General features: G+C 75.4%; 53 protein-coding genes, 1 tRNA gene and 1 pseudogene (1 of these 55 only partly in view). 22 read left to right on the top strand and 33 right to left on the bottom strand.

Translation table 11 applies throughout. The features are described from left to right. Window positions 1–753 carry the 3' portion of an IS256 family transposase gene (locus tag AB2L27_RS11880; protein ID WP_370441686.1) on the top strand. It extends 579 nt beyond the left edge of the window, so only the last 753 of its 1,332 coding nucleotides appear in the window; its start codon lies off the left edge, out of view; its stop codon occupies window positions 751–753. Between the two features lie 101 nt (window positions 754–854). Here the strand turns inward: AB2L27_RS11880 and AB2L27_RS11875 are convergent, their stop codons facing one another. From AB2L27_RS11875 to AB2L27_RS11865, 3 genes are all read right to left on the bottom strand, one after another. Beyond that, complete coding sequence (locus AB2L27_RS11875) at window positions 855–1,088, bottom strand: type II toxin-antitoxin system Phd/YefM family antitoxin (RefSeq protein WP_370441685.1); 234 nt, start codon at window positions 1,086–1,088, stop codon at window positions 855–857. A 95-nt stretch (window positions 1,089–1,183) separates the two neighbouring features. After that, window positions 1,184–1,260, bottom strand: a tRNA-Pro gene (locus AB2L27_RS11870). 75 nt (window positions 1,261–1,335) lie between these two features. After that, a complete protein-coding gene (locus tag AB2L27_RS11865; RefSeq protein WP_370441684.1) occupies window positions 1,336–2,262 on the bottom strand; it encodes a metallophosphoesterase in 927 nt (308 codons plus the stop codon). A gap of 58 nt (window positions 2,263–2,320) precedes the next feature. On the opposite strand from AB2L27_RS11865, the gene AB2L27_RS11860 reads away from it, so the two are divergent. Continuing rightward, the gene (locus AB2L27_RS11860; RefSeq protein ID WP_370441683.1) at window positions 2,321–2,788 is read left to right on the top strand and encodes a GatB/YqeY domain-containing protein; all 468 of its coding nucleotides are present in this window, start codon (window positions 2,321–2,323) and stop codon (window positions 2,786–2,788) included. Window positions 2,789–2,871: 83 nt separating this feature from the next. Here the strand turns inward: AB2L27_RS11860 and AB2L27_RS11855 are convergent, their stop codons facing one another. After that, window positions 2,872–5,340: a penicillin-binding protein gene (locus AB2L27_RS11855; RefSeq protein WP_370441682.1), complete on the bottom strand. Its 2,469-nt coding sequence runs from the start codon at window positions 5,338–5,340 to the stop codon at window positions 2,872–2,874. A 308-nt stretch (window positions 5,341–5,648) separates the two neighbouring features. On the opposite strand from AB2L27_RS11855, the gene AB2L27_RS11850 reads away from it, so the two are divergent. The 4 genes from AB2L27_RS11850 (at window position 5,649) to AB2L27_RS11835 (ending at window position 7,459) form a co-directional block, all read left to right on the top strand. Beyond that, entirely contained in the window at window positions 5,649–6,008 is a 360-nt protein-coding gene (locus AB2L27_RS11850; RefSeq protein WP_370441681.1) for a WhiB family transcriptional regulator, read from the top strand. Between the two features lie 74 nt (window positions 6,009–6,082). Next, window positions 6,083–6,238 carry a hypothetical protein gene (locus tag AB2L27_RS11845; RefSeq protein ID WP_370441680.1) on the top strand — a complete coding sequence of 52 codons (156 nt, stop codon included), beginning with the start codon at window positions 6,083–6,085 and terminating at the stop codon, window positions 6,236–6,238. Further along, on the top strand, window positions 6,235–6,696 hold the full coding sequence (locus tag AB2L27_RS11840) for a RidA family protein (protein ID WP_370441679.1): 462 nt from the start codon (window positions 6,235–6,237) through the stop codon (window positions 6,694–6,696). The genes AB2L27_RS11845 and AB2L27_RS11840 overlap by 4 nt, the downstream gene beginning before the upstream one ends. Beyond that, window positions 6,683–7,459, top strand: a complete 777-nt coding sequence (locus tag AB2L27_RS11835; RefSeq protein ID WP_370441678.1) for an MBL fold metallo-hydrolase — start codon at window positions 6,683–6,685, stop codon at window positions 7,457–7,459. Before AB2L27_RS11840 ends, AB2L27_RS11835 begins: the two co-directional genes overlap by 14 nt. Window positions 7,460–7,468: 9 nt before the next feature. On the opposite strand, the gene AB2L27_RS11830 is transcribed toward AB2L27_RS11835, so the two are convergent. Both AB2L27_RS11830 and AB2L27_RS11825 read right to left on the bottom strand, forming a co-directional pair. Then, window positions 7,469–8,131, bottom strand: coding sequence for a Crp/Fnr family transcriptional regulator (locus tag AB2L27_RS11830; RefSeq protein WP_370441761.1), 663 nt, complete (start codon window positions 8,129–8,131; stop codon window positions 7,469–7,471). 197 nt (window positions 8,132–8,328) lie between these two features. Continuing rightward, window positions 8,329–8,907, bottom strand: coding sequence for a hypothetical protein (locus AB2L27_RS11825; RefSeq protein ID WP_370441677.1), 579 nt, complete (start codon window positions 8,905–8,907; stop codon window positions 8,329–8,331). Window positions 8,908–9,030: 123 nt separating this feature from the next. Here AB2L27_RS11825 and nth point away from each other — a divergent pair, with 123 nt between their 5' ends. The 3 genes and pseudogenes from nth to AB2L27_RS11810 all read left to right on the top strand — a co-directional run. Further along, complete coding sequence (gene nth, locus AB2L27_RS11820; protein ID WP_370441676.1) at window positions 9,031–9,750, top strand: endonuclease III; 720 nt, start codon at window positions 9,031–9,033, stop codon at window positions 9,748–9,750. Then, window positions 9,747–10,403: an NUDIX hydrolase gene (locus tag AB2L27_RS11815; RefSeq protein WP_370441675.1), complete on the top strand. Its 657-nt coding sequence runs from the start codon at window positions 9,747–9,749 to the stop codon at window positions 10,401–10,403. The genes nth and AB2L27_RS11815 overlap by 4 nt, the downstream gene beginning before the upstream one ends. Next, window positions 10,382–11,572: pseudogene (locus AB2L27_RS11810) on the top strand (MarP family serine protease); the annotation flags it as partial. The gene AB2L27_RS11815 and the pseudogene AB2L27_RS11810, both read left to right, overlap by 22 nt. A gap of 24 nt (window positions 11,573–11,596) precedes the next feature. Here AB2L27_RS11810 and AB2L27_RS11805 read toward each other — a convergent pair. The 9 genes from AB2L27_RS11805 to AB2L27_RS11765 all read right to left on the bottom strand — a co-directional run bounded on the left by AB2L27_RS11805 (window position 11,597) and on the right by AB2L27_RS11765 (window position 21,530). Next, on the bottom strand, window positions 11,597–12,451 hold the full coding sequence (locus AB2L27_RS11805; protein WP_370441674.1) for an alpha/beta fold hydrolase: 855 nt from the start codon (window positions 12,449–12,451) through the stop codon (window positions 11,597–11,599). A 77-nt stretch (window positions 12,452–12,528) separates the two neighbouring features. After that, window positions 12,529–12,999, bottom strand: coding sequence for a phage holin family protein (locus AB2L27_RS11800; protein ID WP_370441673.1), 471 nt, complete (start codon window positions 12,997–12,999; stop codon window positions 12,529–12,531). A gap of 268 nt (window positions 13,000–13,267) precedes the next feature. Then, window positions 13,268–14,269, bottom strand: coding sequence for an endonuclease/exonuclease/phosphatase family protein (locus tag AB2L27_RS11795; RefSeq protein WP_370441672.1), 1,002 nt, complete (start codon window positions 14,267–14,269; stop codon window positions 13,268–13,270). Between the two features lie 69 nt (window positions 14,270–14,338). Next, the gene (gene acs, locus AB2L27_RS11790; RefSeq protein WP_370441671.1) at window positions 14,339–16,288 is read right to left on the bottom strand and encodes an acetate--CoA ligase; all 1,950 of its coding nucleotides are present in this window, start codon (window positions 16,286–16,288) and stop codon (window positions 14,339–14,341) included. Between the two features lie 327 nt (window positions 16,289–16,615). Further along, window positions 16,616–17,320, bottom strand: coding sequence for a TerD family protein (locus AB2L27_RS11785; protein ID WP_370441670.1), 705 nt, complete (start codon window positions 17,318–17,320; stop codon window positions 16,616–16,618). Between the two features lie 66 nt (window positions 17,321–17,386). Beyond that, complete coding sequence (gene tsaD / locus AB2L27_RS11780; protein ID WP_370441669.1) at window positions 17,387–18,430, bottom strand: tRNA (adenosine(37)-N6)-threonylcarbamoyltransferase complex transferase subunit TsaD; 1,044 nt, start codon at window positions 18,428–18,430, stop codon at window positions 17,387–17,389. Further along, window positions 18,427–18,948 carry a peptide deformylase gene (gene def, locus AB2L27_RS11775; RefSeq protein WP_370441760.1) on the bottom strand — a complete coding sequence of 174 codons (522 nt, stop codon included), beginning with the start codon at window positions 18,946–18,948 and terminating at the stop codon, window positions 18,427–18,429. Before def ends, tsaD begins: the two co-directional genes overlap by 4 nt. Before the next feature lie 100 nt (window positions 18,949–19,048). Further along, entirely contained in the window at window positions 19,049–20,707 is a 1,659-nt protein-coding gene (locus AB2L27_RS11770; RefSeq protein ID WP_370441668.1) for a SpoIIE family protein phosphatase, read from the bottom strand. 64 nt (window positions 20,708–20,771) lie between these two features. After that, window positions 20,772–21,530, bottom strand: a complete 759-nt coding sequence (locus AB2L27_RS11765; RefSeq protein ID WP_370441667.1) for a YceI family protein — start codon at window positions 21,528–21,530, stop codon at window positions 20,772–20,774. A 287-nt stretch (window positions 21,531–21,817) separates the two neighbouring features. Here AB2L27_RS11765 and AB2L27_RS11760 point away from each other — a divergent pair, with 287 nt between their 5' ends. Continuing rightward, a complete protein-coding gene (locus AB2L27_RS11760; RefSeq protein WP_370441666.1) occupies window positions 21,818–22,162 on the top strand; it encodes a hypothetical protein in 345 nt (114 codons plus the stop codon). A gap of 12 nt (window positions 22,163–22,174) precedes the next feature. Here AB2L27_RS11760 and AB2L27_RS11755 read toward each other — a convergent pair whose 3' ends face one another. After that, window positions 22,175–22,981, bottom strand: a complete 807-nt coding sequence (locus AB2L27_RS11755) for a MarR family transcriptional regulator (RefSeq protein WP_370441665.1) — start codon at window positions 22,979–22,981, stop codon at window positions 22,175–22,177. 109 nt (window positions 22,982–23,090) lie between these two features. On the opposite strand from AB2L27_RS11755, the gene AB2L27_RS11750 reads away from it, so the two are divergent. Together AB2L27_RS11750 and AB2L27_RS11745 are read left to right on the top strand one after the other, a co-directional pair. Next, window positions 23,091–23,852, top strand: coding sequence for a type 1 glutamine amidotransferase domain-containing protein (locus tag AB2L27_RS11750; protein WP_370441664.1), 762 nt, complete (start codon window positions 23,091–23,093; stop codon window positions 23,850–23,852). A gap of 13 nt (window positions 23,853–23,865) precedes the next feature. Beyond that, window positions 23,866–25,077 (top strand): MFS transporter, encoded by a 1,212-nt coding sequence (locus AB2L27_RS11745; RefSeq protein ID WP_370441663.1) that lies wholly within the window; start codon window positions 23,866–23,868, stop codon window positions 25,075–25,077. 21 nt (window positions 25,078–25,098) lie between these two features. Here the strand turns inward: AB2L27_RS11745 and AB2L27_RS11740 are convergent, their stop codons facing one another. Continuing rightward, a complete protein-coding gene (locus tag AB2L27_RS11740) occupies window positions 25,099–26,928 on the bottom strand; it encodes a VanW family protein (protein ID WP_370441662.1) in 1,830 nt (609 codons plus the stop codon). 194 nt (window positions 26,929–27,122) lie between these two features. On the opposite strand from AB2L27_RS11740, the gene AB2L27_RS11735 reads away from it, so the two are divergent. From AB2L27_RS11735 to AB2L27_RS11725, 3 genes are read left to right on the top strand one after another with little or no spacing between them, the layout of a single operon-like run. Then, window positions 27,123–27,734, top strand: a complete 612-nt coding sequence (locus AB2L27_RS11735) for a TetR/AcrR family transcriptional regulator (RefSeq protein ID WP_370441661.1) — start codon at window positions 27,123–27,125, stop codon at window positions 27,732–27,734. Beyond that, window positions 27,731–28,486: an ABC transporter ATP-binding protein gene (locus AB2L27_RS11730; RefSeq protein ID WP_370441660.1), complete on the top strand. Its 756-nt coding sequence runs from the start codon at window positions 27,731–27,733 to the stop codon at window positions 28,484–28,486. The genes AB2L27_RS11735 and AB2L27_RS11730 overlap by 4 nt, the downstream gene beginning before the upstream one ends. Beyond that, window positions 28,483–30,669, top strand: a complete 2,187-nt coding sequence (locus tag AB2L27_RS11725) for a YhgE/Pip domain-containing protein (RefSeq protein WP_370441659.1) — start codon at window positions 28,483–28,485, stop codon at window positions 30,667–30,669. The genes AB2L27_RS11730 and AB2L27_RS11725 overlap by 4 nt, the downstream gene beginning before the upstream one ends. An 80-nt stretch (window positions 30,670–30,749) precedes the next feature. On the opposite strand, the gene AB2L27_RS11720 is transcribed toward AB2L27_RS11725, so the two are convergent. Continuing rightward, window positions 30,750–30,959, bottom strand: coding sequence for a hypothetical protein (locus AB2L27_RS11720; protein ID WP_370441658.1), 210 nt, complete (start codon window positions 30,957–30,959; stop codon window positions 30,750–30,752). A gap of 85 nt (window positions 30,960–31,044) precedes the next feature. Between AB2L27_RS11720 and AB2L27_RS11715 the strand changes: the two genes are divergently transcribed. Continuing rightward, window positions 31,045–32,415, top strand: a complete 1,371-nt coding sequence (locus tag AB2L27_RS11715; protein ID WP_370441657.1) for a DUF2254 domain-containing protein — start codon at window positions 31,045–31,047, stop codon at window positions 32,413–32,415. A gap of 6 nt (window positions 32,416–32,421) precedes the next feature. On the opposite strand, the gene AB2L27_RS11710 is transcribed toward AB2L27_RS11715, so the two are convergent. After that, entirely contained in the window at window positions 32,422–33,627 is a 1,206-nt protein-coding gene (locus tag AB2L27_RS11710; RefSeq protein WP_370441656.1) for an FAD-binding domain-containing protein, read from the bottom strand. A 79-nt stretch (window positions 33,628–33,706) separates the two neighbouring features. Here AB2L27_RS11710 and AB2L27_RS11705 point away from each other — a divergent pair, with 79 nt between their 5' ends. After that, window positions 33,707–33,925: a hypothetical protein gene (locus tag AB2L27_RS11705; RefSeq protein ID WP_370441655.1), complete on the top strand. Its 219-nt coding sequence runs from the start codon at window positions 33,707–33,709 to the stop codon at window positions 33,923–33,925. 86 nt (window positions 33,926–34,011) lie between these two features. Next, window positions 34,012–35,961 (top strand): 1-deoxy-D-xylulose-5-phosphate synthase, encoded by a 1,950-nt coding sequence (gene dxs / locus AB2L27_RS11700; protein WP_370441654.1) that lies wholly within the window; start codon window positions 34,012–34,014, stop codon window positions 35,959–35,961. A gap of 5 nt (window positions 35,962–35,966) precedes the next feature. Here the strand turns inward: dxs and AB2L27_RS11695 are convergent, their stop codons facing one another. Continuing rightward, a complete protein-coding gene (locus AB2L27_RS11695; RefSeq protein WP_370441653.1) occupies window positions 35,967–36,404 on the bottom strand; it encodes a MerR family transcriptional regulator in 438 nt (145 codons plus the stop codon). A gap of 10 nt (window positions 36,405–36,414) precedes the next feature. Beyond that, window positions 36,415–37,578 (bottom strand): acyltransferase family protein, encoded by a 1,164-nt coding sequence (locus AB2L27_RS11690; RefSeq protein ID WP_370441652.1) that lies wholly within the window; start codon window positions 37,576–37,578, stop codon window positions 36,415–36,417. Between the two features lie 594 nt (window positions 37,579–38,172). On the opposite strand from AB2L27_RS11690, the gene AB2L27_RS11685 reads away from it, so the two are divergent. Then, window positions 38,173–39,675 (top strand): SulP family inorganic anion transporter, encoded by a 1,503-nt coding sequence (locus AB2L27_RS11685; protein WP_370441651.1) that lies wholly within the window; start codon window positions 38,173–38,175, stop codon window positions 39,673–39,675. 40 nt (window positions 39,676–39,715) lie between these two features. On the opposite strand, the gene AB2L27_RS11680 is transcribed toward AB2L27_RS11685, so the two are convergent. The 7 genes from AB2L27_RS11680 to AB2L27_RS11650 form a co-directional block, all read right to left on the bottom strand. Further along, on the bottom strand, window positions 39,716–40,531 hold the full coding sequence (locus AB2L27_RS11680) for a hypothetical protein (protein WP_370441650.1): 816 nt from the start codon (window positions 40,529–40,531) through the stop codon (window positions 39,716–39,718). Between the two features lie 143 nt (window positions 40,532–40,674). After that, complete coding sequence (locus AB2L27_RS11675) at window positions 40,675–41,205, bottom strand: CAP domain-containing protein (protein ID WP_370441649.1); 531 nt, start codon at window positions 41,203–41,205, stop codon at window positions 40,675–40,677. Window positions 41,206–41,294: 89 nt separating this feature from the next. After that, a complete protein-coding gene (locus tag AB2L27_RS11670) occupies window positions 41,295–43,943 on the bottom strand; it encodes a diguanylate cyclase domain-containing protein (protein WP_370441648.1) in 2,649 nt (882 codons plus the stop codon). Between the two features lie 87 nt (window positions 43,944–44,030). Next, window positions 44,031–45,056, bottom strand: a complete 1,026-nt coding sequence (locus AB2L27_RS11665; protein ID WP_370441647.1) for a sugar phosphate isomerase/epimerase family protein — start codon at window positions 45,054–45,056, stop codon at window positions 44,031–44,033. 12 nt (window positions 45,057–45,068) lie between these two features. Beyond that, entirely contained in the window at window positions 45,069–46,262 is a 1,194-nt protein-coding gene (locus AB2L27_RS11660) for a Gfo/Idh/MocA family protein (protein WP_370441646.1), read from the bottom strand. Between the two features lie 94 nt (window positions 46,263–46,356). Continuing rightward, complete coding sequence (locus AB2L27_RS11655) at window positions 46,357–47,358, bottom strand: LacI family DNA-binding transcriptional regulator (protein WP_370441645.1); 1,002 nt, start codon at window positions 47,356–47,358, stop codon at window positions 46,357–46,359. A gap of 133 nt (window positions 47,359–47,491) precedes the next feature. Further along, window positions 47,492–47,971: a PRC-barrel domain-containing protein gene (locus tag AB2L27_RS11650; protein ID WP_370441644.1), complete on the bottom strand. Its 480-nt coding sequence runs from the start codon at window positions 47,969–47,971 to the stop codon at window positions 47,492–47,494. A 286-nt stretch (window positions 47,972–48,257) separates the two neighbouring features. On the opposite strand from AB2L27_RS11650, the gene AB2L27_RS11645 reads away from it, so the two are divergent. Further along, window positions 48,258–49,571 (top strand): S8 family serine peptidase, encoded by a 1,314-nt coding sequence (locus AB2L27_RS11645; protein ID WP_370441643.1) that lies wholly within the window; start codon window positions 48,258–48,260, stop codon window positions 49,569–49,571. A gap of 20 nt (window positions 49,572–49,591) precedes the next feature. Here the strand turns inward: AB2L27_RS11645 and AB2L27_RS11640 are convergent, their stop codons facing one another. The 4 genes from AB2L27_RS11640 to AB2L27_RS11625 form a co-directional block, all read right to left on the bottom strand. Continuing rightward, window positions 49,592–50,251 (bottom strand): HAD family hydrolase, encoded by a 660-nt coding sequence (locus AB2L27_RS11640; RefSeq protein ID WP_370441642.1) that lies wholly within the window; start codon window positions 50,249–50,251, stop codon window positions 49,592–49,594. 18 nt (window positions 50,252–50,269) lie between these two features. Further along, on the bottom strand, window positions 50,270–51,169 hold the full coding sequence (locus tag AB2L27_RS11635; RefSeq protein WP_370441641.1) for an MSMEG_6728 family protein: 900 nt from the start codon (window positions 51,167–51,169) through the stop codon (window positions 50,270–50,272). Window positions 51,170–51,240: 71 nt separating this feature from the next. Beyond that, window positions 51,241–52,155 (bottom strand): D-isomer specific 2-hydroxyacid dehydrogenase family protein, encoded by a 915-nt coding sequence (locus AB2L27_RS11630; protein WP_370441640.1) that lies wholly within the window; start codon window positions 52,153–52,155, stop codon window positions 51,241–51,243. Between the two features lie 9 nt (window positions 52,156–52,164). Further along, window positions 52,165–53,283, bottom strand: a complete 1,119-nt coding sequence (locus AB2L27_RS11625; RefSeq protein ID WP_370441639.1) for a GGDEF domain-containing protein — start codon at window positions 53,281–53,283, stop codon at window positions 52,165–52,167. Between the two features lie 122 nt (window positions 53,284–53,405). On the opposite strand from AB2L27_RS11625, the gene AB2L27_RS11620 reads away from it, so the two are divergent. After that, complete coding sequence (locus tag AB2L27_RS11620) at window positions 53,406–55,472, top strand: putative bifunctional diguanylate cyclase/phosphodiesterase (RefSeq protein WP_370441638.1); 2,067 nt, start codon at window positions 53,406–53,408, stop codon at window positions 55,470–55,472. A 40-nt stretch (window positions 55,473–55,512) separates the two neighbouring features. Further along, window positions 55,513–56,235: an HAD family hydrolase gene (locus AB2L27_RS11615; protein WP_370441637.1), complete on the top strand. Its 723-nt coding sequence runs from the start codon at window positions 55,513–55,515 to the stop codon at window positions 56,233–56,235. Window positions 56,236–56,237: 2 nt separating this feature from the next. On the opposite strand, the gene AB2L27_RS11610 is transcribed toward AB2L27_RS11615, so the two are convergent. Beyond that, window positions 56,238–57,293: a cation diffusion facilitator family transporter gene (locus AB2L27_RS11610; RefSeq protein ID WP_370441636.1), complete on the bottom strand. Its 1,056-nt coding sequence runs from the start codon at window positions 57,291–57,293 to the stop codon at window positions 56,238–56,240. Between the last annotated feature and the right edge of the window lie 76 nt (window positions 57,294–57,369).

Raw genomic sequence — 57,369 nt, 5'->3', positions numbered from 1 at the left:
GGGCACCGGGAGGTGTTGGGCTGCGATGTCGGTGACGCTGAGACGCTGCCCTTCTGGAAGGAGTTCCTGGGCTCGTTGCGTGATCGGGGCCTGCACGGGGTGCAGCTGGTGATCTCCGACCAGCACCGCGGCCTGGTCTCAGCGATCGAGCAGTCGATGGCCGGCGCGGCGTGGCAGCGATGCAGGGTCCACTTCATGCGCAACGTGCTCTCGAAGGTCGCCAAGCCTCAGCAGGACGCGGTCTCGGCGATGATCCGAACCATCTTCGTCCCGCCCGCCGTTGTTCAATCCACCGTCGTCCAGCCCGGCGTCGATGATGAGGTCGTTGAGCAGGTCCGTCAGCAGGTCCGTGTCGTGGCTGACAGCCTGCGGGGGAAGTTCGCGGCCGTGGCCGACATGCTCGATGAGGCCGGCGCGGATGTGACCGCGTTCGCCTCGTTCCCGCAGGCGCACTGGAAGAAGATCTGGTCGACGAACCCGCTGGAGCGGTTGAACCGGGAGGTCAAACGCCGCACCGACGTGGTGGGGATCTTTCCCAACGCGAAGGCGCTGCTGCGGTTGTCGACGTGCGTGCTGATCGAGGCCCATGATGAGTGGCAGTCCGGGGACCGGCGCTACTTGTCGGAGTCCTCCATGGCCTTGGTGAGCTCGCCGCAGGAGACCTCCTCCTCATCCTCCTCCCCGGCGCCCGCGCTGCGCGCGGACGCCGGCATGAGCGTCGTGCTCGACACGAGCACCACCGTCACGGCATAGTCCGATCCGCAGCGCTTCACGCGTGAGGAGTTACACCACTCCCAGGGACGTCATCCCACGATGGCCGAATTTTTTCTGAGGAAGCCCACTGGCTGCTCTCATTACTGGGCCGTGTTGTCCCCACGACGAGCCTCTGCCACGCTCTCCCGAAGTCGCCGCGCGTTACGCGGAGACCGCAGCAGGTACTCCATCTCGCGCAGCGACTGGTACTCGTCGGCGGGGACGAGGTACGCCGTCGCACGTGTGGAGGTAATCTCCATAGCTTCCTGGTGGTCATTGACCTGCTCGATGAGCGCGCCCAGCCGAGCACCCGCGGCAGCAGCGGTGATGGCCACGACTCCTCCTACAGGTAGTCACGCAGTCAGTCACGCACAACGCCAGAGGCCCGGTCCCGCTTGCGCGGTTCCGGGCCTCTGACCTGCGGTCTTGCTGGTCGGGGTGACAGGATTTGAACCTGCGGCCTCTTCGTCCCGAACGAAGCGCGCTACCAAGCTGCGCCACACCCCGATGGCCGCCTCAACGACCTCGACAAGAGTAGCCCACGCGCGACGGTGCTCCGAACCAGTACCCGCGCGGCCCAGCTCAGCGCACCGGCACGAGCTCCAGCAGCGTCGCCTCGGGGCGGCAGGCGAAGCGGACGGGCGCGTACGGGGACGTCCCGAGGCCCGCGGAGACGTGCAGCCAGGCGTCGTGGCCGGCGGCGGACCAGCGGGACAGCCCGGAGACCTGCTTCCGGGGCAGGTCGCAGTTCGTCACGAGCGCCCCGAAGCCCGGCACGCAGAGCTGCCCGCCGTGGGTGTGGCCGGCGAGGATGAGCCCCGCCTCGTCGGCCGTCATGGCGTCGAGGGTGCGGCGGTAGGGGGCATGGGTGACGCCGATGGTGAGGTCGGCGTCGCGTGCGGCCTTCCCGGCGACGTCGTGGTACCGGTCGTAGCGCAGGTGGGGGTCGTCGACGCCGACGAACTCCAGGTCCAGCCCGGCCACCGTGAGCCGCGTCCGCACGTTGTCCAGGTCGACCCACCCGGCGTCGGTGAAGCCACGCACGAGGTCGTCGGTGGGCAGGCGCGGGATCTCCTCGGGCATCGGGATCTTCGAGGGCCCGGCGAGGTAGCGGGCCCAGTTGCGCGGCCGCGGCGCCCAGTAGTCGTTGGAGCCCAGCACGAACACCCCGGGCCGGGCCAGCAGCCCCGCGTACGTCTCCAGCACGGCGGGGACGGCGTCGAGGGAGGCGAGGTTGTCGCCGGTGCTGACGACGAGGTCCGGCTCCAGGTCGGCCAGGGCCGCGACCCACTCCCGCTTGCGGTGCTGGCGGGGCACGAGGTGCAGGTCGGACAGGTGCAGCACCCGCAGCGGACGGGCCCCCACGGGCAGCACGGGGACGAGCGCGTGCCGCAGTGCGAAGGCCCGCACCTCGTACCCGGCCGCGTAGCCCAGCCCCGCACCGGCGGCCAGGGCGGCCAGCCCGACGGTTCCGGCGGTGGCCTTGAGGACTCCGGCAGCGGTCGGCATCCGGCCATCCTGCCGCGCGGACGGGAAACGGCTCGACGGGGGTGGGAGGATCGCGGGCATGAGCGACACCCTCAAGGACACCCTGCAGACCGACCTGACCACCGCCATGAAGGCTCGCGACGAGCTGCGGTCGGCCACGCTGCGCATGGTGCTCACCGCGGTCCGCGGCGAGGAGGTCGCCGGGAAGTCCGCGCGCACGCTGTCCGACGAGGAGGTCGTCACCGTCCTGCAGCGCGAGGCGAAGAAGCGGCGCGAGGCCGCCGAGGCCTACGAGGGCGCCGGGCGCACCGAGCAGGCCGAGCGCGAGCGCGGCGAGCTGGGCGTCATCGAGACGTACCTGCCGACGCCGCTGACCGACGAGGAGCTGGACGAGCTCGTCGACGAGGCCGTCCTCGTCGCCACCGGTGAGGGCCTGACGGGCATGGGTGCGATGGGGGCGGTCATGTCCCAGCTCAAGGCGAAGGTCGCCGGCCGCGCCGACGGCAAGCGCCTGTCCGGCGCCGTCAAGGCCCGCCTGCAGGCCTGACGCCCCGCAGCACCCGCGAGACCCACGACGAAGGGCCCGGCTCCCCCACGGGGGCCGGGCCCTTCGTCACCGCCTGACCGGTCTCACTCGTCGTCGTCCGGCGTCTCCTGGGTGTCCTGCGCGTCCGGGGACTCCTGGGTCGGCTCCGGCGAGGGCGCCTGCGACGTCTGGGTGGGCGTCGGCGTCGCGGTCGGGCGCGGGGCCGGCGGGGCACCGGAGCTGCGGGTCAGGGTGATCGTCGCACCCGCCGCGGCGGTCCGGGCGCTCTGCGCGGCCACCAGCCCGGCGTCGACCCTCGTCGAGGACACCCGGCTGCGGGAGACCTGCACGTTGAACCCGGCGGCCTCCAGGGCCGCGGTGGCCGAGGAGACGCTGCGACCCACGACGCTCGGGACGCGCAGCTTGCCGTTGGGGGCCGTCGTCCGCAGACCGTCGTTGGTGCCGTCGGTGAAGGTCAGCTTCGGCGCGTTGAGGGCGGCGAGGGAACCCCCGGCGGCCTCCGCCCAGATCGGGCCGGGGATCGTCGCCCCGTACACCTTGCCGACGCGGCGGCCGTTGATGCGCGCCCCGTTCAGCGACTTCACGCCCTGGTGGTGACCGACCCAGACCACCCCGGCCAGCCGCGGGGTGTAGGCGGCGAACCACACGTTCTGGCTGTCCTGGGTCGTCCCCGTCTTGGACGCCACCTGGCGGCCGTTCATCTCGCTCTTGCCGACGCGTCGGGCGGTCCCGTTCGTCCACCCCTGCCGCAGCGCCTCGGTGACGTTGCGGGCGACGTTGACGTCGAGGACCTGCTTGCAGTCCGCCGAGGGGACCTGCAGCGGGTTGCCGTTGGTGTCCACCGCCTCGAGGATCGCCGTCGGCTTGCAGAAGGTGCCCTCCGCCGCGAACGCCGCGTAGGCACCGGCGATCTCCAGCGGGTACACGAGGTTGGTGCCGAGGGTCATCGACGGGTTCTGGTCCAGGTCGAGGCTCTCCTCCCCCGTCAGGAAGTTCTTCGACGGCGACGCCTTGTAGACCCCCAGGGACTGCGCGGTCGCGGTGATGTCGCAGATGTCGAGCTGCTTCTCCATCGACACGAACGCCGTGTTCACCGAGTTCGCGGTGGCCTGGCGGACGGTCATCGAACCGCTGCTGCTGCTCTCGGAGTTGCCGTAGGTGTAGGGCTTGGTGCCCCGCAACTTCTGACCGCAGGCGGTGAAGGCGCTGTACGGGTCGTTGCCCTTGTTCGGGGAGGCCACCACGGAGTCCAGCGACCGGCCGGACTTCAACCACGTCGCGAGGGTGAACGGTTTGAACGTCGACCCCTGCTGCAGACCGATGCCCCCGCCCATGGCCTGGCTGACGTTGTAGTTCAGCGTCGTGAAGCCGATCTGGTCCTCGTCCGGCGAGTACGTCGTGTCCTGCGCCATGGCGAGGATGTGGCCGGTGCCCGGCTGGACGTAGGAGGCCGCCGACCGGACCTCCTGGCCGGGGTTGACGCCGTCGTTGACGGCCTTCTGCGTGATGTCCTGGATGACCGGGTTCAGCGTGGTCTTGATCGTCAGACCGCCGCGGCGCAGCAGGTTGCGCCGGTCCTCCGGGGTCGCCCCGAACGCCGGATCGCTCTCGACGACGCGGACGACGTAGTCGCAGAAGTAGGCCGCGGTCCCGGCCGACAGGCACCCCTGGCGGCTCGGGTTCAGGACCAGCCCCACCGGCGCGGCGACGGCGGCGTCGTAGGTGGGCTGGTCGATCTTGCCGAGTTCGAGCATCCGGCTCAGCACCACGTTGCGCCGCTTCACCGAGGCCTCGGGGTACTTCACGGGGTTGAACGCCGCCGGGTTCTGCACCATGCCCGCCAGCAACGCGGACTCGGGCAGCGTCAGGTCCGCCGCCGACTTCGAGAAGTAGAACTGCGCCGCGGCCTCGATGCCGTACACGTTGTTCTGGAAGTAGGAGACGTTCAGGTAGCCGGCGAGGATCTCGTCCTTGGTCATCTCCTTCTCCACGCCGACGGCGAGCCTCATCTCGCGCAGCTTGCGCGCGTAGCCGTCCACGCCCTCGTGCTCCACGGCGGCGGCCGCGGCCTCGGAGTCGCCCTCCTGGACGGCCTGCTGGACCAGGACGTTCTTGACGAACTGCTGGGTCAGCGTCGAGGCGCCCTGGGTGCTGCCACCGCCGGCGTTGGACACCAGCGCGCGGGCGATGCCCTTCACGTCCACGGCGCCGTGGCTGTAGAAGCGGTCGTCCTCGATCGAGATGATCGCGTCGCGCATGACGGGGGCGATCTGGTCGAACGCGACCACCGAGCGGTTCTGGTCGTAGACCTTCGCCATCGGCGTGCCGTCGGCGTAGGTGATCGTGGAGGCCTCGGACAGCGTCCGGTCCCCCAGGTCGCCGGGGAGCTCGTTGAAGATGTCGACGCCCTCGCTGGTGAGGCTGCCGGTCGCGGCGACGGCCGGGACGACGAGTCCTGCACTGAGCACGCCGCCGGCGGCGCTGACGGCGGCGAACGCGGCGAGCAGGCGGAAGACCGGGCGCCGGGCGTGCTGCGTGGAGCGAGGGGCCATGTCGCCAGCGTAAGCGGAGACCCCGGGGGCCCGTGGTCGTCCACACGTCCTCCGCGGTCTGCGCGCAGGATCGTGACCGGACCGCGACCCGGCGGCGCGTTCGGCCGTCCGGGTGATGCCGGGCTAGCCCGAAGTGACTACCCAGGTTCCTCCCAAGGGGCTCTGGGAGGGCCGTGCGCTCGACCATACGCTGCGGGGGTGCCCGTTCGCGGGCACTCACGGAGATTCACAGGGATCGTTCCGAACCGGGGGGAACCGGGGCCGCTGCGGCCCCAGGCCGGCGAGGACGCTGACGGGAGGGGCCGTCGATGGCGTGGACGTTGGAATGGGCGAGTCGTGGAGCCTGCAAGGCGAGCACGGCGGACGACCTGTTCGTGCAGGGGTCGGCGCAGAACCGCGCCAAGCAGATCTGCGGCGGGTGCCCCGTGCGCACCGAGTGCCTGGCCGACGCGCTGGACAGCCGGATCGAGTTCGGCGTCTGGGGCGGGATGACCGAGCGCGAGCGCCGCGCGCTGCTCAAGCGCCGGCCCAACGTGCAGTCGTGGCGCCGCCTGCTGGAGACCGCCCGCGACACGGCGCTGAGCGCGGCCGCCGGTGAGGTCACCGGCTCGGGGACCACCGTCCCCGCCCCCACGGCAGCGGACCCGCGGGTCGTCGCCGTCGTCTGACGTCGCCGTCTGACATCGCCGTCTGACGCCGCCGGCCCTGGGTCGTGTCGTGGCGGGCCACTACGGTGGCCGCCATGACCACCTGGGAGTACGCCACCGTCCCCCTGATCGTCCACGCGACGAAGCAGATCCTGGACCAGTGGGGCAGTGACGGCTGGGAGCTCGTCCACGTCGTCACCGGTCCCGACGGCAACGGCCTCGTCGCCTACCTGAAGCGGCCCAAGCCGTGAGCGCGTCCGAGCGCCTGGCCGAGCTGGGCCTGACGCTGCCGGAGGTCGCCGCCCCGGTGGCCGCCTACGTGCCCGCCGTGCGCGACGGCGACCTCGTGCTGACGTCCGGGCAGCTCCCGTTCGTCGACGGGGCCCTCGCGGTGACCGGCAAGGTCGGCGCGGACGTCGACGCCGACACCGCCCAGCAGCTCGCCGCGACGTGCGCGCTGAACGCCATCGCGGCCGCCGCGAGCGTGGCCGGTGGGGTCGACGCCATCGAGCGCGTCGTGAAGGTCGTCGGCTTCGTCGCCAGCGACCCGTCCTTCACCGGCCAGCCCGGCGTGGTCAACGGCGCCTCGAACCTGCTGCGGGAGGTCTTCGGCGACGCCGGTCAGCACGCCCGCAGCGCGGTCGGGGTCGCGGTCCTGCCGCTGGACTCCCCCGTCGAGGTCGAGATCACGGTGCGTGTCCGCTCCTGACGTGACGGTGCCCGGGGCGTGGGCGGGTGGCCCGGTCACCGACCGGGCCACCTGCGTCCTGGAGGGCAACGCCGGCCCCATGACGCTGGACGGCACGAACACCTGGGTGCTGTCCGCGCCCGGGTCCGGCGAGGCCGTCGTCGTCGACCCGGGCGAGGACGACCCCGCCCACCGGGCCGGGATCACCGCGGTGCTGGCCGGACGGCGGGTCGCCCTCGTCGTCGGGACCCACCGCCACCGCGACCACGTCGGCGGCCTCGACGCCTTCCTGGCCCAGCACCCCGCGCCCGTCGCCCGCACCGCGGGTGAGCACCGGGTCGCGGGGCTGGGCCTGCGGGTGCTGGCCACCCCCGGTCACACCTCGGACTCCCTGTGCGTGCTGCTGGACTCCGGTGAGCTGCTCACCGGGGACACGCTGCTGGGCCGGGGCAGCACCGTCATCGCCACCGGGAACCAGCAGGGCGTGGAGCAGGGCGGTGACCTGGGGGACTACCTGCGCTCCCTGGAGCTGCTGCTGTCCCTGGAGGCGGACGTCGTCCTGCCCGGGCACGGACCGCCGCTGCCGGACCCGCGCGCGGCGCTGAGCAGGCAGCGGGAGCACCGGCTGGCGCGGCTGGAGCAGGTCCGGTGCGCCGTGGCCGCCGGGCACCGCGACGTCGAGGACGTCGTCACCGCCGTGCACGGCGACGTCGAGGGGACGGTGCGCTGGGCCGCGGCGCAGTCGGTACGGGCGCAGTTGGACTACCTCGCGCAGCAGCCCTGACGGGGCCGCTCAGCGCGCGCGCCGGGCCAGCCGCTCGACGTCGTGCAGGACCACCGCCCGCGCCTCCAGCCGCAGCCAGCCGCGGGAGGCGAAGTCGGCGAGCGCCTTGTTGACCGTCTCGCGGGAGGCGCCGACGAGCTGGGCGAGCTCCTCCTGGGTGAGGTCGTGGGCGACGAGCAGGCCGTCGGCGATGGGCCGGCCGAAGCGGCGGGAGAGGTCGAGCAGGGCCTTGGCCACGCGGCCGGGCACGTCGGTGAACACGAGGTCGGCCAGGGCGACGTTGGTGCGCCGCAGGCGCTGGGCCAGCGCGCGCAGCAGGTGGCGGGCGACCTCGGGGCGCCGTCCCAGCCAGCGCATCATCTCGTCGTGGCCGAGGGCGATCAGCTGGGCCTCGGAGACCGCGCGGGCCGAGCTGGTGCGCGGACCGGGGTCGAACAGCGACAGCTCCCCGAACATCTCCCCCGGCCCCAGGACCGCGAGCAGGTTCTCCCGGCCGTCGGGCCAGCTGCGGACGAGCTTGATCTTGCCGGTGCGCACGACGTAGACCCGGTCGCCGGCCTCGCCCTCGCCGAAGAGCTGCTCGCCGCGGTCGAGGTGGACGGACTCCATCGACTCCAGCAGCTCCCCGGCGGCCTCGTCGTCGAGGGCGGCGAACAGGGGGGCACGACGCACGACGTCACCGAGCCGGTCACCGGGGCGGTCGGTGCCACGCTCGAGGAGACGGTCGACGTCCGTCCCGCGCTCGACCTCGTGCTCCACCGACGACCTCCCGTACCGCGTCCTGCAGACCAGTGACGCGCGTCACCAGGACGCGCGCGGCACCAGTCTGCCCCACCGGGGGCGAGAACGACCGTCCAGCCTGCCCCTCCTCAGGGGGACGTCGGCCCGAACAGCGCCCGGCAGCGTTCGGCCAGCACGTCGGTGGCGACGGCCAGCTCGGCCAGCAGCGCGTTCTCGTACTCGGTCAACCTGATCTGCGCGCCGGACAGCTCGCGCAGCTGCTCGGGCAGGACCCCGCCCCGGATGGGACGGTCCAGCAGCAGCAGGCCCCGCAGCCCGTCGGCGGGGTCCAGCCCCACCTCCGCCGGGTGCAGGTGGTGCTCCAGCGGGCCGCCGTGGGTGGCGGCCTCGACCGGCACGTGCAGGTCCTCCGGCCCGCAGGCGGTGGCGACCAGCAGGTCCCGGCGCGCGCGGACCAGGCGGTGCCAGTGCTGCACGCGGCGCAGCTCCTCCTGCAGCAGACCCCGCCGCCGGCGCAGCGAGGGCAGCGGCAGCTCGGACAGCTCGACCCGGACGGTCCGCGCGCAGCTCAGCGCGTCGGCGGCGTCGAGCACCCCCGCCAGCACCGGCTCCAGCAGGCCGGGCAGGACGTCGTGGGCGAGGGCCGGGGACAGGACGGGGGACGGGTCCTGGGGCAGGTCGTCGGAGCGGGGGTCGCGTGGTGCCATGACAGCCGTGTCGTCGCAGGTCCGGGCTCTCTTGACGGGCCTTCACCCTCCCGGTGGTGTGCCCTCACCCGTCGGGAGTCCCTCGTCACGACGGGTGCCCGGACCGCCCCGTAGTCTCGCCCGGTGAGCACGCTGGGGGACCCGCAGGTGGAGTCGCCGCTGGCCAGGACCCGCCGGGCGCGGCGCGTGCACCGCCTGCTGGCGCAGCGCTACCCCGACGCCCACTGCGAGCTGGACTTCACCACCCCGTTCGAGCTGCTCGTGGCGACCGTGCTGTCGGCCCAGTGCACCGACGCGCGGGTCAACCAGGTCACCCCCGCCCTGTTCGCCCGGTTCCCCACCGCGACCGCGCTCGCCGCCGCGGACCGCGCCGAACTGGAGACGCTGATCCAGCCGACGGGGTTCTTCCGGGCCAAGGCCGACAACCTGCTGAAGCTGGCCGCCCAGCTCGTCGCCGAGCACGACGGGCTCGTCCCCCCGCGCCAGCGCGACCTGGTCCGCCTGGCCGGGGTGGGGCGCAAGACCGCGAACGTCGTCCTCGGTGACGCCTTCGGGGTGCCCGGGCTGACCGTCGACACCCACGTGGGGCGGCTCTCGCGCCGGCTCGGCTTCACCGCCCACGAGGACCCGGTGAAGGTCGAGACCGACCTCGCCGCGCTCCTGCCGCGCAGGGACTGGACGATGTTCAACCACCGGATGATCTTCCACGGCCGCCGCACCTGCCACAGCCGGCGACCGGCCTGCGGGGCGTGCCCCGTCCTGCGGCTGTGCCCCTCGGCGGGGATCGGGGAGACCGACCCCGTGAAGGCCGCCGCCCTCGTCAAGCAGCCGGCGCCCGTGTGAACGCGCTGCCGGAGTGGCTGGAGCCGCTGGCGTCCCGGCTGCCGGACGTCACCGCCGCCGACCTGCACTGGCGCGAGGACCGCCGCCTCGTCCAGCGCTTCACGCCCGCCGCCGTCCTCGTGCTCCTGGGGGACGGCCCGGCCGGTCCGGAGGTCCTGCTCACCGAACGGGCCGGCACCCTGCGCCAGCACTCCGGTCAGGTCGCCTTCCCCGGCGGCCGGGCCGACCCCGGCGACGCGGACGCCACCGCCACCGCGCTGCGCGAGGCCACCGAGGAGACCGGGCTGGACCCGGCCGGTGTGGACGTCCTCGGGGAGCTGCCGCCGCTGGGGCTGGCCCACTCCGGGCACCGGGTGACCCCCGTCGTGGCGCACTGGCGCGAGCGCGGACCCGTCGGGGTCGTCGACCCCTCCGAGGTCGCGCGGGTGCAGAGCGTCCCGCTGGCCGAGCTGTTCGCCGCCGAGCGCCGGGTCACCGGCCCCGGCGGGTACACCGGTCCGGCCTTCGCCGTGCGCGGGCTGCTCGTGTGGGGGTTCACCGCCGAGGTGCTCGTGCGGGTCCTGGCCCTGGGCGGGTTGCGCCCGGCGGCCCCGGGGGACCCGGTGACGATCACGCTGGACGAGGCGCTGCGGTGGGCGGGGGTGTCCGCGTGAGCGGTTCGGACGTGCTGGACCTCGTCCTGGTCGTGCTGCTGCTGGCCCAGGTCGTCGCCGGGTACCGCGAGGGCTTCCTCGTCGGTGTCGCGAGCCTGCTCGGGCTCGTGGGCGGGGCCGCGATCGGGGTCGTCGTGCTGCCCCCGGTCGTCGCCGGCTGGGACACCGGTCTGCAGCGGACGCTGGCCGTCGTGCTGGGGACCGTGGCCCTGGCCGTCATCGGGCGAGTCGTGCTGGGGCTGGCCGCCGCGCGGGTCCGCTCGGTCGTGCGCTGGGAACCCGCGCGGGTGCTCGATGCGCTGCTGGGGGCCGTGGCCGCGGCCGTCTCGACGCTGCTCGTCCTGTGGGTCGTGGCGGGCGCGGCCCGCCAGGCCCCGTTCCCCGCCCTCGCGCAGGCCGTGACGGGCTCGCGCGTGGTCGCGGCCACCGACCGGTTCGTGCCGCCGGCCGTGGACGACCTGCTCGCCCGGTTCTGGTCCGCGGCCCAGGCCAGCGGGTTCCCCCGCGTCTTCACCGGCCTGGACCCCGAACCCATCGCGCCCGTCGAACCGCCCTCCGGCGCGGTCCCGCCCGCGCTGCAGGAACCGCCCGCGGCCGTCGTGAAGATCACCGGGGTGGCGACGAGCTGCCGGCGCGGGCTGGAGGGCAGCGGGTTCGTCGCCGCCCGCCTCGGCGGGGACGCCCGCGTGGTGACGAACGCGCACGTCGTCGCCGGTGTCACCGACCCGTTCGTGCAGCCCGGCGGGTCCACCCGCCGCTACCCGGCGACCGTCGTCGCCTTCGACCCCGGCCGCGACCTCGCCGTCCTCGACGTGCCCGGCCTCGACGTCGCCCCCCTGCCGCGCGCGGACCAGCTCACCGCCGGGGACGCCGCCGTCGTCGCCGGGTACCCGCTCGACGGCCCCTACCGCGCCGAACCCGCCCGCGTCCGCCAGGTGCTGCAGGCCCAGGGCCGCGACATCTTCGACACGACCGACGTGCTGCGGGAGGTCTACTCCGTGTACGCGACGGTGCAGCCGGGCAACTCCGGCGGGCCGCTGCTCACCGAGGACGGCCGCGTCGCCGGGGTGGTGTTCGCCAAGTCCCTCGACGACGCGACGACGGGGTACGCGCTGACGCCGCGGGAGCTGGACGCGGTGCTGTCCGCCGCGGGGTCGCGCACCGACGCCGTGGGCACCGGGGGCGGCGCGAGGTCACCAGCGCGCGAGCCACCCCGCGAGCAGGGAGGCGAGGCGACCGGGGGCCTCCTCGGGTACGTAGTGCCCGACGCCGGGCACCTCCTCCAGGCGGTGCGGGCCGTGGGCGAAACGCGCCCCGGCCTCCAGCGTCGCGCGGGACACGGTGGGGTCCAGCTCACCGCGCACCTGCAGCACGGGCACGTCGGTGCCGGCGCGCAGGGCGGCGGCGAAGCGGCGGCCGTCGGCGCGCACGGCCGAGCGCGCGATCCAGCGGTGGTACTCCAGCGCCGAGTGCGCGACGAACGGCACCCGGACCGCCTCCCGGTAGCGGGCGACGTCCTCCTGCCCGGGCCAGCCGGGGCCGGAACGCTCGCGCAGGACGCGGGCGACACCGTCGCCGTGGACGAGGGAACGTTCGGGCAGGGCGGGCAGCTGGCGGGCCAGGGCGGTGCGGGTGGCGGCCAGGCCGGTGCGCTCGCCGAGGCGGTCGCGCAGCACGTGCCGGGTCAGCAGGGGGTGCCCGGCGCCGACGGCGACGAGGCCGCGGACCTGCTCTGGGTGCAGCGAGGGCAGCGCCCAGGCGGTGCGGCCACCGATGCCCAGGCCCACGACGACGGCGTCGCGTTCGCCCAGGGCCCGCACGACGGCGGCCACGTCGGCGGCGGAGGTCGGGGTGTCGTACCCGCGCGGGGGTTTGTCGGAGGCGCCGTAGCCGCGCAGGTCCATCGCGACGGTGCGGTAGCCGGCGGCGGCCAGGGCGACGAGCTGGGCCCGCCAGGCCCACCAGAACTGCGGGAAGTCGTGCAGCAGCAGGACGAGCGGCCCGTCGCCGAGCTCGGCGACGTGGAAGCGCGCCCCGTGCGCCGCCACGAGGCGGTGCCGCCACGGACCCTCGACCAGGACGGCCGAGACGTCGGTGACGGCCGCTCGCGTGGCGGCCCGGTCGCTCAGTGCCCGATGCCGCGGGCGTCGGGACGCCCGGAGATGGTCTTGGACACGGGCTTGCCGGTCGCCGCGGCCTTGATGGCGGCGATGCTCTCCTTGGAGGTGCGGATGGTGCGCTCGGGCGGGCGGACCTGCTTGATGCGGCCGAACCCGATGCCCGCCGCGATGCCGGCCACGACGAGCATCGCCGCGGCGACGACGAGGAAGCTCAGCCAGATCGGCCAGCCGGCGCCCTCGTGCAGCGCGAACGCGACGGTGATCCCGAGGAAGACGAAGGCGACGAACCCGAACAGCCCGGCGACGGCGAACAGGGCGCCACCGAAGGCGCCGTTCTTCACGTCGGTGGTGATCTCGGCCTTCGCCAGGGCGATCTCGTAGCGGACGAGCTCGGTCATGTCCCTCGTCGCGTCGGCGACGAGCTGGCCGATGGTGCGTTCGGGAGCGCCGACTCCGCGGTCGTTCAGGGTGGTCATCGAGATCCTCCTAGGCCCGGTCGCGCTACCCGCGCGGGAGACGGGGCGCCGGGGAGAACCCTAGGAGCACCCCTGTCGCGGTGCACCGCCAGGGTGAGCGCGTCGCCGTCGGCGGGGGGACCGACGGCGACGCAGGGGTCGCTCTCGTACAGGGGGACGAGCGACGACCAGGACGACCCTACGGTTCTCAACCTCCCGGTGGTGCCGATCGCCCGAACCCGCCGGGGACGCGTCCCGGATTCGCCCGTTCGGAGCAGTGCTCCACCGTTCAGTCGACCGGACGCCACCGGGACAGGAGCGCGCGGTGGTCGCTGCCGGGCAGCGTCCGCACCTGCGATCCGACCGCCCGCCAACGGTTCCCGTCGGCCAGGGCGTGGTCGATCGTGGCGCCCAGCAGGGCGGGGTGCCCGGCCGGCCAGGTGCCGCGCGCGCCGGTGCCCGTCTGCTCCCCGGCGTCCACGCACGACCCGCGCAGGTGCAGCCCGGGGTGGTCCAGGGTCGCGTTGAGGTCCCCGGCCAGCAGCGCCCCGGGGGTGCGCGCGCACCAGTCGGCCACGGCCCGCACCTCCTCGGCCCAGGGGTCGAGCAGCTCGGGGACCGGGGCGGCGGTGTGGGCGGCGGCCAGGACCGGACCGGTGCCGGAGACGGGCGCGGCGGTCACGACGGCCTTGAGCCCACCGGCCAGCTCCCCCGTCGTCCGGTACTCCCCCAGCCGGTCCGCGACGAGCAGGGCCGTCCCGAAGCGCCCGTCGCGGTCGTCGCCGAAGAACACCTGCACCCCGGTGCCGGTGGCCGCCTCGAGGCGGGTGGCGACGTCGTCGGCGTACTCGCGCGTCGCCTCCGGCAGGGAGACCACGTCGGCCCGCGCCTCGAGCGCGAGCCGGGCCACCTCCCCGCGGTCGGCGCGGGCCAGGTACACGTTGGCGGCCAGGACGGTCACGTCCCCGGCGCGGGCGGCCGGCAGCTCCCCGGCGGAGACCCCGCGGGCCAGCGTCGCCCCGAGGGACCCGGCCGCGGCCAGGGCCAGCGCCGTCGCGGCGGGCAGCGTGCGCCGCCAGCGCAGACCGGTCAGCCCGGCCAGGACCGCCAGACCGGCCAGGCCGAGCCCGACGGGCACCCGGAACGGCACCGTCCACACGAACGGGCGGTGCCCGGCCAGGCCGAACCAGTCCGGGGCCCCGACGACGGCCGCCCCGGCGGCCACGACCCCGGTCGCGACGACGGTCCCGGCGAGCGGGGCGGTGCGGCGGGCACGGGGTTCACGGGGCACCCCTCCACCCTGACGCACCCCCCGCCCCGGCACGGCGGCCGCAGGAGGGGGTGCGGTGGAGATCTGCGGTCAGTCCTGGGACGAGGCGGTCATCCCGGCCGAGATGGCGTCCATGACCGAGGAGTCCGTCAGCGTCGTGACGTCACCGGGCCGGCGGTGCTCGGCGACGTCGCGCAGCAGGCGGCGCATGATCTTGCCCGAGCGCGTCTTGGGCAGCTCCGCGACGACCATGATCGACTTCGGCTTGGCGATGGGGCCGATCTCCTTCGCCACGTGGTTGCGCAGGTCCGCCACGGTGTCCGGGCCCTGCTCGTGCCCGCCGCGGAGGATGACGAAGGCGACGACGGCCTGACCGGTCGTCTCGTCGGAGGCCCCCACGACCGCCGCCTCGGCGACGTCGGGGTGGGACACGAGCGCGGACTCGATCTCGGCGGTGGACAGCCGGTGCCCGGAGACGTTCATGACGTCGTCGACGCGGCCCAGCAGCCAGATGTCGCCGTCCCCGTCGCGCTTGGCGCCGTCCCCGGCGAAGTAGCGGCCCGGGAAGCGCGACCAGTACGTGTCCTTGAAGCGCTGCTCGTCGCCCCAGATGCCGCGCAGCATCGCCGGCCACGGCTCGGTGAGGACGAGGTAGCCCGTCTGGCCGGGCCCGACGGGCTCGCCCGCGTCGTCGACGACCTCGGCCACGATCCCCGGCAGCGGCACCTGCGCCGACCCGGCCTTCAGCGCGGTGACCCCGGGCAGCGGGGCGATCATCTGCGCGCCCGTCTCGGTCTGCCACCAGGTGTCGGCGATGGGCGTGCGGTCGGAGCCGATGACGCGGCGGTACCAGTTCCACGCCTCGGGGTTGATGTTCTCCCCCACGCTGCCCAGCACGCGCAGCGAGGACAGGTCGTGGCGGGCGGGGTACTCCTCGCCCCACTTCATGCAGGTGCGGATCGCCGTGGGCGCGGTGTAGAGGACGGTGACCCCGTACTTCTCCACGATGGACCACCAGCGGTCCTTGTCGGGGGTGTCCGGGGTGCCCTCGTAGACGACCTGCGTCAGCCCGTTGGCGAGCGGGCCGTAGACGATGTAGCTGTGGCCGGTGACCCAGCCGATGTCGGCGGTGCACCAGTAGACGTCGCGCTCGGGTTTCACGTCGAACACGTTCTTCGTCGTGTACGCGGTCTGGACGAGGTACCCGCCGGAGGTGTGCAGGATGCCCTTGGGCTTGCCCGTCGTGCCGGAGGTGTAGAGCACGAACAGCGGGTTCTCGGCGTCGAACGCCTCCGCCTCGTGCTGCGGCGCAGCGGCTTCCAGCGCCTCGTGCCACCAGAGGTCGCGCCCCTCGGTCCAGTCGACGGCCTCGCCGTTGCGGCGCACGACGAGGACGTTCGTGACGCTGGGAGCGCCCTTGGCCAGGGCCGCGTCCACGGCGGGTTTCAGCGTGGTCGGCTTGCCGCGCCGGTAGGACCCGTCGCAGGTGATGACGAGCTTGGCCTGCGCGTCGATGATGCGGGAGTTCAGCGCGTCGGCGGAGAACCCGCCGAACACCACCGAATGCGCCGCCCCCAGCCGGGCGCAGGCCAGCATCGCCACGATGGACTCGACAAGCATCGGCAGGTAGATCGCGACGCGGTCGCCCCGCTCGACCCCGAGGGACGCCAGCGCGTTCGCCGCGCGCTGGACCTGCTCGTGCAGCTCGGCGTACGTGACGGCGCGGGTGTCGCCCGGTTCGCCCTCGAAGTGCAGCGCCACGCGGTCGCCGTGGCCGGCCTCGACGTGGCGGTCCACGCAGTTCACCGCCACGTTGAGCTTCCCGCCCACGAACCACTGCGCGAACGGCGCGTTCGACCAGTCCAGGACGTCGGTGAAGTCGGTGTCCCACGTGACGTTCTCGCGGGCCTGCTCGGCCCAGAACCCGAGCCGGTCGGCCGCGGCCCGCTCGTAGAGGTCGGCCTGGGCGACGGCCTGCGCCGCGAACTCCGGGCTCGGCGGCACCGTGGGGGTGGTCGGCTGGTCCTGCGGCGTGCTCACGGACGTCCTCCTCGACAGCCTGCTCTCGCGGGTACGCCCCGAGGTTAGCCGTCGGGGGTTGCGGGCGCGTTGCGGGTCGCCCGTGACGCGGGCACCGACCGCGCGGGGGTGCGCCTCGTTGCCTCCCCGAGGCCGATCACCGGCTGCGTGGGGCCAACGAGGCGCACCCCGGGCGGTGAGGAGCAGCCGAGGTTGGGGGTCCTCGTTGCCTCCCCGGGGCCGATCACCGGCCCCGGGGAGGCAACGGGGACCCGCCATGCGGCCCCGGGGAGGCAACGGGCACCCACCACGCGGCCCCGGGGAGGCAACGGGGTCAGGCGAGGGGCGTCACTTGCGCCCGGTGCGCCAGCGCATCCCCCACCCGAACGCCTCGTCGAGGGCCTGCTGCCCGCCTTGGACGTAGCGCACCTCGCGCTGCACGGACACCTCGCGGCCGTCGGAGGTGATCTGGGCGATGGCGCACATGGGCGAGCGGTCGTCGTGCTCGTCCAGGCGCACCTCGATCTCCGGGCCGGACACCGGGTGCAGGGTCACGACGCCGTCGGCGGCGGCCCAGTTCGGGACGCCCTCGTAGATGAAGGCGAAGACGAGGATCCGCTTGATGCGGGCCGCCTGGCCGAGGTCGACGTAGAGGTTCTCCCCGCCGCCGCCGGTGCGGTCGTCGCCGTCGAGCCAGACGACGGGCTCACCGGCGCCGCGGTCGCGGAAGGCGTTGCCGAGGGCCTGCACGACGCCCTTGGAGCCGTCGGTGAACTCGTAGAGCGCGCCGAGGTCGAGGTCGATGCCCGTCTGCGGGGCCGCGGCGGCCTTGAGCTTGGAGAAGAACCCGCCGCCCGACGCCGGGGCGGCGCCGGCCGGGCGGGCGTTCCAGGCCAGGTGCACGCGCAGGGTCCCGCCGGTGGCGCCGGACTTCGACAGCGACACCGTCGGCGCGGACTTGGTCAGCGTCACCTTCGACAGCGAGATGCCCCCGCCCGCACCGCCCGCGGGCGGTTCGGGGCTGTTCGCGTTCTTGGAGTAGTCGATGGCCACGGGTCCGACGCCTTTCGTCCGAGGAGCAGTCCCCGGGCCAACGAACGACCCGTGAGGAGAGTGCCGTCAGGTCCAGGGACCGGCGAGCAGGGCCCCCGTCAGCGGCGCGGAGGGGTCCGCGCCGAGGTCGAGCCCCGACGCCGGCGCGCCCGCGCGGACGAGCAGGTCCCCGACGGCGGCGATCATCGCGCCGTTGTCGGTGCACAGCCGGATCGGCGGCACCCGCAGCTGCACACCCGCTGCGGCGCAACGCTCCTCGGCCAGCGCACGGACGCGGGAGTTCGCGGCCACGCCACCGACGAGCAGCAGGGTGTCCACGCCGTGCTCGCGGCAGGCGGCGAGCGCCTTGCGGGTCAGGACGTCGGCGACGGCCTCCTGGAAGCTCGCGGCGACGTCGGCCACGGGCACCTCCCCGCCGGCGTCGACGCGGGCCTCGACCCAGCGCGCCACGGCCGTCTTGACCCCGGAGAAGGAGAACCCGTACGCGGGGTCGGAGGGGCGGGACAGGGCCCGGGGGAAGGCGATGGCGTGCGGGTCGCCCTCGCGGGCGACGCGGTCCACGACGGGCCCGCCGGGGTAGCCGAGCCCGAGGACGCGGGCGATCTTGTCGAACGCCTCCCCCGCCGCGTCGTCGATGGTGTCGCCCAGGTGCACGATCGGGTCGCGGCCGAGGTCGCCGAGCAGCAGCAGCGACGTGTGCCCGCCGCTGACGACGAGCGCCACGCACCGCGGCGGCAGCGGGCCGTGCTCCAGGACGTCGACGGCGGCGTGCCCGGCGAGGTGGTGGACGCCGTAGAGGGGCTTGTCGAGGGCGAAGGCGAGCGCCTTGGCCGAGGCGAGCCCGACCTGCACGGCCGTCGACAGGCCCGGCCCGGCGGTGACGGCGATCGCGTCGACGTCGGACAGCTGCAGCGAGGCCTTGTCCAGCGCCTCGTGCAGGACGGGGACGATCGCCTCGAGGTGGGCGCGGGCGGCGACCTCGGGCACGACGCCGCCGAAGCGGGCGTGGGCGTCCATGCTGGAGGCGAGCGCGTCGCCAAGCAGGACGCCCTCGCTGACCAGGCCCACCCCGGTCTCGTCGCAGCTGGACTCCACCCCGAGGACGATCACGCGGGCGTCTCCAGCCCGGCGGCGGCGAGGATCTGCGCGCGCTCCCCGGCGCCGAGCCGGTCGACGTAGACGATGCCGTCGAGGTGGTCGCTCTCGTGCTGCAGGCAGCGGGCCAGCAGGCCGGTGCCGACGATGCGGACGGGCTCGCCGTGGACGTCGAGGCCGGTGACCTCGGCGGTGTCGGGGCGGGCGAGGTCGGCGTACTCCCCGGGCACGGACAGGCAGCCCTCGCCGTCGAGGTCGAGGCGGCGCTTGCGGCCGGTCGGCAGGTGCAGCACGGGGTTGACGACGTGGGCGACGACGTTCTCGCCGGTGGTCTCGGAGTCGGCGTCGGGGCAGTCGACGACGAACACGCGCGCGTCGACGCCGATCTGGTTGGCGGCCAGGCCCACGCCGTCGGCGGCGTCCATCGAGGCGAACATGTCCGCGACGAGCTGGACGAGGTCGTCGTCGAAGGCCGTCACGGGCGTGCAGGGGCGGTGCAGCACGGGGGTGAAGTAGCGCGTGATGGGGTGCACGAGACCGGTGCGGCCCTCGAAGACGACGGGCTCTCGGTCCGCCGGCGCGGCGGGGGTCGGCGCGGGGTCCTCAGCAGAGCTCACGACAGGTGATCGTAGGTCAGGGCCGGGCGTGGAGGCGGACGGCGAGCAGCGCCACGTCGTCGCCGCCGGCGTGGGCGACCTCGGCGAGCAGCTCGTCCAGGGCCGCGGCCAGGTCGGGGCCGGCCAGGGCGCCGGCGCGGCGGCGCAGCCACTCGGTGCCCGCGTCGAGGTCGTCGTCGCGGCGTTCGACGAGGCCGTCGGTGTAGAGCAGCAGCGTCGCCCCGGCGGGCACCTCGACGACGTGGTCGGTGCGGTGCCCGGCCCCGACGCCGAGCAGGAGGTCGGGGTCGGTGCGCAGGACGCGGGCGGTGCCGTCGGCCAGGACGAGGACGGGGGGCGGGTGCCCGGCGTTGACCCAGCGCAGGGTCCGCACCCCCGCGGCGCGCTGGCCGGCGGACTGCTCGAGGCGGGCGACGAGGCAGCTGGCGAGGATCGCGTCGGCGCGCAGGGAGTCCACGACGGCCTCGAGCCGGTCCAGCAGCACCGCGGGCGGGTCGTCGCGGTCGACGGCCAGGGCGCGCAGGGCGCTGCGCAGCTGGCCCATCGCGGCCGCGGCGGTGATGTCGTGCCCGGCGACGTCGCCGATGACGAGCAGGGTCGTCCCGCCGGGCAGCAGGAGCCCGTCGTACCAGTCGCCGCCGACCTGGTCCTCGGTGTGGGCGGCGACGTAGCGGGCGAGGAGGTCGAGGCCGTCGATCCGCGGCAGGTCCGTGGTGAGCAGGGACTGCTGCAGGGTGCGGGCGGTCGCGGTCCGCTCGGCCAGCAGCAGGGCCCGCTGCAGCGCCTGCGTCGTGTAGGAGGCCAGGGCCACGAGCATCGACCGCCGGCTCTCGGGCAGGTCGACGTCCTCGCACCAGACCACGGTCAGCAGCCCGAGCGCGCGGCCGGCGGCCAGCAGCGGGACGGTGGCGACCAGCCGGGCCCGCAGGACGTCCCAACGCGCTGACAGCTCGGGGAACCGCGTGCGCAGGCTCGCCTCGTCGTCGAAGCGGGGCCGGCCCTCGCGCAGGGCCGCGGTGCCGGGTCCGGGACCGTCGAGCGGGTGGTCCTGCCACTGCTCCTGGGCTCCGGGGGCGTAGTGGCCGGTGAACGGGGTGCGCAGCACCCGCCGGTCGTGGTCGAGGACCGACAGGGCGGCGTGGGTGGCGCCGAACCCGTCGCGGGCGGCCTCGGCGGCCACCGCGGCCACGTCGGCGACCGTGCGGGTGGCGGTCAGCGCCTCGGACAGGCGCAGCAGGCGGGTGGTGTGCTCCAGGGACCGCTGCAGCGAGCGCATGAGGGCGTCGCGCTCGACCTCCAGGGCCCGTTCGGCGGTGACGTCGCGGAAGGAGCACAGGACGGTGTGCTCGCCGTCGGGGCCGTCGGGGCCCTCGACGCGCTGGGCCCGGACGGCGATCCACCGGTCGGTGCCGGGGACGGGCCCGGTCCAGGTGACCAGCCCACCCTCGGCGCGCGTGCGGCGCAGCTCGGTGTGGAAGTCGCTGCCGACGGCGGTGGGGAACACGTCGGACAGCAGCCGGCCGACCATGTCGGCGGGGGCCAGGCCGTAGATCGCGGCACCGGCGGCGTTGACGTGCTCGACGCGCCAGCGCTGCGCGTCGAGCACGATGGTTCCCTCGGAGACCTCTTGCCACGCGCGCAGGAGCAGCGGGTCCACCGCTCCCGCGGACGACATCCCGCCAGGTTAGGGACCACCGGGTCTGCCCCGCAGGCGATCCGGCGCATCCGCCGGGGGCACCTCAGGCGGGGACGGCGGGCACGGAGAACTCGATCGTCCCGGTGTCCTCGACGGCCACGAACCCGAGGTCCGGGGCCTGGACCCCGTGGTCGGACCACGTCACCGGCAGGGACCCGGTGACGGTCACGGCCTGCTCGGCGGCGCGCTGGACGGTGGCCGGGACGCTCACGTCACGGGTCGTCCCCTTGAGGGTCAGGGTGCCGGTGAGCTGGACCGCGATCGTCGCCCCCACGTCGAGCCCGCCCAGCGGCACCGGGGAGGTGAGCGTGAAGTCGGCGGTCGGGAACCGCTCGACGTCCACGATCGCGCTGCTGCGGAACCGGTCGTCGCGGGCGCCGGAGTCGGTCCGGACGCTCGCGAGGTCCACGGAGACTGTCCCGGCGGTGAGCCGGCCCCCCTCGACGGTGAGGTCGCCGGTGACCTGGTCGGTGCGTCCCGTCACGGTGACGTCCTGGCCGTTGAGGACCTCCTCGACGCGGTAGCCGGCGGTGCCGCCGTCGGTGATCGTCCACGCCCCCTCGAGCGCGGCGTCGGTGGCGGGCCCGGTCGCGGTCGGCGCCGGGGCGGCGGTGGCCAGCGGGGCCGCGGCCCGCCCGCCCTGGACCTGCGCGTACAGGCGCGGGCCCATGACGGCCACGAGGACGACCACGAGGACGGCCACGACGACCAGGACCGCCAGGGCGATCCACCGCCGGCGGCGGCGCGGTCGCCCCGGACCGGCGGGACGGGCCGGGGCGTCGGTCGTGCGGGGGTCGCTCACGGGAACCACCTCGGGTCGGGACGTCGGGTCACCGGGTGCACGGGGTGGCGGCGCTCGCGGTTCACCCGCGGGCCGACCGGACGACCGGGTCCGGCGGGACGGCCGGGGACGGCCGGGGACGGGCGGGTGTCCCCCGGGTGGCGTGCCGGTGGACGCCGGGTGGCGCCGCGGGGCACCGGTGCGCCCCTCAACTACGACGGTGCGTCGTTGCACTCCTTGCGGCGCAAGCCCTCCGCCGCGTGCGCGGGTGGTCCGGAGCACCCCCGCGCAGGGCCTACCCTCGACGGGTGCCGTTCGAGCGATGCGAGCGATTCCGCCTCATGAGCGACTACCTGGCCCCCACACCCGTGTGGGCGCCGGCCGACCTCGGGGGCTTCGTCCTGAGCCGCACGCACCTGGACGACCTGGGCCTGGACGAGCACCTGCGCACCGGTCTGCTGGCCTGGCAGGCCTACTTCGACGAGCACCACCCCGTCGAGCTGTGCGGCTGGGACTCCCCCTCGTCCTGCACCACCTACGCCAGCGAGGGGTTCCGGCTGCAGTCCGAGCTCCAGCACGCGCTGCCCGGGGTCCAGTTCGACCTGGACCTGTGGCCCGTGCGCGCCGTGGACCTGGACGTCCTGCCCCTCTGAGCCCGGCGTCACCTACCGACCGGCGGTCCGCTCCCCCCGCAGCCGGACGGTGACCGGCTCCTCGCCGCGCAGCACCTCGAGCCGCAGCTCGGCCGCACCCGGGTCGAGCGCGGCCGCGCACCGCGCCGGCCGGCCGTCGACCGCGACGACGAGGTCACCGCGAGCGATGCCCGCACGCGCCGCCGGGCCGCCCGGGGTGACGTCGGCGACCAGCAGACCAGGGGTGTCGGAGAGCCCGACCGCGATCCGTCGCGCGCGGGCCCGGTGCGCCGGCTCGACCACGAACCCCCACGGACCGGGGTCGCCGGCCACGGGCGACTCGAAGGAGACGAGCAGTCGACGCAGCAGCGCGGCGAGGGTGCCGCGCTCGTCGTCGTCGAGCGCGGACAGCAGCCGGTCCTCGTTGGCCAGGTGCACGGGGGCGATGTCGTCGAACAGCCGCTCCCCCTCGTCGGTGAGCCGGACCAGGGTGACCCGCGCGTCGGTCTCGTCGGGTTCGCGGCGGACCACGCCGCGGCGGACGAGCCGGTCGACGCGCACGCTGATCGTCCCGGAGGTCAGGCCGAGCGCCGTCATGAGCTTCGCCTGGGCCAGCCGGAACGGGGCACCGGACCGGCGCAGCGTGACGATCACCTGGAAGTCCGCCGGGGAGAGGTCGTAGCGGTCGAAGACGGCGGTGAGCTCGGCGTCGAGGTGGGCACGCACCCGGGCGAGCCGGGTGATCACCCCCACCGGCCGCACATCGAGGTCCGGCCGCTGCACGGCCCACTGGTCGACGATGTCGTCGACGGAGTCCCGCTCCCGGTGATCGTCCCCCATCCGCCCACGATAACCGCGACAGGACGGAGGCAATGCTTGAGTTCAAGGCTTTAGGATGAGTAATCTCCTGCCCCACCACCTCCACCTCCACCTCCGGAAGGGGCACCCCGTGACCACCACCACCGGCGACCGGCACCACGTGGCCAACGACTTCGTGTCCACCCGCCGCAAGCGCGTGGCCGTCGTGGTCGCCAACCCCGCCGTCAACCAGCACGGCTGGCCGGTCGGCTTCTGGGCCGCCGAACTGACCCACCCCTACTACGAGTTGACCGAGCGGGGCATCGACGTCGTCATCGCCAGCCCCGACGGCGGCCGCGTGGAGGTCGACGCGCTGTCCGACCCCCGGGACGCCAGCCGGTGGTCGGCCGAGGACCTGATCTCGATGGGCTTCCTGTCCACCCCCGAGCTCGTCGCGACGCTGGCCGACACGCCCAGCGTCACCGACCTGGACCTGACGCAGCTGGACGCGCTGCTGGTCGCGGGCGGCCAGTCGCCGATGTTCACCTACCGCCACCACGAGGGGCTGGCCACGGCCATCAGGACGGTGTTCGAGGCGGAGAAGCCGGTCGCCGCCTACTGCCACGGGGTGGCCGCACTGGTCGACCTGACCCTCTCCGACGGCTCCCACCTGGTCGCCGGCAGGACGGTGACCGGCTTCAGCGACGTCGAGGAGAACTACGGCGACGCGGCCTCGGGCGTGCGGATCATGCCCTGGCGGCTCGAACCGGCTCTGCGCGAACGGGGGGCCAACTACGTCTCGGCCGGGCTGTTCAAGGCCTTCGCCGTCCGGGACGGGCGACTGGTGACGGGGCAGCAGCAGTACTCCGGCCGCAAGGTCGCCCAGACGGTCATCGAGATGCTCGGCGTCTGAGCCGATGACCAGGATGACCGGGGCACCCCGCCCGGGCGCCGTCGCGGCCGGACCCGACGCGCTCCGCCGCCGCGGCTTCGCCGTCGTGACCGCCGCGCTGGGGCTGTTCCTGTTCGCCGCCGCCGCGCCGACCCCGCTCTACGGCCTGTACGCCACCCGCTGGGGCTTCTCCACGGCCTCGCTCACCGCGGTGTTCGCCGTCTACGCACTGGCCCTGCTCGCGACGCTGCTGCTGCTCGGGCCGCTGTCGGACGCGGTCGGCCGGCGGCCGGTCGTCCTCGCCGGACTGGGTCTGCAGGCCGTCGCGATGGCGTTGTTCCTGGCCGCCGGGTCCCTGGGCTGGCTGTACGCCGCCCGGACCGTGCAGGGCCTGGCCACCGGGCTGGTCACCGCCGCGCTCGCCGCGGCCCTGATCGACCTCCAACCGGCCGACCGGCCCGGCCGGGGAGCCGTGGTCAACGCGGTCACCCCCGCGGCCGGGCTGGCCGCCGGGGCGCTCGCGGCCGCGGCGCTGGTGCAGTACGCGCCCGCGCCGACGCGGCTCGTCTACGCGCTGCTGCTCGTCGCCTGCGCGCTGCTGGCCGCCTGCCTCGCCCTCGTCCCGGAGACCGTGACCGTCCGACGACGCCCCGGGCTGCACGTCGGCCTGGGCGTGGAACCCGCCGCCCGACCGGCCTTCCTGGCCGTGCTGCCCGCGCTGGTGGCCACCTGGGCGCTCGGCGGCCTGTACCTGTCGCTCGGCCCCTCGATCGCGTCCGCGCTCACCGGCTCGTCCAACCGGTTGGTCGGGGGCGTCGCGGTCGCCCTGCTCGCCGGTGTCGGCGCCCTGACCTCCCTCGCCGTCGCCCACCGCTCCGGGCGCTCCACGCTGCTCCTGGGGTGCACAGCCCTCGCGGCCGGCGCGCTGGTCACGGTCGGCGCACTGCTCACCTCCACCGCGTGGGTGTTCTTCGTCGGCACCACCGTCGCCGGCGCCGGGTTCGGCGCGGGGTTCCTCGGCGCGTTCCGCACCCTGGCCGGACTGGCGAGCCCGGGGGGCCGCGGCGCCCTCGTCGCGACCGTCTACGTCGTCGCCTACCTCGCCTTCTCCCTGCCGGCCGTCCTCGCCGGCCTGCTGGCGGATCACGTCGGGCTGCGCGCCACCGGCATCGGCTACGGAACCGGCGTGGGCGTCCTCGCCGTGCTCGCGGCCGCGGGTTCCGCCCGCGCCACCGGGGAGGGGTGATCCCTCGAGGCTCCCCCCGCCCTACTGCGCCGGGGTCTCGGCCGGTGCACTGGTCGTGGGCGCCGGGGTGCTGGGCCGCACCGTCGCCGGGTCGGGCCCGCAGACGATGCGGTTCTCCGGGTTGTAGACCGTCGTCCACGTCTCGCGCTGCTGCTCCCCGCCGCCGACGGGCGTCATGACCCGCGTGACGTCCACGGTGAACCCGGTGGCGGTGGCCGAGCTGGGCCGGCAGCCGCGGGAGGTGTCGTAGACGGTCCGCGGCGGCTTGACGTTGCGGCGGGCGGACTTGCGCGCCTCGACGTCCATGAACTTCGTCCCGTACATCGAGACGACGACCTGGTTGCCGACGATCCCGGCCTGGACGTAGACGCCGTTCCCGGAGTCGTTGCGGAAGCGGTTGTCGATGGTGCGCCAGTCGATCGTGGCCTCCCGGCCCTCGGGGTAGCGGGAGATGTAGAACGAGTGCGGCCGGTGCTCGATCTCGTCCAGGCCGGCGAAGAACACGGCGTTGAACAGCGTGGTGGACAACTGGGACACCCCGCCGCCGTAGTCGTCGACGAGGCGGCCCCCGGAGATGACGGGGGCCCGGTTGAACCCGCGTTCGGGGGTGCGCTCCCCGACGGTGTCGTTGAGGGAGAACTCCTCCCCCGGGCGCAGGATCGTGCCGTCGACGTGACCGGCGGCGATGCGGATGTTCTCGGTGCGCTCCGCGTTGGCCGTGAGGTTGGTGGCGAACGTCGAGATCCGCTCGACGATCCCCAGCTGCTGCAACGCCTCCGTCGTCAGCGAGGGCTCGGCCTCGACGAGCTCGACCTGCGCGCGGCGCGTGGGCGGCTCCCCCGTCAGGGCCCCGGTGACGGCCGCGGCCAGTTCCTGCGGGGGCGCGGCGCGGCCGGCGACGGCGGGCACGACCTGGGGCCGGTCGCCGACGATGTCGATGCGGGCGTCCTGCGGGGCGGTCTCGAACTGCGGGTCGGCCGCGGCCAGGGCGGCCTGCAGCCCGGCCCCGTCGGCGACGAGCCGGGGCTCGCCCTCCACCGGCCGCACGGCCAGGGACCGGGCGAAGGCCGGCGGGGCGAGGGTGACCTCGCGCCCGCCCCCGGCCACGACGAGGTCGCCGGCCACGGCGGGGCGGGCGATCGTCCCGACGGCCTCGCGCAGGGTGCCGGCGTCGACCGAGGGGGCCGCGACGGCCGCTTCGAGCGTGAGGGGGCCGCCGTCGAGCCAGCCGCGCGCGACCGTGTCCGCGGCGGCCTCGACGTCGAGCGCCCGCCCCTCCTCGGGGTCGGCGACGGCGGGTTCGACGGTGCCGTCCTCGCGCACGTCGAAGGTCACGGCCCCCTCCAGGGGGGCCACGGCGACCGACTCGGCCAGCGGCTGCAGCGCGGTGCGCAGCGCGTCGCGGTCGACGTCGACCTCCGGGTCCTCGCTGGTGCCGCCGGCGACGTGGCGCCACAGGTCGGCCGGGGCCCACGCGGGGCCGGTGAGGCGTTCGGCGGTGCCCGCCACGTCGATGCCCAGCCCGGCCTCGCCGGGGACGACCTCACCGGTGGCCGAGGCCCCGGCGCCGGTGACCTGCAGGGCGACCGGCGTGGTCTGCAGCTGCTGCGCGCGCTGGTCCAGGGTCTGCTCGACCGCGGCCCGGTCCCGGCCACCGACGTCGGCCCCCAGCACGGTCGTCCCGCGCGGGGCCTGACCGCCCAGGGCGAGCGCGGCGGTGCAGTACCCGCCGGCCACCACGACGACGCCGGCCCCCACCCAGGTGGTCGGCCGCCGCCACCACGGCCGTCGTGGCCGGTCACCCGCCGGTCGTCCGGTCTCCTGCTGCGCCGGCGTGTCGCTGTTCGGCACTGCGTCGTTCCCCCGCTCGATCCCCCGAGCGCGGATCACGGGACGTGTCCGCGCGGGCACAGCCTAGGAGCCCGACGGGCCCCGCCGGTCACCGTCCGGGACGTTCCCGGGGCACGACTCCATCACGATGCAGGGCGCATCCGATCCAGGGTGCATCCGATGCAGTTCGTATCGATGTGGGGTAGGCTGGTCCCGTGACCACCACGACCGACGCGCGCACCACGCGGCGCCGCGCCGAGACCCGCGCCCGCCTGCTGGCCGCCGCCCTCGACGTCCTCGGCGAGCGCGGGCTGGCCCGCAGCAGCGTCGAGAACGTCTGCGAGCGCGCCGGCTACACCCGCGGCGCCTTCTACTCCAACTTCGCGACGATGGACGACGTCGTCGCCGCCCTCTACACCGACCAGGCCGGGGCCCTCGTCGAACGGGTGGAGGAACGGCTGGCCGGTGGCCTGCCGGGGACCGACCTCGACCAGCTCGTCGGGCACGTCCTGCAGGTCCTGCCCGTCGACCGGCAGTGGCACGCCGTCCGCACCGAGTTCACCGCCCAGGCGCTGCGCAACCCCGAGGCCGCCACGACGCTGACCCGGCAGCGCGCCGAGCTGCGCGCCCGGCTGGCCCCCGTCCTCGTCCAGGCCCTGGAGCGCATCGGGCGTCGCCCCACCGTCCCGGTCGACGACCTCGTCCGCGCGCTGGTCACCGCGCACGAGGGGCTCGTCACCGCGCACCTGCTCGGCGAGCCCACCGGCGTCGGTCCCCGGCTGCTCACCGTGGCGCTGCAGACCTTCACCGAGGAGGTGCCCGCGTGAGCACCCCCGCCGAGACCCCCGCGGAGAACTCCGCGCAGAACCCCGCGCAGACCCCCGGCCCCGTCGTGCGGGCCCGGGGCCTGGAACTGCGGGCCGGTGGCCGCACCGTCTTCTCCGGCCTCGACCTCGACGTCCCCGCCGGGGCCACCCTCGTCGTGCGCGGGCCCGCCTCGGCGGGCAAGACGTCGCTGCTGCTGACGCTGGCCGGGCGCATGCGACCCACCGGCGGGGAGCTCACCGTCCTGGGCGAACCCCTGCCGGCCCGGGCGGGCCGGGTCCGCCGCCGGGTGGCCCTGGCCGAGGTCCGGGGCGTCAACGAGCTCGACGACGCCCTCACCGTCGAGCAGCACATCGCCGAACGCCTCGTCCTGCACCGCCCCTGGCACCGGCCCTGGGTCACCGCCGAGGAGGTCGCCGAGCAGCTGCGGCGCGTCCAGGAGGACCTGGCCCGCACCGCCGGCGGGGGGCCGGCGTCGACGCTGCGGGCCCGGGAGTTCGTCAGCGACCTGCAACCCCTGGAACGCCTGACCCTCGGCGTCGTGCTCGCCCTCGTCGGCCGCCCCGACGTCCTCGTCGTGGACGACGTGGACTCCCTGCGCCGCACCGAGGACCGGCGCCGCGCGTGGACCTCGCTGGCGGCCCTGCAGGAGACGGGCGACCTGACCGTCCTGGCCAGCTGCTCCGACAGCTCCGACATCCCGTGGCGCACCGACGACGGCCGCATCCTCCTCGACCTCCAGGACGAACAGTGAAACTCCCCCGCGCCACCCTCCCCGGCCTGGAACTGGCCCGCTTCCGCCGCGCCACCATCACCAAGCTCGCGATCCTCGCCGTCGTCCTCGTCCCGCTCGTCTACGGCGGGCTCTACCTGTGGTCCAACAGCGACCCCCTGAGCCGGCTGTCGAACCTGCAGGCCGCCGTCGTGAACTCCGACGTCCCGGCCACCGTCACCGGGGTCGACGGCTCCCCGCGCACCGTCGACGCGGGCGGGGAACTCCTGGAGGAGCTCACCGGCCCCGAGGCCGCCGCCGGGTTCCACTGGCGCAGCGCCACCGAGGAGGAGGCCGCGCAGGGCCTGCGCGACGGGGAGTTCGCCGCCGTGCTGCGCATCCCCGCCGGGTTCTCCGCCGCCCTGGCCTCCACCGGGGGCGAGGACCCCCGGCAGGCCCGGCTGTCCGTGACGACCGACGACGCCGAGAACTACATCCTGGGCCAGGTCGCGAACACCCTGGCCACCACCATCCGCACCCGGGTCGCCTCGGGGGCGACGGCCGACTACCTCCAGAACGTCTACGTCGCGTTCTCCTCCATCCACGACTCCCTGGGCCGCGCCGCCGACGGCGCCGGTCAGCTCGCCGACGGCGCCCGGCAGGCCGACGAGGGCGCCGGTGCGCTCGTCGTCGGCCTCGGCGACCTCGGCCGGGGCGCCGCCCAGCTCGTCGACGGCACCGGGCAGCTGCGCGCCGGGTCCGCGGCCCTGGCCGACGGCACCGCCCAGGTCGCCGCCGGCGCCGACGGCGCGGCCAGCGGCGCCGGGCAGCTCGCCACCGGCCTGGACCGGCTGCGCAGCGCGACGCAGGACCTGCCCGCCCAGACCGCCCAGCTGTCCGACGGCGCCTCCCGGGTCGCGACCGGGGCGGGACGGGTCGCCGAGGGCGCCCAGGCCGTCGCCGGCGCGGCCGACCAGGTGCTGCCCGCCCTGGAGGAGGCCGACGCGCTGGCCCCGGTCGTCGACGACCTGCTCGTCCAGGCCCGCCGGCTCGCCGACGCCGACCCCGACGACGAGACCCTCGCCGCGACCGTCCGCCGCCTGGAGCAGGCCCGGCAGGCGCTCGCCGACGGCTCCCTGACCGAGGTCGGCCGCCGGGCCCGCGAGCAGGTCGACACCCTGGTCACCGGGGCGCAGCAGCTGTCCGAGGGCGCCTCGGCCGTCTCGGCCGGCGCGGGCCGGCTCGCCGCGGCCGCCCCCGCCCTGCAGCAGGGGGTCGCGACGGCCGCCGACGGGGCCGGGGACCTCGCCACCGGCACCCGCCGGCTGGCCGGCGGGGCGCACGACGCCGCCGACGGCGCGGCCGCGCTGTCCGACGGCGCCGCCCGCGTCGACGACGGCGCCACCGCGCTGGTCGACGGCACGGCCCAGGCCCGCGACGGGGCCGGCCGCCTCGCCGACGGCACCCGCCGCCTCGCCGACGGCACCGGTTCCCTGCAGGACCAGCTCGCCCGGGGCCAGGACGAGGTGCCGGTCTACTCCGGCGACGCGGCCGCGGACCGGGCCGGGGTCGTCGCGGCCCCCGTGAACGCCGACCGGGTCAAGGACCACGCCGTGTCCCGGTACAGCGACGGGCTGGCCCCGCTGTTCGTGCCGGTCGCGCTGTGGGTCGGCGGGATGGTGACGTACATGGTGCTGCGCGCGGTGTCCCCGCGGGCGCTGGCCTCCACCGCCTCCTCCTACCGCGCCGCCGTGGCCGGCTGGGCGCCCGGGGCCCTGCTCGGGGTCGCCCAGGCCGTCGTCCTGGGGCTCGTGCTGCTGCTGGCCGTGGGGATCGCCTCGCCGAACCCCGTCGCGACCGTGGCGTTCGCCGCGCTGATCGCGGTGGTCTTCACCGCGATCCACCAGTGCCTGAACGCCCTGCTCGGCGGGGTGGGCCGCCTCGTGGCCCTCGTCCTGCTCGTGCTGCAGCTCACCTCCGCCGGCGGCACCTACCCGGTCGGCACGTCCCCGGCGTTCTTCCAGGCCCTGCACCCGTTCCTGCCGATGTCGTACGCGGCCGACGGCCTGCGCCACCTCATCACCGGTGCCGCCACGGGCCCGGTCCTGCTCGACGCCGGTGTCCTGGCCGCCTTCGGCGTGCTGGCCCTGGGGGTGACGGTGCTCGCCTGCCACCGCCGGCGGGTGTGGACGGTCGGCAAGCTGCACCCGTCCCTGACGCTCTGACCCGAGGCCTCAGCCCGTGAGGTGGCCGGTGGCGGCCAGCCGCACGAGGCGCCACCGGCCCTCCACGAGCACCAGCTCGGTCAGCGGGGCGGCGGTCCGGCGGGCGCGGCGGCGGAGGCTGGTGTGGACCTGCCGGACCCCGAGGCCCCCGGGGCCGGCGAGGTCGGCGAGCGCCGCCGCGACGTCGTGGCCTGCCGGACGCCGCGGCGGGTCAGCCCGGGGTCGGCGCCGCGGCCCTTCTCGGCGTGCTGGACGAGCAGCACGCGCCCGGGCGCGGATCCGTCTCCCACGACCCGCTGCGTACCGGAACGCCGCACCCCTCGCGCGGTGGGCGGTGGGCGGGTGGCCCGCGGCGGGAGGGTCCAGAGTGCAGGGGTGACGAAACGCTCCGGGGTCCGGATCGCCGCCCTGCAGGAGGCCGCCCGCACCCGCCTGTGGCCCGTGCCCGTGACCGGCGTCGTGCTGGCCGTGGTCGCGGGGGTGCTGCTGCCGCTGCTGGACGAGCGGGTCGACGAGCACCTGCCGGCCGCCGTGCGCGACCTCGTGTTCGGGGGTGGGGCCGGTGCCGCCCGGACCGTCCTGGACGCGGTGGCCAGCTCCCTCATCACGGTCACCTCGCTGACGTTCTCCCTGACCGTGGTGACGTTGCAGCTGGCCAGCAGCCAGTTCTCCCCCCGGCTGCTGCGCACGTTCACCCAGGACCGGTTCGTGCACACCACGCTGGCGGTGTTCCTGTCCACGTTCACGTACGCGCTGACGGTGCTGCGCACGGTGCGCAGCCCCAGCGACGACGACGGGGCAGCGGGCGTCTCGGCGGTGGTGCCGCGCATCTCGGTGACGGTGGCGTTCCTGCTGGCGGTGGCCAGCGTGGTCTGCCTGGTGCTGTTCCTGGCGCACCTGGCGCGGGAGATCCGGGTGGAGACGATGCTGGAGCGGGTGCAGGCCGACGCGTGCCGCACCGCGGACCTGCTGTACCCGACCGACGGCACCGTGGAGGTGGACCGGAGCCCGGTCCGGGTGCCCGACCACGCGGTCCCGCTGCCCGCGGCGGGGTCGGGGTTCCTGTGCCTGGTCCAGGAGGACGCCCTGCTCGAGGCGGCCACGGAGCAGGACGTCGTCGTGGTGGTCGAGCGGTTCCCGGGCAGCTCGGTGGTGCGGGGCACCCCGCTGGCGTGGTGCTGGCCGCGGTCGGGTCCGGCGCTGGACCCCGACGTGCGGCGGCGGGTGCAGGAGGCGCTCCGGGACGCGGTGCAGATCGGGTCCGAACCCACCCAGGCGCAGGACCTGGCCTTCGGGCTGCGTCAGCTCGTGGACGTGGCGGACAAGGCGCTGTCGCCGGGGATCAACGACCCGACGACGGCGGTGCACGCGCTGGGGCACGCATCGGCGTTCCTGTGCTCGGTGGCCGACCGTCCCCTGGGGGACCAGGTGGGCCGCGACGAGGACGGGACGACCCGGCTGGTCCTGCGCCGCCCGGGGATGCCGGAGCTGCTGGACCTGGCCGTGGCCCAGCCGGTGCGGTACGCCACCGACCCGGCGGTCCTGGCCCGGGTCGCGGACCTGCTGGGCGAGGTCGCCTGGTCGACGTCGCGGCCGGTGGTGCGCACCGCGGTCCGCGACCAGCTCAGCCGGGTGCGGGCGGCGGCGGCGCGCGCCGACCTGGACGAGCTGGACGAGCAGCGGCTGCGGGAGGCGTTCGCGCAGGTCGGGCGCGCGCTGGCGCACCCCGGGGGCCCGGCGGCCTGAGCGGTCTCAGCGCGCCGTGCGGGCCCAGGCGCTGAAGGAGCGCAGCGACCCGGACCCGGGGCGGCGCAGCCACGGCCAGGGGTGCAGGGCCGCGACGTCGAGGCGGGCCGAGCGGCGGGCGAACCCCGGCACGGGCGCGAACGTCACGGCCAGGCGCCGGCCGGCGAGCTCGGTGACGGGGTCGCCGAGGTGGACGTCGCAGCCCAGCTCGGACAGGGTCTCGGCGAGGAAGACGAGCCGCTTGCCGGACAGGCGCAGCCGCCGCAGCAGCGGTTCGTCGAGGACGAAGACGGCGGGCAGGTCTGGGTGGGCGGCCAGGGCCGGGTCGGCCTCGCCCAGGGACTCCGCGGTCAGCCACACGGCCTCGGGCTCGCCCCGCAGCTCCGCCCGCTCCGGGCCGGCGTCGGTGGGGCCACCGGCCAGGCCCTCGGGCGGCTCCACGCGCGGGCCGGCGTCGGTCTCGGGCCAGTCCTGGACGGGGCAGGCCGCCCGCAGCGCGCACGTCCCGCACAGCCCGGGCGCCCGCTTCTCGACCTGCCGGCGGCTGAACCCGTAGACCTTCCCGGTGCCGGTGCCGACGGCCCACTGCCAGCCCAGGCGGTTCGCCGCGGCGGACCCGTCGAGCAGGTGCCGGTACATCTCGCGGGCGCCGTCGCGCCAGTCCGCGCCGGCCCGCACCGGCCACTGCGAGGCCAGCCACATCCGGGTCTGGTTCACCAGCCACCCGTCCTCGCGCAGCTCCCGGGCCGTCGCGGCGACGCAGGCCATGTCCTCCGGCCACGGCTCCCGGGTCCACGGCCGGGCCGGGACGGGGCCCGCGAAGCGCAGGTCGGCCCCGGTCGCGCGCCCGAGGCGGGCGTACAGGTGCCGGGCGTACTCCTGCCACAGCAGCTCGTCGCGGAACGTCGCCCGGTCCCGGGCGGGGGCGTCCTTCGCGGCGGCCCAGACGGCGGGCAGCGGCAGCAGACCGTGCCGGACGTGGGGGGACAGCCGCGTCGCCCCGCGCCGGGAGGCGGGCAGCACCTCGTTGCGCCGGGCGGCGTACCCGGTGAGGTCGAGGGCGGCCAGCGCGGCGTCGGCGGCGGACTGCCCGCCGCGGACGGCCGAGGCCGCGACGTCCCCGGGGGCCTCGGCGGTGAGGTGCCCGAGGTGGGTGCGGACCCAGTCGAGCACCGCCGGGCGGCCGGTGGGCGGTGGGGGCAGCAGGGGCACGACGTCATCCTGGGTCCGGCACCGGCGCCCCGCCCGCCCAGCGTTCGACACCCCGCGCCCGCGGGGGCACCCTGACGCGGTGGACCCCCGACCGGCGCCCCGCACGTCGACACCCCGCTTCGTCCTGGCCTGCGCGGGGGCCGGCCTGGCGGTGGCGCTGCTGGCCGCGCTCGCGTTCGGCGACAGCCCGGTGCGGGCGGGGCTGGAGGGCCTGGCCGCCGTGGTCGTGCTGCTGGCCCTCGGCGGGGCCGAACGGTGGACGCGGCGGCGGACGGGTGAGCGCACCCCGCCGCGGTGAGCCGGGCCGACCCGGGACGGGCCGGGTACGGACTGGCGGGCCGCGGGCAGCCGCCTAAGCTGCCTGCGCAGACGAGAGGAGCACCTGTGGACCTGCTCGGATCGATCCGGTCTCCCCGAGACCTCGACGACCTGACCCCGGCGCAACTGGACGAGCTGGCGGCCGAGATCCGCCGCTTCCTCGTCGCGGCGGTCGCGAAGACGGGTGGTCACCTGGGCCCGAACCTCGGGGTGGTGGAACTGACGCTGGCCCTGCACCGCGTCTTCGACTCCCCCAAGGACCCGATCATCTTCGACACGGGCCACCAGGCGTACGTGCACAAGCTGCTGACGGGGCGGCAGGACTTCTCCCACCTGCGCGAGCGCGGCGGCCTGGCCGGCTACCCCCAGCGCAGCGAGTCCGAGCACGACATCGTGGAGTCCTCCCACGCCTCGGCGTCGCTGTCGTGGGCCGACGGGATCTCCCGCGCGTTCAAGCTGTCCGGCCAGTCCGACCGCACGGTCGTCGCCGTCGTCGGTGACGGCGCGCTCACGGGCGGGATGACGTGGGAGGCGCTGAACAACATGTCCCACGACAACGACCGCCGGCTGGTGATCGTCGTCAACGACAACGGCCGCTCCTACGGCGCCACGATCGGCGGGATGGCCCGGTTCCTCAGCACCGTGCGGACCCGCAGCGAGTACCGACGGCTGCACGAGAAGAGCCAGGCCGCGGCCGACCGGTTCGGCTCGCCGGGCCGCGCGTTCTACCGCGGGCTGCGCGGGGGGATGCGGGGGTTCCTGGCCCGCTTCACCGACAACGAGGCGCTGTACTCCAACCTGGACGTGAAGTACGTCGGCCCCGTCGACGGGCACGACCAGGAGGCGCTGGAGCAGGCGCTGCGGCAGGCCCGCGACTACGGCACCCCGGTCATCGTCCACGCGATCACCGAGAAGGGGCACGGGTTCGAACCGGCCCTGCGCGACCAGGCCGACCAGTTCCACGCCGTCGGGAAGATCGACCCCACGACGGGGGAGTCCCTGGAGGTGGCCGGCGGGACGTCGTGGACGTCGGTGTTCTCCGGGGAACTGGCCGACCTCGGGGAGGAGAACTCCCGGATCGTCGCGATCACGGCGGCCATGCTGCGGCCCACCGGGTTGCACACGTTCGCCGAACGCCACCCCGAGCGGGTGTTCGACGTCGGCATCGCCGAGCAGCACGCGGTCACGACGGCCGCGGGCCTGGCCTACGGCGGCCTGCACCCCGTCGTCGCCCTGTACGCCACGTTCGTCAACCGCGCCTTCGACCAGGTCCTCATGGACGTGGCCCTGCACGAGGCGGGGGTGACGTTCGTGCTGGACCGCTCGGGGGTCACCGGGCCGGACGGGCCCAGCCACCACGGCATGTGGGACCTGGCCCTGCTGCAGGTGGTCCCGGGCATCCGGATCGCCGCCCCGCGCGACGCGGCGACCCTGCGCGAGGAGCTGGCCGAGGCGATCGCCGTCGAGGACGCCCCGACCGTCCTGCGCTACCCCAAGGGCGCGGTCGGACCGGACGTCCCACGGGTGTTCCGCCTGCCCGACGGGGTCGACGTGCTCGCCGAGGCCCCCGACTCCTCCCGCGACGTCCTGCTCGTCGCGGTCGGGTCGATGGCCACGACGGCCCTGGAGACGGCCGCGCTGCTGGCCGCGCAGGGCATCGGTGCCACCGTCGTCGACCCCCGCTGGGTCGTGCCGGTCGCCTCCTCGCTCATCGAGCTGTGCCGCGAGCACCGCCTCGTGGTGACGATCGAGGACGGTGTGCGCGTCGGCGGGATCGGCACCCGGCTGCGCCAGGACCTGCGCGAGGCCGACGTCGACACCGGCGTCACCGAGCTCGGGCTGCCCGACCAGTTCCTCGACCACGCCTCGCGGGCCGAGATCCTGCGCGACGCGGGCCTGGACGCGCAGTCCATCGCCCACCGGATCATCGACCAGGTCATCGGGACGCGGCTGCCGCAGGCCCGGCCGCTGCGCGAGCACTCGGCGGTGGGCGACCGGGGGGACCTCACCGACTGAGGGCGTCAGGGCAGGCGGGCGCGCAGGGCGGCGAGGAACTCGTCGGCGCCCGCCATCTGCTCGGCCAGCTTGTCCCGGCGCTCCCGGACGTCGTCGATGGCGCGGCGCAGCTCCAGCTCCAGCTCCGGGGCCTGGGCGCTCTCGCGGTCGACGCGGTCCAGGACGCCGAGCACGTGGCGCATCTCCTCCAGGCTGAAGCCGAGCGGCTTCATGCGCCGGATCATCAGCATGCGCTCGATGTCCGACCGGCTGTAGAGGCGGTAGTTCCCCGCGCTGCGGGCGGCGCTCAGCAGCCCCTGGTCGTCGTAGTAGCGCACGGTCCGGTGCGAGAGCCGGACCCGTTCGGCCACCTCGCCGACCTGGTAGACGGCGCCGTCCGCGGGGTCGGCGGTGGGCGCGGGGTCCGCGGTGTCCGCCCCGATCTCGTGCTGTCCCGTGCTCACCCGGATCACCCTACGGGCGGCGGACGCGCCCGGCGGTGACCCAGGCGGCGTTCTTCAGGGACAGGGCGGGCGCCTCGACCACGCGCCAGGACAGGGCCGCGACCACCGCGGTGACGGCCAGGCTGAGCGGGACGAAGACCGGGCCGACGGCGCCCGCCAGACCGGCGGTCGCCAGCGTGAGGGCGATCGGCCAGTGCCAGACGTAGACGCCGTAGGACAGGTCCCACCGCGGCCGCCACCGCAGCGGCAGGCGCACGACGGCGTAGAGGAAGGCGTAGGCGAAGGCCGGGCCCCCCAGGGCCCGGTAGTCCGGCAGCAGCGCGAGCCCGGCGGCCACGAGGGCCACGGCCAGGGCGGCCAGCGGCAGGGACAGCGGCAGCCGGTCGGCGTACAGGTGCCCGGCCACGCCCAGCAGGAAGATGAACGCGAAGCGCAGCATGAGCTCGGACCCGACCGGGTTGTACCCGGCCGTCGCCGAGACGGTCAGGGCCCACAGCAGGACCAGCAGGGCCGGGACGACCCACCGCCGGCGGGCCAGGACGCCGAGCACCCCCAGGCCGGCGACGATGCCGTAGCAGGCGGCCTCGAAGAACAGCGTCCACAGCGAGCCGTTGACGACCGAGCCGCTGCCGTCGTCGCCCAGGCCGGCGATCCCGAACTGGCGCATGAGCAGCCCGGCGTTGCGGGTGACGTAGCCGACGGCGGAGTCCGGGCCGGAGAACACCGAGGTGGCGCTGCGGCCGGAGAGCACCGCGAGCAGCGGGGCGACGACGAGCGCGGTCAGGGCGAGGCTGACGTAGAAGGCGGGCAGGATCCGCAGCGCCCGGTGCCACAGGAACCGGCGCAGGGAGCCCAGGCGCAGCCAGCTGCGGGCCACGAGGAAGCCGCTGAGGACGAAGAACCCGTCCACGGCCAGGCTGCCGACGTCGGTGGACCCGGCCTGCGGCTGGTGCCCCAGGCCCAGGTACATCGTGTGGACGACCGCGACGGTGAGGGCGAGCGCGAGGCGCAGGACGTCGAGCGCGTTGTGGCGGGAGTCGAACGCGGCGGCCAGGGTGCGCCCCCGCGCGGCCGCACCGCGCGGGGCGGCCGGGACCCGGGGACGGCCGGCGTGGCGCCGGGCGCGGCCGGCGGACGTCCCGGCGGGCGGGGTCGGGTTGGTGCGCGTGGTCACAGGACCTCGTTCCGGACGGGTCTGCGCTCGCCGGACGGCGGCGCGCAGGGCGGGGACGAGCGGGGCGGGGACGAGCGGGGCGGGGACGAGCGGGGCGGGGACGAGGGCGTGCCGGTGGGGACGAGGGCGTGCCGGTGGGGACGGGCCCCGCCGGTCGAGCGCGCGCGCCCGGTGCTCACGTGCACGAGCGCCTCCCCCCGAGGTCTGCCGGCGTCGTCAACCCTACCGTGACGTGAAGGTAGATTCCCGAGGCGGTCTCCGCAAGCGACGTCTGCCACCCGTCCCCCGCCGTCTCCCCGCCGCCTCCCCGCCGTCTCCCCGCCGTCTCCCGGTGCTCGTGGGGCGCCACCCCGGCCCCGCTCCCCCGGTGGTCGCCGCGGGGACCCGGGAGGACGCGATCGTCAGGACCACCCGATCGCTCGAAGTTCTCGACGCAGCGTGACGGCTGCCGACGCTCCGTCCATCAGGTGTCGGACTGCACGACAACCTTCTCCTCACGTCAAGGTAGAGTCTGTGACCGACGGTGCCCCCGCCCGAGCGCGCCCCCGCCGGGGCACCACCCCGCTTCCCGGCCTCCCCGCAGAACGGACGTCCGTGACCCTCACCGCCACGCCCCCGCGCCGGCCCCCGCGCCGGCCCCTGCTCCCGAGCCTGCCCACCCCCGCCGTCCTGCGGACCGAGGTGCTGGCCGGCCTCGTCGTGGCCCTGGCCCTCATCCCCGAGGCGATCTCGTTCTCGATCATCGCCGGGGTCGACCCCCGCGTCGGCCTGTTCGCCTCCTTCACGATGGCCGTCTCCATCTCCGTCCTCGGCGGCCGGCCGGCCATGATCTCGGCCGCCACCGGCGCGGTCGCCCTGGTCGTCGCCCCGGTCGTGCGCGAGCACGGCCTGGACTTCCTCATCGCCACCGTCATCCTCGCCGGGCTCGTCCAGGTCGTCCTGGGGGTGCTGCGGGTGCCGCGGCTCATGCGCTTCGTCCCGCGCAGCGTCATGGTCGGCTTCGTCAACGCCCTGGCGATCCTCATCTTCTGGGCGCAGGTGCCGCACCTGGTCGGCGTGCCGTGGCTGGTCTACCCGATGGTGGCCGCCGCCCTGGCGATCATGGTGTTCCTGCCGAGGCTGACGACCGCCGTGCCCGCCCCCCTCGTCGCGATCGCCGTCCTGACCGTGCTGACCGTCGCGGCGCACCTGGCCGTGCCGAACGTCGGCGACGAGGGCGCCCTGCCCGACAGCCTGCCCGTGCTCGGCCTGCCGGACGTCCCCCTGACCCTGGAGACGCTGCGGATCATCGCCCCCTACGCGTTCGGCATGGCCCTGGTCGGGCTCATGGAGTCGCTGATGACGGCCAAGCTCGTCGACGAGGTCACCGACACCGGCTCCTCCAAGACCCGCGAGGCCTGGGGCCAGGGCGCCGCCAACGTCATCACCGGGTTCTTCGGCGGCATGGGCGGCTGCGCGATGATCGGCCAGACCATGATCAACGTCCGGTCCGGGGCCCGCACCCGCCTGTCGACGTTCCTGGCCGGGACCTTCCTGCTGATCCTCGTCGTCGGCCTCGGCGACGTCGTCGCCACCATCCCGATGGCCGCCCTGGCCGCCGTCATGGTGATGGTCGCCGTCGGCACCTTCGACTGGCACTCGGTCCGGCCGGCGACGCTGCGGCGGATGCCGTGCAGCGAGACGACCGTCATGGTGACGACCGTCGTGGTCGTCGTGGTGACCCACAACCTCGCCATCGGCGTCCTCGTCGGCGTCCTCGTCGCCGCCCTGCTGTTCGCCCGCCGCGTCGCGCACCTCGTGGAGGTGGACGGCGTGCTGAGCGAGGACGGGACCGTCAAGACGTACCACGTGCACGGGGCCCTGTTCTTCGCCTCCTCCAACGACCTGCTCGGGCAGTTCGACTACGCCGGCGACCCCGGCACCGTGGTGATCGACCTGTCCGACTCCCACGTCTGGGACGCCTCGACGGTGGCCGTCCTCGACGCGGTCGGCACCAAGTACGCGGCCCGGGGCAAGGACGTGACGATGGTGGGGCTCAACCGGGCCAGCGCCGCGATGCACGAACGCCTCGCCGGGCACCTCACCGGCGCGCACTGAGCCCGCGGGGCCCAGTGCTCGGGTCCGCGGCGCCGGCCGCTCAGCGCGGCGTCAGCTGCCGGGGCAGGCAGACGTTCCCGCGCTCGGCGGCGGGGGTGGAGGCGAACATGCTGGCGCACCAGGTCCGCACGTCGTCGCCGTCGCCGAACGGGCCGGCGACCAGCGTCACCCAGTAGGGGTTGCCGCGGGCGTCGACGAGACCGTCGCCGAAGTCGGTGGTGTGCAGCACGAACACGTCCTCCCCGGCCACCCCGGAGGCGATCCGGCGGCTCTGGTCGAGGATGTCGGCGGCGTAGAAGGTGCTGCTGCCGTTCGCGGCGGTCTGCCCGGGGTCGGTCGTGCCGACGCTCTTGGCCGCGAGCTGGGCGACCCACTGGCCCTGCGGGGGGTGCAGCCGCAGGCCGCGCTCGCGCAGCCGGTCGAGCTCGGCGGTGGCGGCCGCGTCGACGGCGGCGGTCCCGGCCGGCACGAGGCTCCCGGTGGACGGCGAGGGGTCCCCGGCCCTGGTGGGCCCGGCGGCGGTCCCCCCCGGCACCGCCGGGGCCCGCGCCGACGCACCGACCGTGCGCGCGGCGAGCACCCCGAGCAGGGCGACGAGGACGAGGGCCAGGAGCCCCGAGAGGACCTGCAGGCCGCGCGGGGGGCGGGGAGCGGGCCGGACGGGGTCCTGCCCGGGATCCCGCCCGGGGGTCTGCTGGGGGGTCTGCTGGGGGGTCTGCTGGGGGGCCTGCCCGACGGCGGGACGGTCGGCGGGGTTCAGCACGTCCGTGCCCGCCCTCGGCGCGGGGCGGGCGGCGGCCCGGGCAGGACCGGTCGAGGAGGGGTCGAACTGCTCCCACCAGGGTGCACCCGCCACGACGACCTCCCGGCGCCCGGGTGCGACCGTCGCACCCCGTGTCCTGCGTCCCGCGCCCCACCCGTCCGACGCCGGTCGCGCCGCCGGGGTTCCGCGCCCGTCCAGCATGCCCCGCCGCCCGGCCCGGGTCACGCCGAGCCGGGTCACGCCCAGCCGGCGAAGACCTGCGTCCAGTACGTGCCCACCGCTCCGGGGGCCTGGGCGACGCCGACCGCGGCCAGCCGGCAGTCCAGGACGTTGGCGCGGTGGCCGGGGCTGGCCAGCCACGCCGCCACGACGCCGTCGGCGTCGTAGCCGACGGCCACGTTCTCCGCGGTGCGCACCGGGAAGGACCCGACGGCGGCCAGGCGGGTCCGGGGGGAGCTGCCGTCGGCGCCGGTGTGGGACATCGTGCCCGTGGCGGCCATCTCGACGGTGTGCTGCTGCGCGGCGGCCGCGAGGGCGGGGTCGAGCACCAGCGGGCCGCAGCCGGCGGCGGCCCGGGCGGCGTTGGTGCGCTCCAGGACGTGCAGGGCGGCCGGGTCCACCCCGGGGTCGGCGCCGCCGGTGGGGTCGGCCGAGGCGGGGGCGGCGAGCGCGAGCGCGGTGAGCGCGGTGAGGGTCGTGCCCAGCGCGGCCGCGGCCGTTGGACGGCGGGAGGACCGGGGGCGGACCCGCGAGAGAGGCGTCGTCATGGGCCGCACTCAACCAGTCCCGGGCGCCGCTCCGGGACGGGCTGTGAGATGGACCACACGAAACGTGCTCAGTTCGTCACTCGCGGTCACTACTGGGGTGAGAGGTGGGACGCGGGGCGCAGCACGGCGGTTCCCCGTCCCCCGTGGTGCACCACGATCCGGCCCTTGCCGGCCCGCTTGGCCTCGTACATGGCTTCGTCGGCGTCGCGCAGCAGCTCCTCGGCCGGGCGCCCGTCGGTGCACCAGCGCACCCCGATGCTCGCGCCCACGACGGCCCGGTGCTCGGTGCCCCCGTGCCCGCGCACCGCCAGGGGCTTGCCCAGCAGGGCCAGCACGCGGCGCCCCACCGTCACGAGGTCGTGCTCGGCGCTGGTGCCCGGGCAGACGACGGCGAACTCGTCCCCGCCGAGGCGGGCCACGGTGTCGCCCGGGCGCACGCACGAGGACAGCAGGGCCGCCACCTGCACGAGCAGGTCGTCCCCGGCCTCGTGCCCGGCCGTGTCGTTGACCGCCTTGAACCCGTCGAGGTCGACGTAGAGCAGCCCGACGTGCCCGGCCCCGCGGCGGGCGGCCGCGACGGCGTGCTCGAGGCGGTCCAGGAACAGCAGGCGGTTGGGCAGGCCCGTCAGGGCGTCGTGCAGGGCCAGGCGCTGCAGCTCGGCCTGGGTGGCGCGGCGCTCGGTGACGTCCTCGACGAGGCACAGCATGGTGACCTCGCCGCCGCGCAACCGCACGAGGGTCGTCGAGACCTCCACGTGCAGGGGTTCGGCCCCGGCCCGCTCGACCTGCAGGGCCGACCGCTGCTCGCGGACGAAGCCGCTGAGCACGTCGGCGAACAGGTCGTCGCCGCGCTCCCCGCCCAGGAACAGCTCCCCGACGTCGGCCCCGAGCAGGTCCCCCTCGGCCCGGCCCGTGAACCGGCACAGCGACCGGTTGACCCGCTGCAGGCGCCCGGCCTGCGCGCCGGAGGCCCGGACCAGGGCGATGCCGACCGGGGCGGCCTGCAGCGCGCTGCGGAACAGCGCCTCGGAGTCCTCCAGCTCCGAGACGTCCGTCGCCATCCCGATGAACCCCTGCACCGCACCGTCGGCCCCCAGGAGCGCCGTCGTGGTCAGGCTCACCGGGAAGGTCCGCCCGTCGCGGTGCACGAAGGAGAACCGCGACGTGCGCGGCCCCTGCCGGGCGACCCGGAAGAACAGCTGGCGCGGGTCGTCCAGACCCTCGGCCGCCGCGGCCGCCCGCAGCTCCTCGGCCAGGAAGAACCGCGCGGCGTCGGTGCCCACGACCTCGGCCGCGGTGAACCCGAGCATCCGCTCGGCCCCCTCGTTGAAGACCGTGGTCAGCCCCTCGGTGTCGACCGCGACGATCGCGTGCTCGGTGGCCGCGGCCAGCACGCCGGAGACCAGTTCGTGCGCCTGCGCGACGCGCTCGGCCGCCGCCCGCACCTCGGTGACGTCGTGGAAGGCCGCCACGACGCCGCCGCTCCACCGCAGGTCCTCCCCCCGCGGCAGCGGCCGGGCGCTGACGTTGAGCAGCACGCCGCCCGGGTGCTGCGGGGACAGCAGGCGCAGGTCCTGCCCGTCGACCGGTTCCCCGCGCAACGCGCGCGCGACGGGGAGCTCCCCGGGGGCCCAGGCGGTGCCGTCGGGACGCTCGAAGACGATCCGCCGGCCCCAGTCCCCGCGCGCGGCGCGCGGCCCGCCCAGCAGCCGGTCGGCGGCCGGGTTGCGCAGGATCGAGTTCCCCTCGGCGTCGAAGACGCACACCGCGTCGGAGATGGAGCCGAAGACGGCCGACAGCAGGTCCGCCTGCTCGGCGGCGTGCCGGGCGTTCTCCGCGCTCTCGTCGCGGTACAGGGCCAGGACGAGGGTCAGGAACCCCAGGACGCCGGTGAAGGCCTCGGCGCAGACCGCCTGCAGGTCCGGGGCCAGGTGCGCCCACGGCCCCCGCCCGGCCCAGGTCGAGGCCACGACGACGGCGGCGGCGAGGACGACGTGCACCGTCGCGGCGGTGGTGGTGCGCCGCAGCGCGACCCAGACCGCCACGGGGATGACGAGGAAGGCGACCGCCGCACCGTCGACGAACCAGAACGACAGGGCGTAGGTGCCGGCCGCCGTCACGTGGATGGCCAGCCGCTCGACGGGGCGGACCCGGCTGCCGGGCGCCCCCGGGCGTCGTTCGGCGGCGCGCAGGACGATCGCCAGGAGCAGGAAGGTGGACACCCCGGTCCGCAGCAGCCACTGCCCGGCCGACAGGGCGTCGGCGGCGTCGTCGACGGCGAAGGCGAGGGCGGCCACGGGGGTGGAGGCGAGGGCCCCGACCACGGAGGACAGGGCCAGCGACCGCAGGTGCGCGGGGGTGGCCAGCCGGAACCCCGCCGGTTCCAGGCGCCGGTGGGCGTGCGCGCCGACGAGCGCGTGGACGAGGGCCGCGACGGCGAGCAGGACCGACTCGGCGACGGGCAGGGCGGTCACGACGCGCAGGGCGAGCGTGATCAGGACGAGCAGGGCCCCGTCGACCAGCCGGTGCCGGCGCCCCGGGGACCCGGCGAGCCACAGCAGCCCCACCGCCGAGGCCGGCCACACGATGGCCAAGTGGGCCCCGTCGGCGGTGGCACCGCGCCCGACGAGCAGCGCGACGACGAGGAGGACGGCCAGGACGGCGCGGCGGCGCCACGTCCGCGCGAGCACCACAGGTTCACCGGGTGCCTCGACGAGACGTCCGGAGACCCACGGCACGGCTGCACCCCCTCGGTGAGAGACCTGCGGCGCGCCGGAGCTGGACGCGCCACAGGTCTCATCGGCCGCGAGGGGGGCCGGCTTGAGTCAGCCCTTGGAGCTGAAGGCCGCGTCGAACGCGGCGGCCGGCGGCTGGAACAGCTCCCCCAGGCCGCGCACGAAGGCCAGGGCGTCGGGGGCGCCGCGCAGGCGGTCGATGCCGGCGTCCTCCCACTCCACGCTGGTCGGGCCGGCGTAGCCGATGGTGTTCAGCTCGCGGAAGATCAGCTCCCACGGCACGTCGCCGTGGCCGACGGAGGTGAAGTCCCAGCCGCGGCGGGAGTCCGCCCACGGCAGGTGCGAGCCGAGGCGGCCGTTGCGGCCGTCGAGCTGCTTGCGGGAGTCCTTGCAGTGCACGTGGTAGATCCGGTCGGCGAAGTCGCGCAGGAACGGCACCGGGTCCAGGTCCTGCCACACGAAGTGCGAGGGGTCGAAGTTCAGCCCGAACGCCTCGCGGTGGCCGATGGCCTCCATCGTGCGCGCGGTCGTCCAGTAGTCGTAGGCGATCTCCGAGGGGTGCACCTCGAGGGCGAACTTCACGCCGACCTCGTCGAACACGTCCATGATCGGGTTCCAGCGGTCGGCGAAGTCCCGGTACCCGCGCTCGACCATCGCGTCGGGGGTGGGGGGGAACATCGCGACGGTGTGCCAGATGGAGGACCCGGTGAACCCGGTGACGGTCTTGACGCCGAGGCGGGCCGCGGTGCGGGCGGTGTCCTTCACGTACTCCGCGGCGCGCTGCCGGACGCCCTCGGGGTCGCCGTCGCCCCAGACGTCGGCCGAGACGATGTCCTGGTGGCGCTCGTCGATGAGGTCGCAGACGGCCTGGCCGGTCAGGTGGGCCGAGATCGTCCAGACCTGCAGGCCGTGCTTCTCGAGCGTGGCCTTCTTCTGCGCGATGTAGTCGTCGTCCCGGGCGCCGCGGGTGGAGTCGAGGTGGTCGCCCCAGGTCGCGATCTCCAGACCGTCGAAACCCCACTCGGAGGCGAGGCGGCAGACCTCCTCGAAGGGCAGGTCGGCCCACTGGCCGGTGAACAGGGTCACCGGGCGGGGGGTCTTCAGCGGTTCGGCCATCGTCGTTCCTCCTCAGATCGTGGTGTAGACGGAGTCGTTCTCGGCGCTGCGCTGCACGGCGTCGAGGACCTGCTGGACCTGCAGGCCGTCGGCGAAGCTCGGGCTCGGGTCGCGCCCGTCGGCGATCGCTCCGAGGAACTCCTGCAGCTCGTGGACGAAGGGGTGGTCGTAGCCCAGGCCGTGCCCGGCGGGCCACCAGTTTCCCGCCCCGGGGTGCTCGGGTTCGGTCGCCAGGATCCGGCGGAACCCGTTCTCGGCGTCGGGCAGCGTGCCGTCGAAGAAGTGCAGCTCGTTCATGGACTCGAAGTCGAACGCGAGGGAGCCCTTCGAGCCGTTGACCTCGATGCGCATGCCGTTCTTGCGGCCCAGCGCCATCCGCGTGGCCTCGAACGTCATGAGCGCCCCGCCGTCGCCGCGGCCGAAGAACACCGCGGCGTCGTCGACGGTGACCTCGCCGAACTCGGTCGAGGCCTGCGCCCCCAGACCGGTGTTCGCGCCGGTGCGGGCGGCCTCCAGCGGGCGCTGCTTGACGAACGTCTCGACCGTGCCGGACACCCCGGTCAGCTTCTGGCCGGTGATGAACTGCGCGGCGTCGATGATGTGGGACCCGATGTCCCCCAGCGCACCCGCGCCCGAGCGGTCCTTCTGCAGCCGCCAGGTGAGGGGGAACTCCGGGTCGACGATCCAGTCCTGCAGGTACACCGCGCGCACCTGGCGGACCTCCCCGAGGCGACCGGCGTCGATGAGCTGCTTGGCCAGCCCGAGCGCCGGGACCTGGCGGTAGTTGAACGCCACCATGCTGCGGACCCCGCGCGCGGAGGCGGCCTGGGCGGCCCGCGTCATCCGCTGGGCCTCCTCGACCGTCTTGGCCAGGGGCTTCTCGCAGAGGACGTGCTTGCCGGCCTCCAGGGCGGCGATGGCGATCTCGGCGTGGGAGTCGCCGGGCGTCAGGATGTCGACGACCTGGACGTCGTCGCGGGCGACGAGCGTGCGCCAGTCGTCGACGCCCTCGTCCCACCCGAACTGCGTGGCGGCGGCCTGCGCGCGGGAGAGGTCCCGGCCCGCGAGCGCGAGGCGCTTCGTGCGGAACCGGGGGGTTCCGACGTGGTCGACGGTGCGCCAGGCGTGCGAGTGCACCGCGCCCATGAAGGAGTGGCCGACGACGGCGACCCCGAGTTCCGGCAGTTCGTTCAGGTCAGCGGACATGCGGGCTGGTCCTCCCGGGACGTCGTCGTCGTTCTCTGGCGTTCTCTGTCGTTCTCTAGCTGGGGTCGTGCTGCTGCGGATCGTACTAACCGGTTCAGGGTCGCGGAACGCGCGGGGTGGGCCCCGACCGCACCGAGGACCGGCGGCTGACCGAGGCCGGCACGCGGCGCACCTGCGCCGGCCCGGACCCCCGCTCGAGGAGGTCGAACAACCAGGACATGGCCTGGCGGGAGACGTCGCGGGGGTGGGTAGAGACCGCCGTCAGCGGCACCGTGAAACCCGTCGCGTCGACGTCGGTGGCGAGGGCGACGAGGTCCAGGTCGGTCCCCGGGCGCAACCCCGCGTCCTGCACCGCGTGCACGACGCGGGTCAGGTGGGCGGTGACGAGCAGGGCGTCCGCGCCCGCGGCCAGCACCGCGCGGACCTGCTCCTCCACCGTCGCGCGTTCCAGCGGCACCCAGTCCAGGGCCACTCCGGCCGCCTCGGCGGCCTCCTGCGCGGCCGCGCGGAACCGCGGCACGTAGTTCAGGTGCCGGGCGACGGTGTCGGACCCCCAGGCCAGCGCCGTCACCCGCTGCCGGTCGGCGAGCTCGGCGACGAGCAGGCGGGCACCGTCCTCGAAGTCGAAGTCGACGCAGTGCAACCCCGCCGGGTCGTCGGGGATGCCGATGAACAGGGTCGGCACGCGCAGGTCCCGGGCGATGGCCGCGCGCGGGTCGTCCGAGCCGACCTCCATGACGACGACGGCGTCGCACAACGCCCGCCCGGCCACGCGGCGCAACCCGTCGACGCCCTCCTCGGCGGTGACGAGCAGGACGTCGTGGTCGTGGGCGCGGGCGGCGAGGGTGATCTCCTCGATGAACGCCATGAGACCGGCCGCGCCGAGGCCGGAGTCGAACGGCATGACGACGGCGACGATCTGGGTCCGCTGGCTGGCCAGGGCGCGGGCCCCGGCGTTGGGCTGGTAGGTGAGCTGGGCCATGGCGTCCTCGACGATCCGGCGGGTGCGCGCGGAGATGGGCCGCTTGCCGCTCATGACGTAGGACACGGTGCTCTGGGAGACCCCGGCCACCCGCGCCACGTCCTTGCTCGTCACCGTGCGACCCGTCGCACCCCGGCCCGTCCCGGTCACGTCGCCTCCCCCGCTGCCCCGCCGGCGCCCGGCACGGCTGTGTCGATGCGCATCGACCACACCGTAACCCACGACGCGACCGCGCCGCGGCGCCGGCTCAGAGCACCGGCGACCCCGGCCACGGCGGGCGGACGTACCCCGGGGCCCAGTACGGCGTGAAGCCGTAGTACCCGTACACCGAGGAGTAGTACTCGTACTGGTCGACGAGCTCGGGGTCGTACTGCGGGGCCCCCTCGACCCGGTCGCGCCCGAGGTCGACGTGCACGGCGTCCTCGTCCACCCCGGTCACGGCGTCGACGGGGACGAAGAAGACGTCCGCGCCGATCCCCAGCAGACCGCCGTGCTTGACCCGCAGCATGCGGACCTGCCCGCCCCCGGCGTCCTCACCGGGGCCCGTGCCGGGGCCCTCACCGGGACCGGGGGTCTCGTCGCGGTCGACGAGCAGGTCGTCGACCGTCCCCAGCTCCTCGCCGTCACCGTCGAGCACCGTGCGTCCCCGCACGTCGTGCGCGGGGTCGGCCACGGTGCGGCCGCTGTCGTCCAGCCGGACGAGCGTGTTCCTGGGCTGATCGGTCATGGTGCTCACTCCTCGGTCGGTCCCGTGACCCCGCCGCCGCGGCCCGGGGCCGGCCGTCGGGACGGCCGCCACCGGGTGCGGGCGAGGACCCTCGGCGGTCGGAGGTCCGGCGGCGCCGGCCGGTCGGCGCCGCGATCACGACGCTAGACGCCGCTCGCGGGCCGCGCACGGCGGGAGACCGGGTCCCGGCCACTAGCCTGAACCGGGGAACCGCGCCGCGGGCCCGTCAAGTCCCTCGTCCGGAGCGCCGATGCAGGCTCGTCCCGACCGACCGCAGGGAGCGAACGTGCCCGTACCCGCCCGATCCACCGCCCGCTCCGCCGCGGTGGGCGCCGCTCTCCTCGCCCTGACCCTGGCGACCCCGGCGGCCCAGGCCGCCCCCCTCGCCCCCGCCGGCGGCCCGGCGCTCCACGTCGACGCGCTGCGCTGGGTCGACGGGCAGCCGCGGCTGGAGACGCGCACCGCCACCGGGTCCGCGGCCGCCGCCCGGCTCGTGCGCACCCTGGACGCCGACCCCGCGCTCAGCGACGCCCAGGTCCGCACGACCTACCGGCTGACCCCCACGGGCTCCACGGGCCTGCCCCCCCGCCGGTTGCTGAGCACCGACCCCTACCTGAAGTACGCCTACCACCTCACCGCCATCGACGCCTTCGGCGCCTGGCCCACGACGAAGGGCGCCGGGGTCACGGTCGCCGTCCTGGACTCCGGTGTCGACGCCACCCAGCCCGACCTCGTCGGCCGCGTGCGGTCGCTGGGCAACTTCACCCGGGAGTCCGACGCGATCGTCGTCGACCACGGCACCCAGGTCGCGACCGTCGTGGCCGGCGCCTACGGCAACGGGGTCGGCGCCGCGGGCGTGGCCCCGGAGGTGACGATCCTGGCGGGCAAGGTCTGCGAGCGCACCGGGTGCGCCAGCGACGCGATCGTGGCGGGCATCACGGCCGCGGTGAAGGCCGGTGCCGACGTCGTCAACCTCTCCCTGGGCGGGCCGGACCAGAACCGCACGACGGCCGCCACGATCGAGTGGGCGCAGGCGCAGGGCGTCGTCGTCGTCGCCTCGGCGGGCAACTCCGGGGCCGAGGGCAACCTCGTGCAGTACCCGGCGTCGTACCCGGGGGTCCTGTCCGTCTCGGCGTCCACCACCTCCGGCACCGCCGCGCCCTGGGCCCAGCACAACGACGCCGTGGACCTCAGCGCCCCGGGGGAATCGGTGCCGGCGGGCAGCCCGCGCAAGGACGGCCGCTACGCCGTCACCGCCGTGGCGGGCACGTCGTTCTCGGCCCCCCAGGTGGCCGCCGCGGCCGCCCTCGTGCGGGCGGTGGCCCCGGCCGCCGACGCCGCGACGATCGGGGGCTGGCTCACCGGCACGGCGACGAGGCAGTCCTGGCCCGGCGGGTACGGCGCGGGGATGCTCGACGTCGCCGCCGCCGTCCGGGCCGCCCGCGACGCCCAGGTGCCCCCGGCTCCGCCGGCCGCCCCGGCACCGCCGGCCACCACGCCTCCGGCCACCGCCCCGCCGGCCACCACGACGCCGGCCCCGGTCCCGGTGCCCCGCGGCCGCCGGGCGCTGCGCCCGGTCCCGGTCGTCCCGACCCGCTGAGGCTCACGGCCCGCCGGGGTTCACGCGGGGCGGGCGAACTCCGTCCGGTCCAGCGCCTGCAGCAGTTCCGGCAGGGACTCGAAGACGGCGCCGGCACCGGCGCCGGTGAGTTCCTCGGTGGAGAACCCCCCGGTGCGGACGGCCAGGCTGGCCATCCCCGCGTTGCCCGCCGCCTCGCAGTCCCAGACCGAGTCCCCCAGCAGGATCCCGGCCCGCCCCGAGACCCGTTGCACCGCAGCCTGCAGCAGGTCGGGGGCGGGTTTCGTGGCGTCCGCGTCGTCCGAGGACGTCCACCCGGCGACGAGGTCCCGGGCGTCGAGCAGGTCAAGGTAGGTGTCGACGTGCCCCTGCTGGCCCGAGGAGGCCAGCACGACCGTCCAGCCCCGGCGGCCGAGGTCGACCAGCAGGTCGCGCGCCCCCTCGAACGGCTGGACCTCCGGCAGCATCGGCTCGAACTCCTCCGTCCACGCCGCGCGGGCGTCGTCGCCGTGGGCGGACTCGAACTCCTCGCCGGCGACGGCGGGCACCAACTGGTCCCCACCCATGCCGATCGCCCGGTGCAGGCGCCAGACCGGCAACGTCACGTCGAACCGGCGGAAGGCCCGGAACCAGGCCAGGGCGTGCTGGTAGTTGGTGTCGACGAGGGTCCCGTCGACGTCGAGGACGGCGGTGTCGGGCACGGGTTTCCTCCGGGGGTCTCAGACGGTCAGGTCGACGTGGAACAGGTGGCGGGGGTCCTGCAGCAGGGCGGGCGGGGAGACGTCGCGCCGTTCGGCCCGACCGCCCCAGCGGACGGCGCGCCGGTGCCGCACGGAGATCCCCTTGCCGGCGGCGAACTCGTACTCCCCCAGCACCTCCCCCAGCAACAGGGCCCCTTCCCGCTCGACGGGGACGGCCACCTCGTCCCCGGGGGCCAGTTCGTGGACGAAGGTGTCCAGGACGCGCAGGTCCTTGCCCGGGCGCTTGCCGGGGGAGACCTCCTTGAGCAGCTGGCGCAGCGTCGTGCCCTCCGCGGCTCCACGCACGTCGACGTCGATCCCCGACGCCGTCCCGAGCCCGACGACGCCGTCGGTGAGGAACTCCCCCAGCGCGTGCGGCGTCTCCGGGCGCACCACCCAGACGAGCCGGCCCTGCGAGCGCGCGGGCGGTTCCAGGGACGGCGGGTCCGGCCACACGTAGGGCAGGTCGTCGGGGTCGTCGGCACCGAGGACGGGGCGGTAGAACCCGGGGTCCTTGCGCAGCAACGCCGACCGGTGGCTGCGGTGCAGCTCCTCGTCGCCCAGCCACGGCGGCATGAGGTCGGCGAGCTCGGACTGCGGGCGCCCCACGACCTGCGGGGCGAACTCCCCGATGAGCCGCTCGGTGGAGTCCGCCCGGCCGCTGCTCGTCCACGCGGCCGTGCACGCCAGGCCGTAGGCGACGAGCGCCGGGGTGCAGCCGCGCCACATGCGGACGGCGGGGTGGTTCACCCAGCCGTAGTCGGGCAGTTCCAGGGCACGCAGGACCTGCAGCGTCTCCACCCGTTGCTTGCCCAGCCGCGGCCCGTCGAGGACGGCCGCCGACCGGGCGAAGTCGGGGTAGGGGAGGAACGTCTGCACGCACCCCACCGTGGCGCGCGCCCTGCCCCGCCGCACCCCCGGCCCGCGCACGGTGACGCAAGGTGGAGCGGTCAGTACCCCGCGTCGAGGTCGACGAGGCCGAGCAGCTCCTCGCCCGCGGCGAAGCGGCGCACGTTCTCCTGCACCCGCTCGGCCAGCAGCGGCACCCGCAGCGTCGACGGGTTCGTCGAGTGCGGGGTGACGATCGCGCGCGGCTCGGTCCACAGCGGGTGCCCGTCGGGCAGCGGTTCGGGGTCGGTGACGTCGAGGGCGGCGCCGGCGATCGTCCCCTCGCGCAGGGCGGTGACGAGGGCGTCGGTGTCGACGAGGGACCCGCGGGCGATGTTGACGAGCCAGCCCTGCGGGCCGAGCGCGGTCAGTTCGTCGGCGCCGACGAGGGCGGCGGTGTCGGCCGTGGCGGGGGCGGCGAGGACGACGTGGTCGGCGACGGCGAACACGTCGCGGGCGCGGTCGGCCGCCCACGTCTCGTAGGCCCCCTCCACGGGCAGGCCGCGGCGGGTGACGGCCAGGACGCGGGCGCCGAGCCCGAGGAGGGCCGGGATCATGGCCTTGCCGATGCCGCCGGCCCCGACGATCGCGACGGTCGCCCCGCGCAGCGTGGTCTGCACGCCGTCGAGGGCCTCGCCGTCCCACGTCGTGGCGCGGGCGGCGCGGCCGATGCCGCGCACGCCCGCCAGGAGCAGCGCGACGGCCCCCTCGGCCACCGACGTGGAGTAGGCGCCCGTGGCCGACGTCCACGTCCGGTCGTGGTCCAGGACCCCGGCCCGGACCCAGGACTCGATGCCGGCCGAGGGCAGCTGCACCCAGCGGATCGCGTCGTGCAGGTCCGGCAGGTCGCCGTGACCGCCCACGACCACGAGGGCCTCGGCGTCGGCGAGCGGGACGACCCGCCCGCCGCCGCGTTCGACCGCCTCGGTCAGCTGCGGGTCGTCCTGCGGTCCGATGTGCACAGCGGGGGTGGGCACGGGGTCTCCCTAGAACTCGTGGGACAGGTCACGCACGGTGTCGGCCCCCACCCTAGGTCCCCACCCGTCGGCCGCCTCCGCGCTGCGGGTGCGGTCGCGCCCGGCCCGCTTGGCCGCGTACAGCGCCGCGTCGGCCGCGACGAGGGCCTGCTCGGCGGTGGTGACCTCGTCGAGGGTGGCGCACCCGGCCGAGAACGTCGTGGCCCCGCCGCCGTCCCGCCACGTCTGCCGCAGGCGGTCCACGACGTCCATCGCCGGGCCGGTCCCGCTGGCGTGCAGCAGGAGCACGAACTCCTCGCCCCCGAACCGGGCCGCGTAGTCGTCGCGGCGCAGACCGGCGGCGAGCATGGCCCCGAACTCGCGCAGCACCTGGTCGCCGAAGGCGTGGCCGTGGGTGTCGTTGACCTGCTTGAAGTGGTCGAGGTCGCACACGACGACGGTGTCGCCGGGGGCGAGCCGGGTCATGCGGTCCTCCAGGTCGCGCCGGTTGCCGATGGTCGTCAGCGGGTCGGTGCGGGCGTCGCGGACGAGGACGTCGGCCGCGGCCCGCTGCCGCCGGGCCAGCTGGGCGAGCAGTTCGGCGACGATGAGCCACGTGCACACCACGACGGCGGTGCGCACGACCACGGTGAGGTCGAGGTCGTCGGAGGCCAGCAGGTACAGCGGCACCGCGACGGGCAGCAGGCCGAAGGCCGTGCGCGGGGGCAGGAAGACGCCGACGTAGACGAAGCACAGCACGAAGAACGGCACGTAGGCGCCCGCGAGGTGCTCGGTGGAGGTGCCCAGGACGGCGAGCGCCCCCATGACGGTCAGGGGGAAGACGAGGGCGGCGCGCACGGGCCAGCGGTGCCAGGGCAGGACGGCGCTGCCGGCCAGCAGGGCGAGGGCGGCGGCGGAGACCCCGGCCAGCACGAGCGTGTCGCCGGCGTCGGGGGCGAGCACCCAGACCGTCAGGGCGAGCAGGGCGCCGGTGACCAGGAGCAGGGCGCGTCCGGCGACGACGGCGGGGCCGCCGGCCCGCCACCGGGCGGGCACGCGCCGGGTCCCGGCGCGCAGCCAGGCCGGGGCCCAGGGCAGGTCACCGCCTCGCGGCCGGCGGGTCGTCCCGTCCTCGGGGTCTGGACGCACCCGTCCCACCGCCGCCCCCCTTTTTCGAAGCTCTGCGTTCTTGATCGATCACACACTGCCACGAACGCGGGGTCCTGCGCAGGCCTCTCCAGCGTCCGGGCGCCGGTGCCGATGCTCAGGGGGTGAACCACGCCGCGACCCCGGTCCCGGACCGGGAGCCCTCGCGAGGCGCGTGGTGGCGCTGGCTGCCCCGGGGCCACGCCCTGTCCCCCGCCGACTGGCGCCGGCGCCACCGGTGGGTGTGCGCGGTCCTGGCCGTGCACGTCCTGGCCGTCCCCGCCTACGCGCTGGTCTGGCGGACGCCCGCCCTGCACGCCGCCGGCTTCGGCGCGGTCCTGGCGGTCTTCCTGGCCGTGGCCCGTCTGGACGACCTGCGCCGCCACCTGGCCGACGACCCCGCGCTGCCGGCGTGGTCGCCGGACTGGTTGCGCTCGTGCGCCGCGGCCCTGGGTCTGGTCGTCGCCTCCGGTGAGGTCGTCCAGATCTCCCGGGGCTGGACCGAGGCGCACTTCCACTTCTTCGTCGTGGTCCCGGTCGTCGCGCTCTACGAGGCGTGGGCCCCGTTCGCCGTCGCCGCGGGGTACGTGCTGTTCCAGCACGGGATCGTCGGCACGCTGTACCCGCGGATCGTGTTCCTCGACCCCGCCGCCCACCGGCACCCGTGGTGGTTCGCCGGCGTCCACGCCCTCGCGTTCGCGGCCGCCTGCGTCGGGTCGCTGACGGGGTGGCGGCTGGCCGAGGCCTCCCGCCTCCAGCAGGGCCGGTTGCTGGAGCAGTTGCAGCACCGCGCCGTGCACGACCCGATGACGGGGCTGCCCAACCGCACCGCCCTGCGCGCGGCGCTGGGCCGGGCGCTGGAGGAGGTCCGCGCCGGCGGGGACGGGGACGTGGCCGTCCTCGTGGTCGACCTGGACCGGTTCAAGGAGGTCAACGACACCCTCGGCCACGCCAGCGGCGACGACCTGCTGCAGCAGGTCGCCGCCCGGCTCGGTTCGGCCGTGCGCGACGGCGACGTCCTGGCCCGGGTCGGCGGGGACGAGTTCGCGGTCGTGCTGCCGGGCAGTTCCGCGCGCGCGGCCCGCGTCGTGGCCGAGCGGATGCGGCTGGCCCTGGCGGGCAACCTCGTGGTCGCCGGGGTGGCGGTGGACGTCGACGCGAGCATCGGCGTCAGCGGCCACCGGCACGCCGCCGAGCTGCGCACCCCGCCGGGGCACGACCCCGCGGGGGACCCCGGGACCCCCGACGTCCCGGACCCCCTGGACGTGGCCGACGAGGTCGAACTGCTGCTGCGGCAGGCGGACATCGCGATGTACTCGGCCAAGACCCGGCACACCGGGATCTGCCTGTACGACCCGGGCGACGACGAGCACTCCTCCCGGCGCCTGCGCACCCTGGCCGAACTGCGCCTGGCGCTGGCGTCGGAGGCGGCCGGCGGGAACGGTGGTCTGACAGTGCACTACCTGCCCGTGGTGGAGGTCGCGACGGGGGCGGTGCGCACCGTCGAGGCGCTCCTGCGCTGGCACCACCCGGCCCGCGGTCTGCTCCTGCCCGCCGCGTTCGTGCCCGCCGCGGCGGGCACGGCCCTGGCCGAACCCCTGACCGCGTTCGTCCTGGACCGTGCGCTGCAGCAGGTCTCGCGCTGGCGGCAGGAGGGCCTGGCCCTGCAGGTCTCGGTGAACGTCCCGGTGCGCTGCCTGCGGCCGCAGTTCGTGACGACGGTCCTGGACGCGCTGGCCGGGGCGGGCCTGGGGGCGCAGTGCCTGCGCCTGGAGGTCGGCGACGGGCCGGCCCTGCACGAGCGGCGGACGGTCTCGGACGTCCTGGTCCGGTTGCGCCAGGCCGGGGTCGGCATCTCCGTGGACGACTTCGGCACGGGGCTGTCCTCGCTGTCGGCCCTGCGGGACCTGCCGGTCGACGAGCTGAAGCTGGACCCCAGGCTGGTGCAGGGCCTGACCGGTGGGGACCCGTTGGCCCGCGACGCCGACACGGTCCTGGTCCGTTCCATCGTCACCGTCGCCCACGGGTTGTCGTTGCGCGTGGTCGCCGAGGGGGTGGAGACCCCGGCCCTGGCCGCGGCGGTCGCCGCCGCCGGGTGCGACCTGGCGCAGGGGTTCCACCACTGCCGGCCGGTGCCGGGCGAGGCCGTCCCGGCGCTGGTGCGCGGGGGTTTCCCCGCCGGTGCCCGCTGACCGGACTCGCCGGTCCCCGAACCCTCGCCTACGGTCGAACGTGTCCCCCTCTCCGCGTCCGTCCCCGCGTCCGTCCCCGCAACGCCCCGCCGTCGTCGTCCTCGACGTGAACGAGACCCTGTCCGACCTCGGTGCCCTCGAGGCGCGCCTGGCCGGTGTGGGAGCCGATCCCCGGGTCGCGGCCCGGTTCCTGCCCGCGGTCCTGCGCGACGGTTTCGCCCGCACGCTGCGCGAGGACCCCCTGCCCTTCGCCGACGTCGCCGCCGACGTCCTGCGCGTCGAACTGGCCGACCCCCGCGGCGGCCGGCTGGACCGGCCGCTGGAGGAGGCGGTGACCCACGTGCTCGGCGCGTTCGAGGAGGTGGTCCTGCACCCCGACGTGCCCGCCGGTCTGCGCCGGTTCCGCGAGCAGGGGGTCGTCACGGTGGCCCTGACGAACGGCGGCCTGTCCACGTGCGAGGCCCTGCTGGAACGGTCCGGGGTGCGCGAGGACGTCGTGCACGTCCTGTCCGTGGAGACCGTCGGCCTGTGGAAACCCCACGCCGCCGCCTACGGGCACGCGCTGGACGTGTGCGCCGCCCCGGCCGGCGACGTCCTGTTCGTCGCGGTGCACCCGTGGGACCTCGACGGGGCCGCCGCCACGGGGATGCGGACCGCGTTCCTGGACCGCGCCGGCACGGGCGTGTACCCGCGGCACGCGAGTGCCCCGACCCTGACCGCCCGCGGGCTCGACGACCTCGCCGACCGGGTGCTGGAGGGCTGAGCTCAGCGCGGGGAGCGCGACTGCACCCGCCGCCCCGTCCGGGTCCGCGGCTGCGGTGCCCCGTCCCCGGGGTCGAGCAGCCCGGCGGCCTCGGCGCGGGTGTCCGCCAGCCGCTGCCGGGCCGCCGCGTCGGCCGAGGCGGACACCGTGCTGGGGTCGAGGAACACCTGCGTGAGGACCGGGACCCGGCGGCGCATCTCCTCCTCCGCGCGCGTGCACACGTCCTCGATCTCGCGCGCCGTGAGGTCGTCGGCGAACTGGACGCGGCCGGCGAGGAGGACGTTGCTCGGGCCGAGTTGCATCGTCAGGACCTCCTGGACCCGCACCACGCCCGGTTCGGCGGCCAGGACGTCGACGGCCGCGACCCGCACGGCCGGGTCGGCGGCCTCCCCGATGAGCAGTTCCTTGGTGTCGCGGCCCAGCAGCACCGCGACGACGCCGAGCAGCGCGCCGATGACGATGGAGCTCAGCGCGTCCCAGACGTTCGACCCGGTCACCTGGTGGGCGACGGTGCCCGCGAGCGCGACGAGGACCCCGAGGACGGCGATGCTGTCCTCGCTGGCGACGGTCTTGACGGTGGGGTCGGGGCTGCGCAGGACGTAGGTCAGCAGCCGGCGGTGGGCCGAGGTGGCCTCCCGGACGACCTGTCGCAGCGCCTTCAGCAGGGACCCGCCCTCCAGCAGGATCGAGACCCCGAGGATCGCGTAGATGACGACGAAGTGCGCCGTCGTCGTCTCCTCGGTCTCCCCCGTCAGGGCGCGCACGCCCTCGACCACGGAGAACACCGCCCCGGAGACGAAGATCCCGACGGCGGCCAGCAGGGACCAGAAGAACCGTTCCTTGCCGTAGCCGAAGGGGTGGGTCCGGTCGGCGGGCCGGTCCGCGCGCTTCAGCGACAGCAGCAGGAACGTCTCGTTGAGGGTGTCCGCGACCGAGTGCGCGGCCTCGGCGAGCAGGGCGCTGGAACCCGTGACCGCCCCGCCGACGCCCTTGGCGACTCCGACCCCCACGTTCGCCAGCAACGCCACGAGCACGGTCCCACGGGTCTCGTCCGCCACACCCCCGATCTACCCCAGGAGGGTGGGCGGCGCGCGCCGGGCACCCCGGGCCGTGCCCCGCGCCGGCCTCCGCCCC

It is taken from the genome of Kineococcus halophytocola, from assembly GCF_041276425.1.
Taxonomy (GTDB): domain Bacteria; phylum Actinomycetota; class Actinomycetes; order Actinomycetales; family Kineococcaceae; genus Kineococcus; species Kineococcus halophytocola.
Note: the sequence above shows the minus strand (reverse complement) of the source record. Positions and strands in the feature narration are given on the sequence as shown.

Excerpts from the sequence above, each read along its gene's own strand:
- AB2L27_RS11850 (WP_370441681.1), top strand. The coding sequence starts at position 5,649 with ATGGCGTGGACGTTGGAATGGGCGAGTCGTGGAGCCTGCAAGGCGAGC.
- AB2L27_RS11825 (WP_370441677.1), bottom strand. The coding sequence starts at position 8,907 with ATGGCACCACGCGACCCCCGCTCCGACGACCTGCCCCAGGACCCGTCC.
- AB2L27_RS11855 (WP_370441682.1), bottom strand. The coding sequence starts at position 5,340 with ATGGCCCCTCGCTCCACGCAGCACGCCCGGCGCCCGGTCTTCCGCCTG.
- AB2L27_RS11675 (WP_370441649.1), bottom strand. The coding sequence starts at position 41,205 with ATGACGACGCCTCTCTCGCGGGTCCGCCCCCGGTCCTCCCGCCGTCCA.
- AB2L27_RS11660 (WP_370441646.1), bottom strand. The coding sequence starts at position 46,262 with ATGTCCGCTGACCTGAACGAACTGCCGGAACTCGGGGTCGCCGTCGTC.
- AB2L27_RS11865 (WP_370441684.1), bottom strand. The coding sequence starts at position 2,262 with ATGCCGACCGCTGCCGGAGTCCTCAAGGCCACCGCCGGAACCGTCGGG.
- AB2L27_RS11860 (WP_370441683.1), top strand. The coding sequence starts at position 2,321 with ATGAGCGACACCCTCAAGGACACCCTGCAGACCGACCTGACCACCGCC.
- AB2L27_RS11800 (WP_370441673.1), bottom strand. The coding sequence starts at position 12,999 with ATGACCACCCTGAACGACCGCGGAGTCGGCGCTCCCGAACGCACCATC.
- AB2L27_RS11845 (WP_370441680.1), top strand. The coding sequence starts at position 6,083 with ATGACCACCTGGGAGTACGCCACCGTCCCCCTGATCGTCCACGCGACG.
- AB2L27_RS11665 (WP_370441647.1), bottom strand. The coding sequence starts at position 45,056 with ATGGCCGAACCGCTGAAGACCCCCCGCCCGGTGACCCTGTTCACCGGC.
- AB2L27_RS11755 (WP_370441665.1), bottom strand. The coding sequence starts at position 22,981 with ATGGGGGACGATCACCGGGAGCGGGACTCCGTCGACGACATCGTCGAC.
- AB2L27_RS11650 (WP_370441644.1), bottom strand. The coding sequence starts at position 47,971 with ATGACCGATCAGCCCAGGAACACGCTCGTCCGGCTGGACGACAGCGGC.
- AB2L27_RS11770 (WP_370441668.1), bottom strand. The coding sequence starts at position 20,707 with ATGTCGTCCGCGGGAGCGGTGGACCCGCTGCTCCTGCGCGCGTGGCAA.
- AB2L27_RS11745 (WP_370441663.1), top strand. The coding sequence starts at position 23,866 with ATGACCGGGGCACCCCGCCCGGGCGCCGTCGCGGCCGGACCCGACGCG.